The 57,671-nt window shown below is 46.3% G+C and carries 56 protein-coding genes, 1 other RNA gene and 1 pseudogene (2 of these 58 running past the window's edge); 56 read left to right on the forward strand and 2 right to left on the reverse strand.

Annotation, left to right across the window (positions count from 1 at the left end):
• From B5G11_RS05535 to B5G11_RS05565, 7 genes and pseudogenes are all read left to right on the forward strand, one after another.
• Nucleotides 1–807, forward strand: partial view of a leucine-rich repeat protein gene (locus B5G11_RS05535; protein ID WP_158099218.1) — the 3' portion only. Its footprint begins 324 nt before the window's first position; only the last 807 of its 1,131 coding nucleotides appear in the window; its start codon lies beyond the left edge, outside the window; its stop codon occupies nucleotides 805–807.
• An 18-nt stretch (nucleotides 808–825) separates the two neighbouring features.
• Nucleotides 826–1,650, forward strand: a complete 825-nt coding sequence (locus B5G11_RS05540) for a cohesin domain-containing protein (RefSeq protein WP_087252468.1) — start codon at nucleotides 826–828, stop codon at nucleotides 1,648–1,650.
• Between the two features lie 39 nt (nucleotides 1,651–1,689).
• Nucleotides 1,690–5,490, forward strand: a complete 3,801-nt coding sequence (locus B5G11_RS05545; RefSeq protein WP_158099219.1) for a leucine-rich repeat protein — start codon at nucleotides 1,690–1,692, stop codon at nucleotides 5,488–5,490.
• Between the two features lie 364 nt (nucleotides 5,491–5,854).
• A complete protein-coding gene (locus B5G11_RS05550; RefSeq protein ID WP_158099220.1) occupies nucleotides 5,855–6,973 on the forward strand; it encodes an Rpn family recombination-promoting nuclease/putative transposase in 1,119 nt (372 codons plus the stop codon).
• Between the two features lie 57 nt (nucleotides 6,974–7,030).
• Nucleotides 7,031–7,447 (forward strand): annotated as a pseudogene (locus tag B5G11_RS05555) (response regulator transcription factor); the annotation flags it as partial.
• 55 nt (nucleotides 7,448–7,502) lie between these two features.
• On the forward strand, nucleotides 7,503–8,252 hold the full coding sequence (locus B5G11_RS05560; protein ID WP_087252472.1) for an ATP-binding cassette domain-containing protein: 750 nt from the start codon (nucleotides 7,503–7,505) through the stop codon (nucleotides 8,250–8,252).
• A gap of 75 nt (nucleotides 8,253–8,327) precedes the next feature.
• Entirely contained in the window at nucleotides 8,328–9,005 is a 678-nt protein-coding gene (locus B5G11_RS05565) for a hypothetical protein (RefSeq protein WP_087168081.1), read from the forward strand.
• An 86-nt stretch (nucleotides 9,006–9,091) separates the two neighbouring features.
• Here B5G11_RS05565 and B5G11_RS05570 read toward each other — a convergent pair whose 3' ends face one another.
• Nucleotides 9,092–9,973, reverse strand: a complete 882-nt coding sequence (locus B5G11_RS05570) for a YitT family protein (protein WP_087252512.1) — start codon at nucleotides 9,971–9,973, stop codon at nucleotides 9,092–9,094.
• A 202-nt stretch (nucleotides 9,974–10,175) separates the two neighbouring features.
• Here B5G11_RS05570 and eno point away from each other — a divergent pair, with 202 nt between their 5' ends.
• The 8 genes from eno to B5G11_RS16665 all read left to right on the forward strand — a co-directional run bounded on the left by eno (nucleotide 10,176) and on the right by B5G11_RS16665 (nucleotide 16,572).
• A complete protein-coding gene (gene eno, locus B5G11_RS05575; RefSeq protein ID WP_087252473.1) occupies nucleotides 10,176–11,480 on the forward strand; it encodes a phosphopyruvate hydratase in 1,305 nt (434 codons plus the stop codon).
• Nucleotides 11,481–11,593: 113 nt separating this feature from the next.
• The gene (gene secG, locus B5G11_RS05580; protein WP_087168079.1) at nucleotides 11,594–11,836 is read left to right on the forward strand and encodes a preprotein translocase subunit SecG; all 243 of its coding nucleotides are present in this window, start codon (nucleotides 11,594–11,596) and stop codon (nucleotides 11,834–11,836) included.
• 94 nt (nucleotides 11,837–11,930) lie between these two features.
• Nucleotides 11,931–14,069, forward strand: a complete 2,139-nt coding sequence (rnr, locus tag B5G11_RS05585; protein WP_087252474.1) for a ribonuclease R — start codon at nucleotides 11,931–11,933, stop codon at nucleotides 14,067–14,069.
• A 3-nt stretch (nucleotides 14,070–14,072) separates the two neighbouring features.
• On the forward strand, nucleotides 14,073–14,540 hold the full coding sequence (gene smpB / locus B5G11_RS05590) for an SsrA-binding protein SmpB (RefSeq protein ID WP_087168077.1): 468 nt from the start codon (nucleotides 14,073–14,075) through the stop codon (nucleotides 14,538–14,540).
• A 30-nt stretch (nucleotides 14,541–14,570) separates the two neighbouring features.
• Nucleotides 14,571–14,813 carry a hypothetical protein gene (locus B5G11_RS05595; protein WP_087168076.1) on the forward strand — a complete coding sequence of 81 codons (243 nt, stop codon included), beginning with the start codon at nucleotides 14,571–14,573 and terminating at the stop codon, nucleotides 14,811–14,813.
• 29 nt (nucleotides 14,814–14,842) lie between these two features.
• Nucleotides 14,843–15,664, forward strand: a complete 822-nt coding sequence (locus B5G11_RS05600) for an alpha/beta hydrolase (protein WP_087168075.1) — start codon at nucleotides 14,843–14,845, stop codon at nucleotides 15,662–15,664.
• 87 nt (nucleotides 15,665–15,751) lie between these two features.
• Nucleotides 15,752–16,105: a transfer-messenger RNA gene (ssrA, locus tag B5G11_RS05605) on the forward strand.
• Between the two features lie 101 nt (nucleotides 16,106–16,206).
• The gene (locus tag B5G11_RS16665; protein WP_242958943.1) at nucleotides 16,207–16,572 is read left to right on the forward strand and encodes a hypothetical protein; all 366 of its coding nucleotides are present in this window, start codon (nucleotides 16,207–16,209) and stop codon (nucleotides 16,570–16,572) included.
• A 101-nt stretch (nucleotides 16,573–16,673) separates the two neighbouring features.
• Here B5G11_RS16665 and B5G11_RS05615 read toward each other — a convergent pair whose 3' ends face one another.
• The gene (locus tag B5G11_RS05615) at nucleotides 16,674–17,048 is read right to left on the reverse strand and encodes a PH domain-containing protein (RefSeq protein ID WP_087168073.1); all 375 of its coding nucleotides are present in this window, start codon (nucleotides 17,046–17,048) and stop codon (nucleotides 16,674–16,676) included.
• Nucleotides 17,049–17,207: 159 nt separating this feature from the next.
• Here B5G11_RS05615 and B5G11_RS05620 point away from each other — a divergent pair, with 159 nt between their 5' ends.
• The 41 genes from B5G11_RS05620 to B5G11_RS05820 all read left to right on the forward strand — a co-directional run.
• On the forward strand, nucleotides 17,208–19,670 hold the full coding sequence (locus B5G11_RS05620) for a glycoside hydrolase family 3 protein (RefSeq protein WP_087168072.1): 2,463 nt from the start codon (nucleotides 17,208–17,210) through the stop codon (nucleotides 19,668–19,670).
• Between the two features lie 85 nt (nucleotides 19,671–19,755).
• On the forward strand, nucleotides 19,756–21,348 hold the full coding sequence (gene hcp / locus B5G11_RS05625) for a hydroxylamine reductase (protein WP_204229571.1): 1,593 nt from the start codon (nucleotides 19,756–19,758) through the stop codon (nucleotides 21,346–21,348).
• Between the two features lie 256 nt (nucleotides 21,349–21,604).
• Entirely contained in the window at nucleotides 21,605–22,375 is a 771-nt protein-coding gene (locus tag B5G11_RS05630; RefSeq protein ID WP_087252475.1) for an ABC transporter ATP-binding protein, read from the forward strand.
• A gap of 31 nt (nucleotides 22,376–22,406) precedes the next feature.
• A complete protein-coding gene (locus B5G11_RS05635; protein ID WP_087169428.1) occupies nucleotides 22,407–22,718 on the forward strand; it encodes a PadR family transcriptional regulator in 312 nt (103 codons plus the stop codon).
• Nucleotides 22,719–22,733: 15 nt separating this feature from the next.
• Nucleotides 22,734–23,393 (forward strand): hypothetical protein, encoded by a 660-nt coding sequence (locus B5G11_RS05640; RefSeq protein ID WP_087252476.1) that lies wholly within the window; start codon nucleotides 22,734–22,736, stop codon nucleotides 23,391–23,393.
• 17 nt (nucleotides 23,394–23,410) lie between these two features.
• Nucleotides 23,411–24,166: an ABC transporter ATP-binding protein gene (locus tag B5G11_RS05645; protein ID WP_087252477.1), complete on the forward strand. Its 756-nt coding sequence runs from the start codon at nucleotides 23,411–23,413 to the stop codon at nucleotides 24,164–24,166.
• Between the two features lie 39 nt (nucleotides 24,167–24,205).
• On the forward strand, nucleotides 24,206–24,907 hold the full coding sequence (locus B5G11_RS05650) for a hypothetical protein (protein WP_087252478.1): 702 nt from the start codon (nucleotides 24,206–24,208) through the stop codon (nucleotides 24,905–24,907).
• 27 nt (nucleotides 24,908–24,934) lie between these two features.
• Nucleotides 24,935–25,612, forward strand: coding sequence for a hypothetical protein (locus B5G11_RS05655; RefSeq protein ID WP_087169424.1), 678 nt, complete (start codon nucleotides 24,935–24,937; stop codon nucleotides 25,610–25,612).
• Nucleotides 25,613–25,801: 189 nt separating this feature from the next.
• The gene (pfkB, locus tag B5G11_RS05660) at nucleotides 25,802–26,719 is read left to right on the forward strand and encodes a 1-phosphofructokinase (protein ID WP_087252479.1); all 918 of its coding nucleotides are present in this window, start codon (nucleotides 25,802–25,804) and stop codon (nucleotides 26,717–26,719) included.
• Between the two features lie 3 nt (nucleotides 26,720–26,722).
• Nucleotides 26,723–28,639 carry a fructose-specific PTS transporter subunit EIIC gene (locus B5G11_RS05665; protein WP_087252480.1) on the forward strand — a complete coding sequence of 639 codons (1,917 nt, stop codon included), beginning with the start codon at nucleotides 26,723–26,725 and terminating at the stop codon, nucleotides 28,637–28,639.
• A 104-nt stretch (nucleotides 28,640–28,743) separates the two neighbouring features.
• The gene (locus B5G11_RS05670) at nucleotides 28,744–29,523 is read left to right on the forward strand and encodes a DeoR/GlpR family DNA-binding transcription regulator (protein WP_343215474.1); all 780 of its coding nucleotides are present in this window, start codon (nucleotides 28,744–28,746) and stop codon (nucleotides 29,521–29,523) included.
• Nucleotides 29,524–29,701: 178 nt separating this feature from the next.
• Complete coding sequence (locus B5G11_RS16875) at nucleotides 29,702–29,833, forward strand: hypothetical protein (protein WP_255396393.1); 132 nt, start codon at nucleotides 29,702–29,704, stop codon at nucleotides 29,831–29,833.
• A gap of 44 nt (nucleotides 29,834–29,877) precedes the next feature.
• Nucleotides 29,878–30,210: a hypothetical protein gene (locus B5G11_RS05675; RefSeq protein WP_144289674.1), complete on the forward strand. Its 333-nt coding sequence runs from the start codon at nucleotides 29,878–29,880 to the stop codon at nucleotides 30,208–30,210.
• 91 nt (nucleotides 30,211–30,301) lie between these two features.
• On the forward strand, nucleotides 30,302–30,994 hold the full coding sequence (locus B5G11_RS05680) for a response regulator transcription factor (protein ID WP_087252482.1): 693 nt from the start codon (nucleotides 30,302–30,304) through the stop codon (nucleotides 30,992–30,994).
• Nucleotides 30,987–32,306 (forward strand): HAMP domain-containing sensor histidine kinase, encoded by a 1,320-nt coding sequence (locus B5G11_RS05685; RefSeq protein ID WP_087252483.1) that lies wholly within the window; start codon nucleotides 30,987–30,989, stop codon nucleotides 32,304–32,306. The genes B5G11_RS05680 and B5G11_RS05685 overlap by 8 nt, the downstream gene beginning before the upstream one ends.
• Nucleotides 32,307–32,668: 362 nt before the next feature.
• Nucleotides 32,669–33,571 carry a ComEC/Rec2 family competence protein gene (locus B5G11_RS05690; protein ID WP_087252484.1) on the forward strand — a complete coding sequence of 301 codons (903 nt, stop codon included), beginning with the start codon at nucleotides 32,669–32,671 and terminating at the stop codon, nucleotides 33,569–33,571.
• Between the two features lie 80 nt (nucleotides 33,572–33,651).
• On the forward strand, nucleotides 33,652–34,335 hold the full coding sequence (locus B5G11_RS05695; protein ID WP_087169417.1) for a response regulator transcription factor: 684 nt from the start codon (nucleotides 33,652–33,654) through the stop codon (nucleotides 34,333–34,335).
• A complete protein-coding gene (locus B5G11_RS05700) occupies nucleotides 34,332–35,801 on the forward strand; it encodes a HAMP domain-containing sensor histidine kinase (protein ID WP_087252485.1) in 1,470 nt (489 codons plus the stop codon). The genes B5G11_RS05695 and B5G11_RS05700 overlap by 4 nt, the downstream gene beginning before the upstream one ends.
• A gap of 81 nt (nucleotides 35,802–35,882) precedes the next feature.
• Nucleotides 35,883–36,497: an imidazole glycerol phosphate synthase subunit HisH gene (gene hisH / locus B5G11_RS05705; RefSeq protein WP_087169415.1), complete on the forward strand. Its 615-nt coding sequence runs from the start codon at nucleotides 35,883–35,885 to the stop codon at nucleotides 36,495–36,497.
• A gap of 3 nt (nucleotides 36,498–36,500) precedes the next feature.
• Nucleotides 36,501–37,262, forward strand: a complete 762-nt coding sequence (gene hisF, locus B5G11_RS05710; protein WP_087169414.1) for an imidazole glycerol phosphate synthase subunit HisF — start codon at nucleotides 36,501–36,503, stop codon at nucleotides 37,260–37,262.
• Nucleotides 37,263–37,276: 14 nt separating this feature from the next.
• Nucleotides 37,277–37,951: a uracil-DNA glycosylase gene (ung, locus tag B5G11_RS05715; protein WP_087169413.1), complete on the forward strand. Its 675-nt coding sequence runs from the start codon at nucleotides 37,277–37,279 to the stop codon at nucleotides 37,949–37,951.
• Between the two features lie 18 nt (nucleotides 37,952–37,969).
• A complete protein-coding gene (locus tag B5G11_RS05720; protein ID WP_087169412.1) occupies nucleotides 37,970–38,341 on the forward strand; it encodes a metalloregulator ArsR/SmtB family transcription factor in 372 nt (123 codons plus the stop codon).
• A 40-nt stretch (nucleotides 38,342–38,381) separates the two neighbouring features.
• On the forward strand, nucleotides 38,382–38,918 hold the full coding sequence (locus B5G11_RS05725; protein WP_087252486.1) for a tetratricopeptide repeat protein: 537 nt from the start codon (nucleotides 38,382–38,384) through the stop codon (nucleotides 38,916–38,918).
• Complete coding sequence (hflX, locus tag B5G11_RS05730) at nucleotides 38,915–40,153, forward strand: GTPase HflX (RefSeq protein ID WP_087252487.1); 1,239 nt, start codon at nucleotides 38,915–38,917, stop codon at nucleotides 40,151–40,153. Before B5G11_RS05725 ends, hflX begins: the two co-directional genes overlap by 4 nt.
• Before the next feature lie 9 nt (nucleotides 40,154–40,162).
• On the forward strand, nucleotides 40,163–43,510 hold the full coding sequence (addB, locus tag B5G11_RS05735) for a helicase-exonuclease AddAB subunit AddB (RefSeq protein ID WP_087252488.1): 3,348 nt from the start codon (nucleotides 40,163–40,165) through the stop codon (nucleotides 43,508–43,510).
• A gap of 5 nt (nucleotides 43,511–43,515) precedes the next feature.
• Nucleotides 43,516–47,073, forward strand: a complete 3,558-nt coding sequence (gene addA, locus B5G11_RS05740; RefSeq protein ID WP_087252489.1) for a helicase-exonuclease AddAB subunit AddA — start codon at nucleotides 43,516–43,518, stop codon at nucleotides 47,071–47,073.
• 9 nt (nucleotides 47,074–47,082) lie between these two features.
• Nucleotides 47,083–47,352 carry a DUF1294 domain-containing protein gene (locus tag B5G11_RS05745; RefSeq protein WP_087252490.1) on the forward strand — a complete coding sequence of 90 codons (270 nt, stop codon included), beginning with the start codon at nucleotides 47,083–47,085 and terminating at the stop codon, nucleotides 47,350–47,352.
• Nucleotides 47,353–47,367: 15 nt separating this feature from the next.
• On the forward strand, nucleotides 47,368–48,270 hold the full coding sequence (locus B5G11_RS05750; RefSeq protein WP_087252491.1) for a carbon-nitrogen hydrolase family protein: 903 nt from the start codon (nucleotides 47,368–47,370) through the stop codon (nucleotides 48,268–48,270).
• Between the two features lies 1 nt (nucleotide 48,271).
• The gene (gene crcB / locus B5G11_RS05755; protein ID WP_087169405.1) at nucleotides 48,272–48,646 is read left to right on the forward strand and encodes a fluoride efflux transporter CrcB; all 375 of its coding nucleotides are present in this window, start codon (nucleotides 48,272–48,274) and stop codon (nucleotides 48,644–48,646) included.
• A 203-nt stretch (nucleotides 48,647–48,849) separates the two neighbouring features.
• Nucleotides 48,850–49,170 carry a PadR family transcriptional regulator gene (locus tag B5G11_RS05760; RefSeq protein ID WP_087169404.1) on the forward strand — a complete coding sequence of 107 codons (321 nt, stop codon included), beginning with the start codon at nucleotides 48,850–48,852 and terminating at the stop codon, nucleotides 49,168–49,170.
• Nucleotides 49,170–49,898, forward strand: a complete 729-nt coding sequence (locus B5G11_RS05765; protein ID WP_087252492.1) for a DUF1700 domain-containing protein — start codon at nucleotides 49,170–49,172, stop codon at nucleotides 49,896–49,898. The genes B5G11_RS05760 and B5G11_RS05765 overlap by 1 nt, the downstream gene beginning before the upstream one ends.
• 1 nt (nucleotide 49,899) lies before the next feature.
• Nucleotides 49,900–50,733 carry a DUF4097 family beta strand repeat-containing protein gene (locus B5G11_RS05770; protein ID WP_087252493.1) on the forward strand — a complete coding sequence of 278 codons (834 nt, stop codon included), beginning with the start codon at nucleotides 49,900–49,902 and terminating at the stop codon, nucleotides 50,731–50,733.
• Between the two features lie 50 nt (nucleotides 50,734–50,783).
• A complete protein-coding gene (locus tag B5G11_RS05775) occupies nucleotides 50,784–50,987 on the forward strand; it encodes a PspC domain-containing protein (protein WP_087169401.1) in 204 nt (67 codons plus the stop codon).
• Between the two features lie 50 nt (nucleotides 50,988–51,037).
• Nucleotides 51,038–51,235 carry a small, acid-soluble spore protein, alpha/beta type gene (locus B5G11_RS05780; RefSeq protein WP_087169400.1) on the forward strand — a complete coding sequence of 66 codons (198 nt, stop codon included), beginning with the start codon at nucleotides 51,038–51,040 and terminating at the stop codon, nucleotides 51,233–51,235.
• 278 nt (nucleotides 51,236–51,513) lie between these two features.
• Complete coding sequence (locus B5G11_RS05790; RefSeq protein ID WP_158099221.1) at nucleotides 51,514–52,212, forward strand: WecB/TagA/CpsF family glycosyltransferase; 699 nt, start codon at nucleotides 51,514–51,516, stop codon at nucleotides 52,210–52,212.
• Between the two features lie 197 nt (nucleotides 52,213–52,409).
• Nucleotides 52,410–53,498, forward strand: coding sequence for a helix-turn-helix domain-containing protein (locus tag B5G11_RS05795; protein WP_087169398.1), 1,089 nt, complete (start codon nucleotides 52,410–52,412; stop codon nucleotides 53,496–53,498).
• 48 nt (nucleotides 53,499–53,546) lie between these two features.
• Nucleotides 53,547–54,233: a cell division ATP-binding protein FtsE gene (gene ftsE / locus B5G11_RS05800; RefSeq protein WP_087169397.1), complete on the forward strand. Its 687-nt coding sequence runs from the start codon at nucleotides 53,547–53,549 to the stop codon at nucleotides 54,231–54,233.
• Complete coding sequence (gene ftsX / locus B5G11_RS05805) at nucleotides 54,223–55,131, forward strand: permease-like cell division protein FtsX (RefSeq protein ID WP_087169396.1); 909 nt, start codon at nucleotides 54,223–54,225, stop codon at nucleotides 55,129–55,131. Before ftsE ends, ftsX begins: the two co-directional genes overlap by 11 nt.
• Nucleotides 55,132–55,152: 21 nt before the next feature.
• The gene (locus B5G11_RS05810; protein WP_242958944.1) at nucleotides 55,153–56,325 is read left to right on the forward strand and encodes a peptidoglycan DD-metalloendopeptidase family protein; all 1,173 of its coding nucleotides are present in this window, start codon (nucleotides 55,153–55,155) and stop codon (nucleotides 56,323–56,325) included.
• Nucleotides 56,326–56,348: 23 nt separating this feature from the next.
• The gene (locus tag B5G11_RS05815; RefSeq protein ID WP_087252496.1) at nucleotides 56,349–57,557 is read left to right on the forward strand and encodes a S41 family peptidase; all 1,209 of its coding nucleotides are present in this window, start codon (nucleotides 56,349–56,351) and stop codon (nucleotides 57,555–57,557) included.
• A 96-nt stretch (nucleotides 57,558–57,653) separates the two neighbouring features.
• Nucleotides 57,654–57,671: the 5' portion of a dihydroorotase gene (locus tag B5G11_RS05820; protein WP_087252497.1), read on the forward strand. Its footprint extends 1,317 nt past the window's final position; the window shows 18 of its 1,335 coding nt (coding positions 1–18); it begins with the start codon at nucleotides 57,654–57,656; its stop codon lies beyond the right edge, outside the window.

Below are 57,671 nucleotides of genomic sequence, written 5' to 3' on the forward strand. Positions count from 1 at the left end.
AACCATATAACACTACCGGAGAGTCTGGAGGCGATTGGGACTTATGCATTTGAAGCATGTCATTTAAAAGAAATTCATATTCCGGAAAACGTACATACAATTGAACAAGGAGCATTTTTGGGAAATGATTTTAAAGAGGTTGTAATACCGGACGGAATTACGGAGATTGGAACGGTTGTATTTGCGTCATGTACAAATTTGGAAAAAGTAACTATTCCGGATAGTGTAACGAGTATTGGATACAGAGCTTTTGCATGGGATGAGAAACTTCAAGAAATTACAATTCCTGAAAGCGTAACTTCATTAGGTTTTGAAACATTCGTTTCGTGCGGATTAAAAGAAATCATATTACCTTCAAATTTAAAGGACATAGGAGTCAGTGGTACTTTTGCAGATAACCGAGAATTAGAAAAGGTTGTATTAAACGGAGATGCACCGGAATGGAAGAGTCTATCTGAAGGAATAGAAATGTATGGAGGAGGTGACGTGATAGGTGATTGTGGACCATTTGATTATTGTTCAGAAAATCTGAAAATTTATGTTCCGAAAAATGCTAAGGGTTATGATGTAGAGCCTTGGACAAAATACGAGATTGTCTATGGAGAAGAATACGCTACAGGTGACATCAACCAGGACGGCAAAATCAATATGAAGGATGCGAGAACCGCATTGAAAGCCGCAGTCGGAAGCGAGGCATTAAGTGACGAGCAGAAAAAGCTTGGAGATGTAGATGCTGATGGCAAAGTGGGGATGAAAGACGCAAGGATGATTTTGAAATATGCGGTTGGAAGTATCGAGGAATTTTAGGCAGAAAAGGGAGACGATATGAAAAAAATAGTAAAAAAAATGACAGTATTCATACTGACCATGGTTGTGGCCGGAATGCTGTGGAGTACAGGGATGCCGCAGACACAGGCGGCAGAAAACACTTCCGTATTTAAAATCAGTATGGACAAAACTAAGATAAAAGCCGGTGATAGTTTTCGGGTAACGCTCGAATTAAAGGAAGGGGCAGATTTATCAAGTTTTATGCTAACGCTTCCGTATGATAACTCCCTGTTAAAATGTAAAAAAATCAAGAATGGGGATCTGGAAGAGAAAGGATTATTGGAATCTGCGGATGTGGACGGAACGATTCGCGCTGGATTTATGGGAACGAAGGGACTTAATGAATCGTCAGAGATTTTCAGTGTTCAATTTCAGGTCATGGATAATGCAAATGTAGCAGACCTCAAATTTACACCGCAATTTTCAGATTTTGTATTTGGATATGGAGAGAACGAAAAGGAGATAGACAATCCATCCTCCAATCAGGTGAAAACAGAAGGAGCATTAACGATTTCTATTATAGAAGAAGGGAACGAGGGGAAAGTAGAAGGCGGCAATTCTTCATCTGAAAATGACAGCATGTCACAGGATAAAAATTCTGATGCAACAGACCAAAGCATGGCAGATAATCATCAGGATACAGACAAACAGAATGAGATAAAAGAAAATTCGAAATCTTCTTCTGCAAAAAACACTGAGGCAAGTGAGAAAGTAAAAACCGGCGATGAATCCCATGTCGTAATTTATGCAGCCATCGGCATAGTTGCACTGATGATAATATTAGGAATGGGAGTAGTGGCTTACAGAAAGAAAAGGCAATAAATAGTGAAAAATCTGAATATGTAAAAGGAGAATATGAGAATGAGGGACAGGAAAAGATGGAAAAAAGTGATTTCCTTATGCTTGGCATCAGCAATGTGTATAACATTAGTTGCCCCGGCATCTGTGCAGGCAGCTGAGGAAAACAGTACATTAACTGTCGAAGAAAGTACACAGGAAAATTCCGAAGAAAAGCAGACTGAAACGGAAGAAAAAGTTGTCGAAACAACAGTGGACGAAAAGGGGAAAATAAAAGAACAAGAAGCAAGTAAACAGACAGAAGAAAAGAATAGTGAAGATACTCAGGAGACAGAAAAGAAGACTGCACTGACCAGTCAAACTGAAGAACCGTCAAAAACAGCAAAGAGTAGATCTGCGGAAGTAACGAGTGGACAGTGTGGAGAAAATGCGTACTGGAACTTTGATAAAACAAGCGGAACATTGACAATCTCTGGAAGCGGAGCGATAGAGGATTATGATACATATTATGATAATGGGGGACCATGGCATAGCGATGAATTGAAATATGCCATAATTGAGGAAGGAATAACAGAAATCGGAGAGTATGCGTTTTACTATTGTGTGAATTTAGAAAAAGTAGAACTACCACAAAGCTTAAGAACGATTGGAAAAGGAAGCTTTTTTAGCTGTTCGTCATTAAATAATGTTAAATTTCCAAATAAAATCACGAATATTGAATATGAAGCTTTTTATGGGTGTTCAGATTTAGAGGCAATTGATTTACCGGAAAGTATTGAAAAGATTAATGAAAGTGTCTTTGGTTCTTGTACATCTCTACAGCAAGTAGCATTACCTTCTGGATTGAAGAATATCAGAGAGGGTGCTTTTAGCGGTTGTTCAGCTTTAAAAAGGATTGATATCCCAAAAGGAATTACAGGCATTGACAATGGAGTTTTTAGTGGGTGTAGCTCACTACAGCAAATCAATTTACCGGAAACACTGACAAGTATAGGAGAATCTAGTTTTTCCGGTTGTGAATCTTTAATAGAAATAAAATTACCAGACAGCCTGACAAGTATTGGAGAAGGAGCATTTTCTGGTGATAGCAGTCTGATGGATATCCAATTGCCACAGAATTTAAAAACGATAAAAAAGGAAGCATTTAGAGATTGCGATGCATTAGTAACTATAGAAATTCCTAAAAGTGTAACATCAATCGGAGAAGGAATTTTTTATAATTGTAGCGCCTTGGAAACAGTCTTATTGCAAGACAATCTGACGGAAATAGCAGAAAACATGTTTGAAGGATGTGCCTCACTGAAAACAATAGAAATTCCAGAATCCGTAACTATTATAAAAGAAAATGCATTTAGAGGAAGCGGGATACAAGAGATTCAGATACCTGGAAATGTAAAAAAAATAGGAAATGAAGCTTTTAGATATTGTTATGATTTGAAAAATGTAAAATTTGATGAAGGGATTACACAAATAGATGAGAGCGCTTTTGATTTTTGTAAATCATTAGAACGGGTAGAATTACCAGAAACACTTACATATTTAGGCGACACTGTATTTTATGATTGTAATAAACTGAAAAAAATTGTAATACGAGAGAAAGTCTCACATATTGGGGAGAGTGTCTTTGTGCGAAATGATAATATAACCATCTACGGCATTCCGGGTAGTTATGCCGAGACATATGCACAGGAGCATGATATTCGGTTTAAGCCGTTGAGTAGTTTCTATCAGGCGACATTTAAGAATCTGGAAACCGTTGAATTTTGGCAGACCTATTATAAGAATCCATTCCAGGCATTATGTAAAAGTGGAAATTTCCCGCATTATTTATATATGGTTGCAAATGATACAAGTTTCATCGGGAAAGCAGAGCTGGCATCAACAGCTATTTACAATGGTTCAGATGGCGTAAGGGATATGCTTAGCAGTTCCACATCTGTAAAGCAGGCAGAAGAGATTCTGGTTGCGCTTCTGTATGATCAGGAAGAAGAACAGAACGAACTGGCAAATGTCGAGGTCGCACAGGAATGGGGAAGCGTCCTTTCGAGGTCATATGAACAGATAGCGATAGCAGAAGGCTCAAAAGGAAGTCTTGATAACTATGGGCTGATTCAAGAGTATTTCGATTCCAATGAATTTGCAGATACTATGAAGAAATCAGGATATGAAGGAGTGAAGAAAGAACTGTTAAAAAAGCTTCCAGCTTCCTCTAAGAATGCTGTTGGGGATATGCTTGATAAGCTGGAAACAAGTGATATACTGGCGGATTCCCTTGATATTATTGATGTCGGAACAAAAATTATTGATCTTCAACAGATGACTCTGGATAACATTTATCAGTATAATCTAATGGTACAGTTAGATCAGAATTATCAGGATATCCTGAAATATTTATCTGAATCTTGTATTTATGATGTTGTGAAACAGGCAGCGGGAAAATTGTATAAATTAGCAAATTCGAATCTGGAAGAAGCTCAGGAACAGTTATTTCAAGAATCAGCGATTGAAGCAGGTGTATGGCTTGGAGAAGAAGGCTATAATAAATTAGTAGATTCGGTATGGTTTCTGAAATTGTTTAAGCTTTCAAAAGATGCTGCGGTTACATTTTGTAATACATTTTTCCATACTGGAGAAACGATTGAACGGAAAAATGCAATGCGCTCCATGACATACATCGGAATGGCAATGTCTCAATATGTTCTTGACAATTTGGCGACTATGCAGAATTTGAAAGGTGAAAATCGTTTGGACGAAGCAGAAGAATACGCGAAAAAGGTAGTTGTTAGTACAAGGACACTTTGGAAAGCGCGTGTTGAGGGAGAAAAATGTTGTCAGGAGATTACGTCCGCATTTATGCCGGGAGAGGCAAAAGTATATGAATGCTCTAAGCGAGAAACAGTAATGTTAACCGGTTTGCAAGAACTGCTGTTTAATCCGGCAAAAGTATATAAAGAATATTGGGGAGTGACTGCTTCTTTTGCATGTCCGGTCGATGTTGAAGTATACGATTCAAACAAGAAATTGGTACTGACTTTGGAAGATGGAAAAGAAGCAGATGGAAAAATGGAAGGTCTGTGGTATGAGACGTATTATAATCCAATTACGAAGGACTATGGAAAAATCCTTTATACAGACGGAAGCAAGAACTATAGTTTCAAATGTATCGGACAGGATGCAGGCAATGTAAATGCATTTTTCGATACACTGACAGAAGATGGGAAAGTGACAACACAGAAATTTAACCAAATCGCTGTTTCTAAAGGCGATGTGATTACAGTTCCAACAGTTACAAATAGTGATTCTATATCTTATACCGTTACAAAGAAAGATGGAACGGTCACAAACAGTCAGACAGCACTGGAGTCGCTGGAAAACGGATACTATAAAGCAGTAGAAGGAATTGCCCTTGCGGAAACGGTAAAAACGCAGATGAAAACAGGAGAAGAGCAAATTCTGTCTGTTGTATATACGCCGCAGGATGCGACCATACAGGAAGTGGACTGGACAAGTTCGGATGAAAAAGTTTTGACTGTAAGTGGAAGCGGACTGTTAAAGGCAGTAGGAGCAGGGAAAGCAACGGTGACAGCAGTATCCAGAGATGGGCAGAAAGAAGCTTCTGTTCAGATTACAGTGACTAAAAACGAAGAGACATCAGGAATTTTAGGTGATGTGGACGAAGACGGAAAAATCGGCATGAAGGATGCGCGTCTTGTCTTAAAGGCAGCCGTTGGCAGCGAAAAGTTAACGGATGTGCAGAAAAAGGCTGCAGACGTGGATAAGGACGGGAAGGTCGGCATGAAAGATGCAAGACTGATACTGAAATATGCAGTCGGAAGCATTCGTGAATTTAAGAAAAGTCTATAGAAAAAATAATACAAAAAATGTTTACAATATAGGGAGATGGCAAACGCAAGTTGCTGTCTCCCTATATGTAATGATCCTATTCTTTATATGATTTGAGAAAAATTTTATCTTTCTTTTCCTTGCAACTTTTGACTTTTCATGCTATTCTTTGCTCATCGGAAAAGTACTCTGCTTTTTCATTTTCAAGGCGTTCGCCGTTTTATCCAAGTATTTGACAAGGGAATTATGAGGGCAGCTTTCTGTCTGGAAAATATGTTTTCTTTGGGACGTCTCTTTTCTGGTACCCGGAAATATGGTAGACTACAAGAAACAGAAACAGTTTTCTTATGTCAGAGGCATTGCCGTCACAGAAAGGAGACTGTTTATGGAACGAAACAAAATGGCAAATCGAACTACCGCTGCAATTTCAGAAGAAGAATTTATTATGAAGCCTTACATCGACTGGTGTTTCAAAGAACTGATGCGGAATCCGAATACAAGGAGAGGCTTCATCGCTGAATTGTTGGAGCTTTCACCTGAGCAGATCGGGAATACTATTATTCTGGAAAATGAACTTCCCAAACGGTCGGAGGAGGAAAAGAAGGGAGTGCTGGATGTTCATGTTCTTCTGGAAAACGGCACTCAGCTTGATATTGAGATGCAGGTTGTATATATGGAATACTGGGACGACAGGAGTCTGTTTTATCTGTGCAAGATGTTTTCCAGCCAGCTTTGCAAAGGTGAGGAATATGATCGGCTTCAGAAATGTGTACATGTCAGTGTTTTGAATTTCACCTACTATAAGAAGGATGACATCTGCTACCGTAAGGCACAGGTTTATGATAAAGCGACCGGAGAACTGTACAGCGATAAGCTGGAACTTCAGATTCTGGAACTTCCCAAGATTCCAGAGGAGTATCACCATCCAGATGGCATCATTGCATGGATGAAATTCTTCCGCGGCGGTAAAAAGGAGGATTTAAAAGAGATGGCAAAGGGAAATACCTATCTGGAAGAAGCATATGAAGATCTGATGGAAATGAGCCAGGATGAAGAGAAACGCCGAGCATATGAGGCAAGGGAACGTGCACTTCGCGATCAGCTGTCTCTGCAAAGACAGGCTGAACGGGCTTTTCAGCGGATGACAAATGCACAGGAAAAGCTGGAAGAGATTCAGGGGAAACTGGATGAGACGCAGGGGAAGCTGGATGAGACGCAGGGGAAGCTGGATGAGACGCAGGGGAAGCTGGATGAGACGCAGGGGAAGCTGAATGAGACACAGGGAAAGCTGGATGTAGCTCAGGATAATCTGGCTGATATGCAGGAGCGTTTTTCGGAAAGTCAAAAGCAGCTTGAGAAAGCCAGGGCCGAAAAAGATGCCGCACATGATCAGGGGAGGAAAGATGCCGTGATAGAGTTATATCAGAAAGGTTTTCTGAATCTGGAGCAGGCGGCATCCGAATATGGGATATCGATCGAAGATTTTCGAAAACTACTGGTTTAACAGATGAATGATCATCTCGGCAATGTTTTATCGTAAAGAAAGGATGGTATTCGTCGGATGAGCTACAAAATTCTTCTGGTGGATGATGACCAGGATCTGGTAGAGATGCTGTGCCGGTATTTCCGGCTGAAGGGATATGAAATGCTGACAGCGGTCAATGGGCTGGAAGCGGTAAAGAAGTCTGGAGAAGGCCCGGATCTCATTCTTCTGGATATCAATATGCCGGGAATGGACGGCCTGGAGGTGTGCCGGAGAATCCGGGATCAGGTGTCCTGTCCGATTTTATTTCTGACCGCACGGGTCGAAGAGCAGGATCGTGTGAACGGGCTGATGATGGGCGGAGATGATTATATTGTAAAACCGTTCAGCCTGAAGGAACTGGAGGCGAGAGTGCTGGCTCATCTGCGGCGGGAGGAACGGCATCAACAGAAGACGCAGTACCGATTTGGAAACGGAATGATGGTGGACTATACAGCAAAGACAGCCTCCTTTGACGGGCAGGTGCTGGATCTGACGAAAGACGACGCTGATGCGGGTACTGACGACGGTTCTGACTCCGTCCGATGGTGAGGTGTATCTGGACGGAATCCGGTACGGGACTGGAAAGGACGAAGTCATCAGGCAGAAAATCGGGTATCTGCCGCAGGAGCTCAACCTCTATCCGGGGCTTTCCGTGCAGGACTGCCTGGAATATCTGGGAGAACTTTCCGGTATCCCGAAGGAGGAATGTAAAAAGCGTATCCGCTATTATCTGGAAAAGACAGGGCTTACGAATCACCGGAAAAAGAAAATGCGTCAGCTTTCCGGAGGAATGAAGCGAAGAGTCGGACTCATTCAGGCACTTCTGAATGAACCGGAATTTCTGATTGTGGACGAACCGACAACGGGGCTTGATCCGGAAGAGCGGGTGCGTATCCGTAACCTTCTGGTGGATTTTTCGGAGGGGCGGACCGTTTTGTTTTCCACTCATGTGGTGGAGGACATCGCGGCTACGTGCAGCAAGCTTGCGGTGATGCGGAAAGGTTCATTCCTCTATACAGGTACGGTACAGGCGCTCCTTTCCCGGGCAAAAGGAAAGATCTGGACAGCAAATGTAGCAGACGACACAGAAGCAAAAAGACTGGAAAAGCAGTACCGTACGACTTCCAAGCAGTACACGGAAGAAGGAATGACGGTGAAAATTATCAGCGATGTGAAACCGGATATTGACTGTACACAGCCGAAGATCACACTGGAAGATGCATATCTGTATTTGATGATGGAAAAGAAGAAGCAATGATCCGGCTTGTGAAATTGCGGAGAAACAGGTATACTGTAGGTAGAAGGAAGAGGATGACCGGAAGGGGGAAGGCGTATGAAAAGACGAATGAAGCGATTACTGGCACTTGGCATAGGAATCCTGATGATTGGAGTGAGCGCCTGTGGCTCCAGGACACCTGCAGATACCGGCGAAGAGCCAAAGACAGAGCAGACTGATCAGGGATCATCCACAAAGGAACAGGAAGAACCGGACGAGACGGATAACGGGGAAACGGAAGAGCAGGAGAAAGAACCGGAGACGGAAGATCCTGAGAATTCAGAGACGGAAAATAACAAGGTGGATCCGGGACAGCCGGAAAACACAGGAACACAGCCGGCGGATCAGAATACGGAAGTAGATGAGGAAGCATTTGGCGAGATGATCCAGTCCCTTTCCCAGTACGAGGAAGGAACAGCAGGAGCAAGTTTGAAGAGGCTGAAAGCAGCTTTCGGTGTGTTGAATTTCTCAGAGCAGTATGAGAGCAGCCAGAAAGAATCATTTACTCAGAAGCTTCAGGCTTATTTGACAGAGAGCGAAGCGATGAGTGCGGAAGATATGAAGCTGAAACTGGAAGGAGTGGATCCGACAGTACAGCAGGTCTTTACAGAGGGAATTGCCTCCATGCAGGATCAGCTCTCGGATGCGGGAAATCCGAACCGTTATGATACCTATACACAGGAAAAGTATCAGAATGTGGTCAAAGCTATGGAAGAAGTGCTGAATGAAAAATAATAATCGGTGACGAAAAAATCCCGGAGAACGATGTGAAATCACATGTGTCTCCGGGATTTTATTTTTTACTATATATTTTACTCCTGTTATACGGTGTGGAATCCGCGTCCGATAATCTCGCTGGTGTTGGAGATCAGGATAAATGCGCCCGGCTCGGTTTCCTTGATGAAGTTACGGAGCCGCACTGCCTGCGGGCGGTTCAATGCTGTCAGAACAATGTATTTCTTCTGTCCGGAGAAGACACCCTGAGCGGAGTAGACAGTAGCCCCCCGGTGCAGATCCCGGATAATGAAGTTACAGATCGGCTCGGGACTGTCGCAGACAACATTGAAACATTTGGAAAGATTGAAACTTTCGATAAAGTTGTCTGTAATGAGTGACCGAAGAACAAGTCCGAGAATCGAAAACAGACCTGTCTCCATGCCAAATACAAATACGCCTGCCACAGCGATTGCCACATCGGAGATCATCAGGACACGTCCGATGTCGTAACCGGTATATTTTTTCAGTATCATCGCCACGATGTCGGTTCCGCCGCTGGATGCGCCCATATTAAAGAGAACTGCCGATCCGAAAGCGGGAACAGCGATGGCAAAAATCAGTTCCAGGACAGGCTGGTTGGTAAGTGGTCCGTCCATCGGGTAAACACGCTCCAGGATAGACAGGAGAAAGGAAAGAAGCATGCTGCAGTAAAATGTTTTTGCTCCAAAGCTTTTTCCCATGATCAGGAATCCCAGAACCAGAAGGACAATGTTGCAGACAAAGTTAAAATCACTGCTGCTGATGGTTCCGGTCTTGGCGACAAGGACCGCAAGACCTGTAATACCGCCGAATGCAAAATTATTTGCAAATTTGAAAAAATAAATACCGCATGCCATGATGGCAGTGGCGGCCGTCATGACCACAAAATCCCGGATTTTGGATTTGGGTTTGATTTTGGATGATGGTTTTGGGATAGAATACTTCATATCCACATGATGTTGACCGTTCATTTTTTCTTCCTCGTTTTCTTTCGTTTTATGAAGAATTTATCTCCAAAATTGTAACCCTCCGGAAAGAAAAAGTCAACGATCCTGAAAGGAAAAGTAAAGGAAATAATATGTAAAGCTTTCTGACGGGTATGCCGGATTTTTTTTTGGGAGATACTATGCCTGGAAGGAGGAAAAAACAATGCATCACTGCAACGCAATTCGAGATATATACGCAAGAGAAATCCTCGATTCCAGGGGAAACCCGACGATTGAGACACAGGTACTTCTGGCGGACGGCACGATCGGAACGGCAAGTGTCCCGTCGGGAGCTTCCACCGGGAGATATGAGGCGAAAGAACTTCGGGATAAGGAAAAGCAGGACCGCTACTGCGGCCGTGGCGTGGAGAGGGCTGTGAATCATGTCAATGACCGGATCGCAAGAGAAGTCATTGGAGTCAATGCGCTGGAACAGACTGAACTTGACCATCTGCTGATCCGGCTTGACGGAACGGAAGATAAGAGCAATCTTGGTGCCAATGCCATCCTGAGTGTGTCCATGGCAGCAGCAAGAGCGGCGGCGATGAGTCTGCATCTGCCGCTTTACCGCTATCTTGGCGGTGTGCATACCAGACGGATGCCGGTGCCGATGATGAATGTTCTGAACGGCGGAAGACACGCGGACAATATCATTGACTTTCAGGAATTTATGATCATGCCGGCAGGGGCCTGCTGCTTCCGGGAAGGACTTCGGATGTGCACAGAAGTCTATCATATGATTAAGGCGCTTCTGAAGGGAAGAGGATATCATACCGGAGTGGGCGATGAAGGAGGATTTGCCCCGGACCTTCCGGATACCGGGAGTGTCTGTGACATTCTGATGGAGGCCATTGAGACGGCAGGATACCGGGCAGGAAAAGACATTGTACTCTGTCTGGATGCGGCAGCCTCGGAAATTTATGACAGAGATTTCGGGAAATATGTGTTTGTGGGAGAAAGCAAAGGAAAAGAGAAAAAGGTAGTTCGCACCGCGGAAGAACTCATTGACTACTATGCAGAACTAATCGAAAAATATCCGATTGTATCTATTGAGGACGGTCTGGAAGAAGAGGATTTTCCGGGATGGGAACTGATGAATACAAGACTCGGGCTTCAGACACAGCTGGTAGGTGATGACCTCTTCGTGACCAGTACAAAAAGGCTGAAACGAGGGATTGACTGCCGGGCAGCAAATGCGGTTCTGGTAAAGATCAATCAGATCGGTACACTCACAGAAGCCTTTGATACCATCCGGATGGCCCGGGAGTACGGGTATCGATCCATTGTTTCCCATCGCTCCGGTGAGACGGCGGATACAACGATTGCTGACATTGCGGTGGCTTTTGGAACCGGGCAGATCAAGACCGGGGCTCCATGCCGATCAGAACGGGTGGAAAAATACAACCGCCTTTTGAAAATAGAAGAAGAACTTGGAGATACTGCCATCTACAAGAATCCATTTTCCTGATCAGGAAGATCTCGAAAAGAAAATAAGGGGCTGAAAAGAAGCGAAAAACTGCTTGCGCAAACCGGAAGGATATGGTAGTATTATATATGGTTTATGCGCAGGAGGTGTAGAAGTTGGAAATTTTGAAAATCGTGATCACAATTTTATTTGTAATAGACTGTATTGCTCTTTCAGCAGTTGTATTAATGCAGGAAGGAAAATCAGCCGGTCTGGGAACGATTGCCGGTATGGCGGATACCTACTGGGGACAGAACAGAGGACGTTCCATTGAGGGAACTCTCGTGAAAGTCACAAAGATCCTTGCCGCACTGTTTCTTATCCTTGCTGCAGTATTGAATTTAAAAGTATTTGCTTAATGAAAGAAGATGCAGAACACTCTATTTCAAAAGATAGAGTGTTCTTTTTTTACCATATCAGATAGAATAGAAGGGAGTATGTGAGGTACAGATAATGGAAAGACAATATGAGAAAAGAAAGAAAATGGTATACCAGTTCATCTGTGACGATTTCTATGTCCCGATGAAGATGAAAGAAATGGCCTCCGTCCTTCAGGTGAAAAAGGAAGAGAGGCAGGAGTTAAAAGAAATTCTGGATGCTCTGGAATCCGAAGGAAAGATCCACAAGACCCAGAAAGGAAACTATGTAAAAGGTCAGGGGAACAGGCTGACCGGAATCTATCAGGCCCATGCCAGAGGATTTGGTTTCGTATCCATCGAGGGATCGGATGACGATGTTTTTATCCCGGAAGAGGAATCCGGCGGTGCCCTGCAGGGAGACGAAGTGGAAATCCAGATCACAAGAGGTGCAGGACCAAAGACAGGACAGCGGCAGGAAGGGAAAGTCATCAAGATCCTGAAACGCGGGATGTCCCGGATCGTCGGCTATTATCAGAAAAATAAATCATTCGGATTTGTTCTTCCGGATAATCAGAAGTTTTTACAGGATGTGTTTGTGCCTGAGGAAAAATCAAAAGGAGCGGTGACCGGACACAAGGTCGTTGTAAAGCTCACTTCCTACGGCGGAGACGGGAAAAAGCCGGAAGGTGAAGTCGTGGAGATTCTCGGACATGTTAACGATCCGGGAACCGATGTGCTGAGCATCGCCATGTCCTACGAACTTCCGATTGAATTTCCGGAGAAGGTAATGAACCAGGCGGAGCGTGTGGCAAAGCCTGTCAGCGAAGCAGACCGCTTTGGAAGAAGAGATCTGAGGGATGTCCGGATGGTGACGATCGACGGCGAGGACGCCAAGGATCTGGACGACGCGGTTTCCCTGGAAGTACGGGACGGAAGTTTTTTTCTGGGCGTTCACATCGCGGATGTGACCAATTATGTGCAGGAAAACAGTGCCCTGGACCGGGAAGCAAAAAAACGCGGGACAAGCGTTTATCTGGCGGATCGTGTGATTCCAATGCTTCCGCACACCCTTTCCAACGGAATCTGTTCCCTAAACGCGGGAGAGGACCGGCTGGCGCTGAGCTGCCTGATGAAGATTGATGAAAACGGTACGATCGTGGACCATGAGATCTGCGAGAGCGTGATACGGGTTGACCGCCGTATGACATATACAGCGGTGAAACAGATTCTGGAAGACGAAGATGAAGAACAGTGCCGGAAATATGAGGAATTCATTCCGATGTTTCGGGAGATGGCAAGGCTTTCCTCCATTTTGAGAGAAAAGCGCCACAGACGGGGGGCGGTGGACTTTGATTTCCCGGAAACGAAGGTGATTCTGGATGAGCAGGGACGCCCGGTCGAGTTGAAAGCGTATGAGAGAAATACGGCGACAAAGCTGATCGAAGATTTCATGCTTGCGGCCAACGAGACAGTGGCGGAAGATTTCTTCTGGAGAGAGATTCCGTTTGTCTACCGGATTCATGAAGCGCCGGATGAGGAGAAGATCCGCAAACTTGCGATTTTCCTCCACAATTTCGGCTATACGATGCATATCGGCAATCATGAAGTGCATCCAAAAGAGATCCAGAAGCTCCTTGCCAAAGTAGAAGGGAAGCCGGAGGAGCCGATGATTGCAAGACTGGCACTTCGCTCGATGAAACAGGCAAAATATACGCCGGAAAATGAAGGACATTTTGGACTTGCGGCATCCTGCTATACTCATTTCACTTCCCCGATCCGGCGTTATCCGGACCTTCAGATCCACAGGATCATCAAGGAGACGCTTCGCGGCCGGATGGATGAAGAGCGGATCCGGCATTATCAGTCGATTCTCGAGGAAGTGACAAAGCACGCAAGCGAGACCGAACGCCGGGCAGAAGAGGCTGAGCGGGAGACGGTCAAACTGAAAAAAGTACAGTATATGAAAAATTTCATCGGTGAAGAGTACGAAGGTGTGATCTCCGGTATCACCAAGTGGGGCATGTATGTGGAACTTCCAAATACCATCGAGGGACTGATCCATGTAGTGAATATGACGGATGATCATTATGAGTATATCGAAGACCGCTACGAGATGCAGGGCATCCACACCGGAAAGACTTACCGGCTTGGACAGAAAGTATGCGTCCGTGTCATGGCGGCAAACGAGCTTCAAAGGACAATCGACTTTGAGCTTGGAAAGGAAGGGGACTAGGAGATGGCAAAGACAGGTGTAAAACTGATCGCCAACAACAAAAAAGCATATCATGATTATTTTATTCTTGAGACTTATGAGGCCGGAATTTCCCTTGCAGGAACCGAGGTGAAATCGATGCGGATGGGAAAGTGCAGTATCAAAGAATCCTTCATCCGCATCGAAAACGGGGAGGTCTTTGTGTACGGAATGCATATCAGCCCGTATGAGAAAGGAAATATTTTCAACAAAGATCCGCTCCGGGTACGCAAACTCCTGCTGCACAGGCAGGAAATCAACAAACTGCTTGGAAAAATGAAAGAAAAAGGAATGACACTCGTGCCTTTGAAAGTGTATTTAAAGGGCAGTCTTGTCAAAGTGGAAATCGGGCTGGCAAAAGGAAAGAAGCTTTATGACAAGCGTGCGGATATTGCCAAAAAAGATCAGGCAAGAGAAGCGCAAAGAGATTTCAAAATTCGCAATTTTGGGTAGATTCAAAGTGAAAAGGAAGGTATAATAGAAATGGTACCAGTAACAAAAAAAGATCTCAGAAATCTTGTTTCCCAGACAACGATCGAGACATATGAAGAGCTTACACCGCAGCTGATCCAGCTGATTGATATGACGAAGAAAAATCCTGATCTGACAGACGCGCAGAAGTCGGACGAGATTTCACTTCATATGCTTGGATATGTGAAATCCTGTACGAATGAAATTATCATCGAGGTACTTGCAGAAATTCTGGGACTGGAAGATGAAGAATAAATAAAATATAAAATGGGGAGGACCGGCGCATGGTATACGAGACAATTCCTGTAACAATCAAGGGCGAGGAAACAAACGCAAGGTTATATACATATTTCTGGAGCAATTCAAAAGAGCTTTATGATGGACGAAAAAGGCCCTGTGTTCTGATCTGTCCGGGAGGCGGCTATGCCATGACATCGGACAGGGAGGCAGAAGGTCTGGCGGTACGGTTCATGGAGATGGGATATCATGCGGCAGTGCTCCGGTATTCAACTGTTCCGGATGATGTATTTCCGGATGCATTCATTCAGGCGGCTGCATGCATGAAGATGCTTAGAGAACGCGCAGAAGAATGGTTCATTGATCCGGACAGGATTCTAATTCAGGGATCCTCGGCAGGAGGACATCTTGCTGCCATGGTTTCCACCTACTGGCACATTCCGGAGCTTGCCAACATTCTCGATACCACATCGGAGATGATCCGTCCGAACGGACAGATTTTAAGCTATCCGGTGATCACAGCCGGCACATTCCGGAACGAAGGCTCCTTTAAGAATCTTCTGGGTGCCCAGGCGGAGGAAAGTCTGGAAGAAGCATGTTCTCTGGAACTGAATGTTTCAGAGTACACACCGAAGACGTTTATCTGGCATACATATGAGGATCAGTCCGTTCCGGTTCAGAATTCCCTCCTCTATGTAAATGCGCTCGTAAAGGCCGGTGTTCCGGTAGAGTTCCATCTCTTCCCGAAAGGAGAGCACGGACTTGGAACAGCGACTGAGTTAAGCCTTTCCAGTGACGGAAGAGGCGTGGAGGCTCAGTGCGGCCAGTGGATGGATCTTGCAAAAGCATGGATCGACCACAACATTTAGAAAAAGAGCTGAAAGAAAGACCGCGGGCGGGCCTTGACAAGGTCAGGCCGCCTGCGTATAATAATAGAACAACTGTCTGCAAAACCAGGGCTTGTACTGGTTTCGACGGGGGTTTTAAAGTTGGAGAAGCCATCCGCGGGACGGGACCGCGCAGTAAACCGTAACTTAAAAATAAACGCAGACAATAATAAATTAGCGTACGCTGCCTAATTTCGGCAGCAGTCGGCTCCGGACTTCCCGCGGTTCGGATCACCGGCTTCGACACTTGCGGGGCACTTCGTCTCCAAAGCTTTGAGGAGGTGGAAGATTTTATGAAGCTACCGAAGATTGCAGCCTGTCATTAGGCGGCAGTCCGGGGGAATCTTAAAATAATGACTGTGATGGGAGATGCTCCGATGGAGAGGCTTTCGGACGCGGGTTCGATTCCCGCCAGGTCCATATTCTTAAACCGCGAAAACCCAGTAAAATCAGGGGATTCGCGGTTTTTTTATAATCAAATTCATCTGGAAATTTCACTTACAGTTTGAGAGGAGGTCGAATGCATGGCAATATACAAGAAAATTTTAGGGCTATTCCCCCTGATGATAGTCTTGACAATGATTTGGGGATGTGGGAATCATATGGACAAATCCAGTGAATCTTTTGATATAACAAAATTCCCACGAGATGAGCAGGGCTATCCTAACATTCCAGATCCTACACCGATTAATGAGTTGAATGTAGAGGATGGTGCCATTGTGATTGTAGGATTTGATATGCTGGAATATCAGAGAAAGCACAATTCAAAGGCGGTCAAGAAGACTTTGAGTATTCCGGAATGGCTGAATGAAGAAGCAATAGAAAAGGGAGTGAATTTTTCACAAGTTCTTCAGGAAGCATTGATGAATAAATTGAATATCAGAAAATAATAAACTGCACATATAGAGAATATGAGTCCTTAGATACAGGAGTAATTCCGTCTGGATTTGTAAGAAAAGCGCCGCAAATACGGCGCTTTTTCCATGCTGTTTTATAAAATACAGGAAGAGATCAGTCTTCCGATTTCTCTTATATCTCCTCCGGCAGAAAACTCAAATGTGACATTACCAAGGCCGCTGAAGTAGAGGGTCAATTCGGAATCCATATCAAAGGTTCCGGCTGTTTCGATAGAAAATGCCTGAACTTTGGAATACGGAAGGGAAGTAAAATCCTTTTTGGATCCGGTAATGCCTTGTACATTGCAGGCGATCAGTCGTTTGTTTGTGAATACCACATAGTCCCGCAGAGCACTGTAGTACCCGACGATTTCTTCACCATAAATCAAAAGATCCAGGATTTCTTTCGGAAGATGCTTTTCTTTTGCTTTACTGAGTTTGAATACTTTTTTGTTCTGAAAATCAATCATAGTCTGTCCTCCGTTTTTCTTTTATCATAGCATATGGAAGATGTCTGTTCAATTATGAGCAGAGGTATCTTTCGTATTGACAACATAGTAAAACGATGTAAAAATTTATATATAAATCAAGCAAAAAAGAAGCTGAAAATCTGAAACGAGGTGAGGAACATGCACTTTGAAAGAAAAGAAACCATGTTTACAGGAACAACAAGCCGGGAACCGGAAGCATATGAGAAACTTCATGGGGAAATTGCGCGCCGGGCAGCAGAAGAGGGGATTGTCCTTCTGAAAAATGAGGAGCATCTGCTTCCGCTCAAAAAGGGAAGTAAACTTGCGCTGTTTGGTTCTGGTGCGTCCAGAACAGTCAAAGGAGGCACCGGTTCCGGAGATGTAAACGAGAGAAGAAGTATCAGCATCTATGAAGGTTTGAAAGATGCCGGATTTGAAATTATGACGGAGAAATGGCTCCATGAATATGAAGAAGAATATAAGGGAAAACGGTTGGAATGGAAAGAAGCGATTCTTGAAAAAACAAAAAGCGGAATAGATTTTTTCACCGCATATTCCACTTCTCCATTTCATGTTCCGGCAGGACCGGAAATTTATACTGTCGATGCGGATGCGGCAGTTTTCGTCCTTGCCCGGAATGCAGGGGAAGGGGCGGACAGACGGGCAGAAAAAGGAGATTATTTTCTGAGTGATGAAGAGTATACTCTTCTTTCGGATGTCTGTGACAGGTATGAGAAGGTCATTCTGCTTCTGAATTCCGGAGGAGTTGTGGATTTGTCATTCATTGAAAAGCTTCCGCAGATTCAGGCAGTACTGGCGGTATCACAGCCGGGCCAGGAGGGCGGCACTGCCGTGGCAGATGTTATCAGCGGGATTGTTTCTCCAAGTGGAAAATTGACTGATACATGGGCATTTTCTTATGATGACTATCCGAATGCCGCAACATTTTCGCATAACAACGGAAATATTGAGGAGGAGAAGTACGAGGAAGGCATCTATGTGGGATACCGTTATTTTGATACCTTCGAGATTCCGGTGCGTTATGGATTCGGGTATGGAATGTCCTATGCGTCTTTCTCCATAAATACGGCACGTATCGAAACATCAGAAAATGGGGAGGTACGAGTCACAGTCAAAGTGAAAAATAACAGCCGGGAGTTTTCCGGAAAAGAAGTGGTTCAGCTTTATGTATCCCTTCCAGTCGGAAAGATTGAAAAAGAGTTCCGTAGATTGTGCGCGTTTGCCAAGACCAGGATACTGGCTCCGGGAGAAGAGGAGACGGTTGAGATGACTTTTGATGCCGGAACACTGACTTCCTTTGATGAAAGCCGGGCAGCATGGATTCTGGAATCGGGATGCTACGGAATCTATGTGGGAAATTCCCTTATGGAAAGCACACTGGAAGGTATCCTTGATGTAAAGCAGGAGAAAGTGCTGGCAGAAACAGAGCATATCTGTCCACTAAGAGAAACTCTGGAGGAGCTGTCTGTTCCGGCTGAAAAAATCCGGAAGCGGTATGAAGCGCTGATAAACAATATGGAGAATGTGCCGCACTTTTCCTATGATCTGGACGGACTTGATACTATCCGGTATTGTTACGATTATAAAGAGCCGGGGGATGAAGCGGCGGAAATCACCAGTGGGCTGTCCGAGGATCAGCTGATCCTGCTTGCTGTGGGAGATCCAGGAAGCGGACAGGGAAGCAATCTTGGAGCAGCCGGGATTTCGGTGCCTGGATCTGCAGGTGAGACCAGCTCCTGTGCGGCCGGACAGGGAGTAAAAGCGATTGTTCTGGCTGACGGACCGGCAGGCCTGCGCCTGAGTCAGAATTATGTGGTGTCCGATGGAAAAGTGCAGACGATTCCGTTTGAAGCGGCGATTGAAAGAGGATTTTTTTACGATGGGCCGGAACAGGAAGGAGATATTTATTATCAATATTGTACGGCGTTCCCTGTCGGAACACTTCTGGCTCAGACGTGGAATGAAGAATTGATCCGGGAAGTTGGCAATGCAGTGGGCGAGGAGATGGAACGTTTTGAAGTGACGCTCTGGCTTGCGCCGGGAATGAATATCCACCGGAATCCTCTGTGCGGACGGAACTTTGAGTATTATTCGGAAGATCCGTTCCTCAGCGGAAAAATTGCCGCAGCCATGACAAAAGGAGTGCAGAAGCACCCTGGATGCGGAACGACTGTGAAGCATTTTGCCTGCAATAATCAGGAGGATAACCGGAGCGGATCCGACAGTATTCTTTCGGAACGAACCCTTCGGGAAATCTATCTGCGCGGCTTTGAAATTGTTATTCGGGAAACGCAGCCGCTTGCAATCATGACAAGCTATAATCTGATCAATGGTATCCATGCGGCAAACAGTTATGATCTCTGTACGAAAGCAGCCCGCTGTGAATATGGATTTCAGGGATTGATCATGACGGACTGGACAACGACGCAGCTGAGTGAGGACTGTACGGCTGCGGGATGCATTAAGGCAGGAAATGATCTGGTAATGCCGGGAGAACCGGAGGATCAGGAAAGTATCCGGCAGGCGTTGGCTGATGGAACGATATCACAGAAGGAACTCCGGGACTGCGTCACAAGGATTGTGCGGACGACATTAAAATAATATAAAATCTGTTGTACTTACAACATATTTTGCTTTCTGACTCCTGTATACTGGCCATGGAACGAAACAGTAAGGAGGACAGAAAATGGAAAAGCAGATGTTTTGTTATCAGTGTGAACAGACGGCAGGGTGCAGCGGATGTACCGGGAAAGCGGGAGTCTGTGGGAAGACAGCAAGGACAGCAGGCCTTCAGGATGAACTGACCGGGGCGCTGATCGGACTTGCAAGGACGTGTGCGTCCAATCCGAAGACAGAAAATACGGACCGGTTGATTCTGGAAGGTCTGTTTGCTACTGTCACAAATGTCAATTTTGATGATGAAGCCATTGAAAGGCTGATTGATAAAGTAAGAGCAGAAAAAGAGCAGATTGCGCCGGGCTGCGCAGTATGCGAAGCAAAGTGCGGGAACACCGATGAATATGATATGAAACGGATCTGGGAAGCGCAGGAGGATATCCGGTCATTGAAATCTCTGATCTTATTTGGAATCCGGGGAATGGCGGCGTATGCTTATCATGCCATGGTACTGGGCTATGTGGATGAGGAAGTCAACACCTTTTTCTACAAGGCATTATCTATACTTGCAGAGGACTGGGGAATGGAAGAACTTCTTCCGGTGGTTATGGAGACCGGAGCAGTGAACCTGAAATGCATGGAACTGCTCGACCGTGCCAACACGGAAACATTTGGAAATCCGGAGCCGTCAGAAGTATCCTGGAAAGTGGAAAAAGGACCGTTCATCGTTGTGACCGGTCATGATCTCTATGATTTGAAACTTCTATTGGAACAGACGAAAGATCTGGGAATCCAGGTTTACACCCACGGTGAGATGCTGCCGGCTCATGCATATCCGATGCTTCGGAAATATCCGCATCTGAAAGGAAACTTTGGAACCGCATGGCAGAATCAACAGAAGGAGTTTGCAGACATTCCGGCACCGGTTCTTTATACGACAAACTGTCTGATGCCGGTAAAGGACAGTTATGCGGACCGGGTATTTACAACGGAAGTAGTAGGATATCCGGGCATGGTCCACATTGGTGAGGACAAAGATTTTACCCCGGTGATCCAAAAAGCACTGGAACTTGGTGGATATGAAAAAGATATGGAATTTACAGGAAGCAACGGCGGCAGCACCACAATGACCGGATTCGGCCATCAGGCAGTTCTGAGTGTGGCGGGTCAGATCATCGCAGGTGTGAAAAGCGGAGCGATCCGGCATTTCTTCCTGGTAGGAGGATGCGATGGAGCCCGCCCTGGAAGAAGCTATTATACAGAGTTTGTAAAACAGGCACCAAAGGATACGGTGATTTTGACTCTGGCCTGCGGAAAATACCGGTTTAACGATCTGGATCTGGGAACAATCGGAGGAATCCCGCGGATGCTCGACATGGGACAGTGCAATGATGCCTACAGTGCCATCAAGGTTGCACTGGCACTGGCAGATGCATTCGGATGTGGTGTTAATGAACTGCCGCTGTCTATGATTCTGTCCTGGTATGAACAGAAAGCGGTCTGCATTTTGCTGACGCTTCTTCACCTCGGCATCAAAAATATCCGGCTTGGCCCGACACTGCCGGCATTTCTTTCAAAAGGTGTGGCGGAGTATCTGATAAAAGAATATGGAATTGCTCCGGTTACAACGCCGGAAGAGGATTTAAAGACAATCTTAGGATAAGAAGCTAAGAAGAAGGATGTTTCCACAATCAGGAGACATCCTTTTTCTATGCGCAGGAAGAAACCAGATTAGAATCCACGGCCTAAAATAACAATTTGCAAATTTGAACCGCATTTTTTGCTGACTTGTACTGGAAAATAGAACGAAACGATTAAGATGTTATCTTTTAGCCAGAATCTATTGACAAATGCCTACCTTGCTATATAATATAGTCAAGAGAAGAACCTTATCATACAAGGTAGACTGGAGGGAAATCATGGGAACAGTGTTAGAAGTGCAGGATATTATTAGAAATTATTCTAAAAAAGGCGATGGAGCCCGTCCGGCAGAGGATGATATCAAGGTCATCCGCGGGATCAGTATGAAAGTCGAGAAGGGAGATTTCCTTGGCATTATGGGAAAATCCGGATGCGGAAAGTCAACGCTGCTCCGGGTGCTCGGACTTCTGGACCGGCCGACAGAAGGAAAAATTTATTTTGAAGATTTTGATACGGAAGAATTGTGGAAAGATGAGCTGGCAGACATCCGCAGAAGGAAGATCGGATTTATCTTCCAGGACTACTACCTGATGGACAGTCTGACGGTGAGGGAAAACATGATTCTGCCGATGATTTTAGACAAGGCGGATTCCGCGGAAATGAAAAAGCGGGCGGAAAAATATGCGGAACAGTTTGAGATTTCGCATCTTCTTGATAAGAAGCCGACGGAGCTTTCCGGCGGAGAGAAGCAAAGAGCCGCGATCTGCCGGGCGCTGATCAATGACCCGGAACTGATTCTGGCGGACGAACCGACGGGAAATCTGGATTCCAAATCCGGAAAAATTGTTCTGGATGCACTCAAAGAGATTAATAGATGGGGAAAGACTATCATCATGGTGACCCATGACCCTCAGATGGCGAGCAATTGTAAGCATGTGATTTTGCTGAAAGATGGCGTGATTTTAAAGACACTGGACCGCAAAGGAGACGATGAAAAAGAGCGGGAACGCTATTATCGGGAGATTCTCGGAGAAATGGAGCAGCTTTAAGTGAAACAACAAGAGACAGGCGGTGAGAAATATGGACAAAGCGCAGCTTATGAAAGGGATTCTGGAAGGATGCATTCTGAAGATCATTGATCAGGAAGAGACATACGGATATGAGATCGTAACAAGGCTCCAGGATTATGGATTTTCTGACGCAAAAGAAGGCACGCTTTATCCGCTTTTACTCCGCCTGGAGAAAAAGAAGCTGATTAAGGGAACCTTTAAAGAAAGTCCTCTGGGGCCGAAGCGGAAGTACTACGCACTGACTCAGGAGGGAAAGGACTATGTCGATCAGTTTTATCAGGCATGGCAGGAAGTGAAAGAGTCTGTTGACCGGATCTTCTGACAGGAGGCGAGAAAAATGTTATGGAAAAATGAATTGACAGAAATAAGAAATGAGAATGCAGAGCAGATCAGTGGAATGAACGGAACAATGTGGGACCAGCTTTCTCCGATGCTGGAATATCTGTCCTCTTTTTCGATCCCGATGTTTGAAGAAGAAGTGATAAAAAAAGATCTGATCGGTATGGCAAAGGAGGCGGAGATCGAACAGATCTCTCTGGAAGAAAAACTGGGAATGTCGTCGAAAGAATTTTGCGACAACCTGATAGAAAACGAAACAGAAAGAACCAGAAAAAGAAAGGTGGAGGAGCAGATTCTGGAGTTGGCTGTGAATTTTGTATGGTATCTGACTGTTTTCTGGCTCATTGGGGCTTTGCTGGATGCAGAACCAAGAATGGTTTATGCATCAGATATGTTATTCGCATTTTTCGCAGCATTGTCAGATGTATGGCTTCCTGGAAAACGTATTATGGCATGGGATAAACGTAAAGAATATCTTAGGCATTTGATTAAGATAGGGTCATTAGTACTTGTAGTATTTACAGATGTCCGAACAGATCAGGCTATTACAGGAAATGGATTTGTCATAGGAGGGTGTCTGATTTTGTTATCTGTTTTGGCAGCTTTTATCAGTGCAAACTACTGGAAAAAGCAGTCACAGAAATATGACTGGAAATAGAAAGCGGGGGAAAGAAGATGTATGTGCTTGAAGTTGAAAATTTAATTCGTAATTATCAGAAGGCTGTAGGGAAAAAGGGAAAAGAAGATATAAAAGTTTTAAAAGGACTGAACTTTCAGGTGGAAGAAGGAGATTTCACCGGAATTATGGGAAAATCCGGATGTGGAAAGACGACCCTTCTGAAAGTTCTGGGGATGATTGATAAGCAGACAGATGGAACAGTCCGATTCATGGGACAGGACACAAAAGGACTTTCCGGAGATACGCTGGCAGATATCCGAAGAACGAAACTCGGATTTATCTTTCAGGACTATTACCTGATGGACAGCTTGACGGTTGAGGAAAATATCATGCTTCCGATGATCCTCGGGCAGGAGGATGCGCAGAAAATGATGGACGCGGCAAAGGCATATGCGGAAAAGTTTCAGATCGATCATCTGCTAAACAAGAATCCGTATGAGCTTTCCGGCGGGGAAAAACAGAGAGTGGCAATCTGCCGGGCACTGATTAACAATCCGGATCTGATTCTGGCCGATGAGCCGACGGGAAATCTGGACTCCAAGTCCGGCAAAATCGTGATTGAAGCACTTCGAACCATCAATCAGGAAATGAAGAAGACGATTGTCATGGTTACTCACGACCCGCAGATGGCAAGCAACTGCCGGAAGATTATCCTTCTGAAAGACGGAGTGATTTTGGAAACGCTGGAACGGGGAGAAAAGAGCCAGGAAGAATTTTATCAGGAAATCATCGGAAAGATGGAGGAACTGTAAAAAGTAGAGACAGGTCAAAGCGGGGAAAGAAGGGATCATATGCTGCTGAAAAAGTTGTGGGAAAATGATCTGATCAAAATCAGACAGGAAAATGTAAACCGGATATCCGTACTGGATGGGAAAATGTGGGATCAGCTTTATCCGATTGTAGAATATCTGGATTCCTCGTCACTTCCGCTCTTTGAAGAGGAAGTGATTAAAAAGGAACTGATCGGAATGGCAGAAGAAGCCCTGATTGAAGGAATCACTCTGGAAGAGAAACTTGGCATGCCGGGACAGGAGTTTTGTGATCAGATACTGAATTCCAGAGAAAAAGATGACAGGAGAAAAATTGGAGAATATTTGGTAGAATTTGCAGTTCACTTCGTCTGGTTTCTGACATTTTTCAGTATAGAAACCATCTGGACAAATCAGATTGAACTGGATATGAGTACTGTGATCCTGGCAGTGATAGGTGCGGCCGCTTCTCTTTGGATTCACGATCAGATATTTATTCATCCTATTACAGATTACAGAGGGAAGATCGCATTCCGGTCTAAAAAATCACAGGCGCTGATCATCCTTTTGGTGATTCTGTGTCTGATCTTTGCAGACTGGCTGCTTTGGAGAATGGATATCCGGATTTCCATTCCATGCGGAGGCAGAATCTTCTTTGCAGGAATGCTGGTATTATCCTGCCTGATGCTGCTTGTAAGAAAACAGTACTGGAACCGCCGGTCAAAGGAATATGAATGGGCATGATGAAGAAAAGGCAGGAGGCATAAAGACATGTTCTGGAGGAACGATTTGACAACATTAAGAAAAGAAAATACAGGCCGTATCGCGGACATGGGAGAAGAGATGTGGGAACAGCTGTATCCCGCACTACAGTACCTGTCGACCAGGCAACTTTCACTTTTTGATCGGGAACTGATCAAAAGCGAACTGATCGGCATCGCGGAAGAGGCAGAGATCCAGGGGGCCAGGCTGGATCGGAAGATGGGGATGCCTTATCAGGCATTCTGCGATTTTCTGATTGAAAAACGGGGAATCAGGAAAAAAAGTTCCATTGGAGAACAATTACTGGAAACAGGGACTTGCTTTATATGGTGGCTGACGTTCTTTGCAGTAGTCAATCTGATTCAGAATGATAATGCTGTCCGCTCTAATGAGATTCTGGCGGCGCTGGTAGCAGCCATGGCGGTTGTTCTTCTGGGAGACCACATGTTTGAGTACAGAGGAAGACTTTCCGTGGATCAAAAGAAATGGCGGATACAGATTGGAGTGATGGTGGTCTGCTTTTTCGTTCTGGCGGCTGTGACATCCAGGTATCCGATTGCCATCCCTCTGACAGCAGGTAGATGGATTGTGATTGGGATTCTGCTTGTTGCTTCCGTTCTTCTGCTGCTTATCAGAAACTGGTACTGGAACAGCAGGTCAAAGCAATATAACTGGAAATCTGAATAAAGAATGGAAAAGAACTCCTGCGATGTTGGGGAATGAAATCGCAGGAGTTCTTTGTTGCACTTAAATGATCGAATTTGAGTGATTGTGAAATATTTATAAAAAATAATTAAAAATATTGTGAAATAAAATGATTGATTATGACTGATAATGGTGCTATGATAAGCATAGAAAGAACGGAGGTAGAAAAGAATGATTTACACAGTAACATTTAATCCGTCACTGGATTACATTGTGACAGTCAATGATTTCCGGCTTGGAGAGACGAATAGGACGGCATCAGAGCAGATGCTCCCGGGAGGCAAGGGAATCAACGTGTCTACGGTACTGGAAAACCTCGGATTTGATAATACTGCCCTTGGATTTGTGGCAGGATTTACCGGAAGAGAGATTGTAAGCAAAGTGCAGGAGCTGGGATTCCAAAGTGAATTTATTGAGCTTGACGAGGGATGGTCAAGAATCAATATCAAAATGAAGGATTTTGACGGAACCGAGATCAATGGACAGGGACCGGCTATCAGTGAAGCGGCTGTGAAAGCACTTCTGGAAAAGCTGGACGGACTGAAAGAAGGAGATATTCTGGTGCTGGCAGGAAGCATTCCGGCAAGTATTCCGGAAACGATTTATGCGGAGATTATGAAGCGACTGGATGGAAAAGGAGTGCTCACAGTGGTGGATGCGACCAATGACCTGCTGATGGAAGTACTTCCGTATCATCCATTCCTGATCAAACCGAATCAGCACGAACTGGGAGCGATATTCGGAGTGGAACTTGATACGCAGGAATCTGTTGTGCCGTATGCCCGGAAAATGCAGGAACGGGGTGCGCTGAATGTGCTCGTATCCATGGGCGGCAAGGGAGCCGTGCTTCTGGATGCAGACGGAGAGGTGCATATGCTTCCGGCGCCGGAAGGAACTCTTGTCAATGCAGTGGGCGCAGGAGACTCCATGGTGGCAGGATTTCTGGCAGGATGGCTGGAAAAGAAAGATTACGAACATGCTTTCCGGATGGGAGTGTCCGCAGGAAGTGCCAGTGCCTTCTCGGAGCGTCTGGCAACAAGAGCAGAGGTGGAAACATTGTATCGATCAATAGAGGATGGGAGGAAATAGAGGATGAGAATCACAGAATTACTGGATAAAAGAAGTATTTCTCTTACTGCCGCGCCGGCTTCCAAGAGTGAAGCACTTGATATGGCAGTGGATCTGATGGCGGCAAGCGGAAAGATCCGGGACAAAGAAGCGTACCGGAAAGAAGTGTATTTAAGAGAAGAAGAAAGTACGACCGGAGTCGGAGGCGGCATTGCGATTCCGCACGGAAAATGTGACGCAGTGGAAAAGCCTGGCCTTGCAGCGATGGTGATCAAAGACGGAGTGGATTTTGATTCTCTGGACGGGGAACCGGTAAATTTGATTTTCCTGATTGCCGCGCCGAATACAAAGGATAATATTCACCTGGATGTGCTGAGCAAACTTTCTATTCTCCTGATGGATGAGCAGTTTTCAGAGAATCTGAAAAAAGCATCCACACCGGAAGAATTCCTTCAGATCATCGATGAGGCAGATGAAGAGAAACCGGATGTCGATGAACAGCTGGCGGCACAGACGGAGTCCGAACCGCAGGAAAAGGCATGCAGGATTCTGGCAGTGACTTCATGTCCGACTGGTATTGCACACACGTATATGGCTGCGGAAGGAATCGAAAAAGCAGCGAAAAAGGCAGGATGCTTTGTAAAGGTAGAGACGAGGGGATCCGGCGGAGCAAAGAACGTACTGACAGAAGAGGAAATCGCAGAGGCAGACTGTATCATCGTTGCAGCAGACGCAGAAGTACCAATGGACCGTTTCCATGGAAAACGTCTGATCGAATGCCCGGTTTCCGATGGAATCGGTAAGGCAGATCAGCTTGTAGAGCGGGCGATGCATGGTGATGTGCCGATTTACAAAAGCGGAAATCCGAATGCAGGCAAGTCACAGAAATCATCCGGAGGCGGAGCCCACAAGGTATATACACAGCTGATGAACGGAGTTTCCCACATGCTTCCGTTCGTAGTTGGAGGCGGTATCCTCATTGCCCTTGCGTTTCTGATCGATGGCCTCAGCGTCGATATCAATTCCCTTTCCGATGAGATGCGTGCAAATTTCGGTACGATCACGCCGGTAGCAGCGGCATTGAAAGGAATAGGAGATACGGCATTTGGATTCATGCTCCCGGTACTTGCAGGATTCATTGCCATGAGCATCGGAGACCGTCCGGCACTGGCAGTCGGATTTGTCGGTGGAATGCTCGCATCTCAGGGAAAATCCGGATTTCTTGGAGCTCTTCTTGCGGGATTTGTAGCAGGATACCTGATTCTCCTTCTGAGAAAAGTATTTGCGAAACTGCCGCAGTCCATTGAAAAGATTGCGCCAGTGCTTCTGTATCCATTATTTGGAATTTTGATTATGGGACTTCTGATGAACTATGTGATTGAGCCTCCGGTCGGAGCATTGAATACCGCGCTCAATACAGGACTGACCAATATGAGCGGAAGCAGCAAGATTCTCCTTGGAATTATCGTTGCGGGTATGATGTCCATCGATATGGGAGGACCGTTCAACAAAGCGGCATATGTATTCGGAACTGCATCCATTGCAGCCGGTAACTATGATATCATGGCAGCAGTTATGATCGGCGGTATGGTACCTCCATGCGCCATCGCTCTGGCGACACTGCTCTTTAAGAAGAAATTTACAAAAGAAGAACGGGAATCCGGCCCGGTAAACTTTATCATGGGACTGGCGTTCATCACAGAAGGAGCAATCCCGTTTGCAGCATCTGATCCGCTCCATATCCTTCCGTCCTGTATCATCGGTGCCGCAGTATCAGGTGCGCTTTCCATGGCATTTGGCTGTACTTTGATGGCTCCGCATGGCGGAATCTTCGTATTCCCGGTTGTGGATCATGCCCTGATGTATCTTGTATCCCTGGTAATCGGTACGATTGTCGGAGCCGTACTCCTTGGAATACTTAAAAAAAGGGTAGAAGAATAAAGAAAAAATCAAACAGCATTACGCCGCGAGAAGATTATCACATCCGCGGCGTATTTTGATTCGGGTGGGAGATTGACGGGAAAGGAGAATTCTACTATAGTTATATGAGAGAAAAAGGTTTAGTCGGAGGGAAGGTTATGCTGACAGAAAAACGACAAAAAGAGATCTTGAAACTTCTGGGAGAGAAGGGAAGCGTGACCGTTCAGGAACTGACAGAAAAGCTGAATGCGTCCGAGTCCACAATTCGGAGAGACCTGACACTTCTCCATCAGAAAGGAGAGCTGGTCAAGGTGTTTGGAGGAGCTGTCCAGACAGAATCCAGGATCAATATCCGGGAAGAAAAAGTTGCTCTCAGGAAAGAATTGAAAAAAGAGGAAAAAATCCGGATTGCCAGGTATGCGGCATCGCTTGTGGAGCCGGATGATTTTGTCTACCTGGATGCCGGCACGACAACGGAATACATGATTCCGTTTCTGACAGAGAAGTCAGCCGTCTTTGTGACCAATGCGGTTTCCCACGCTCTGCAGCTCACGGAGAATGGGTTCCGGGTGATCCTGATCGGCGGCGAACTCAAAGCGGCGACCGAGGCGATTGTTGGAAACGAAGCCTACGTCAATCTCCAGAAATATAATTTTACAAAAGGTTTTTTCGGAACGAACGGGGTAACCCGGACGTCCGGGTTTACGACGCCGGATATCAATGAGGCGATGATAAAAGGATGTGCGATGAAACATGCCCAAAAGCCGTATGTACTCTGTGACAGCAGCAAATTTCTGGTATCGAGTCCTGTAAGCTTTGGAGAATTCGGGGATGCAATGATTATTACGGACCGATGCCCGGATGAAAGCATGTATTCGGACAGCAATATTATCATAATAGAATAGGACAGATACATGTTATGATCCCGGAAAAAACAGCAGGAATTCATCCTGCTGTTTTTTTGTTGACAGAACACTGATCTTTCGATAAGATGGGAAATATTTAGAGGGATGATGAGCCGGAAAGGGGAAATCTGCATTAAGAATTGTTCAGAACTTTTTCAGGAACGGTTAAGATCTGCCGTTGATAATAGAAGTATCAGAGGAAGCAGATATAAAGATACATAACAAAGCAGCCTTTGAAACAGAAAAAGAAAGTGAGGAACAGATTTTATGCAGGAACAGAAAAAAGAAAAAGGAAAAAAAGGATTTGTAAAGAAAGGCCTCATTCTGGCACTGGTTGGAGCAATGGTGTTTGCCATGGCAGCATGTGGAGGAAAAGATGATAAAAAGTCCACAGCAAAAAGCACTGCCGGGAGCAGCTCAAGCTCCGAAAAAAAAGATTCCGATAAGAAAGGCGCTGAATCTGAAAAAAAGGACTCCGATAAGAAAGTCACTGAATCTGAAAAGAAGGACTCCGATAAGAAAGGCGCTGAATCTGAAAAGAAGGACTCCGATAAAAAAGTCACTGAGTCTGAAAAGAAGGATTCCAAAAAGAAAAGCGGGAAAACTTCAAAGAACAACAAAACAAGAGGAAAAGCATCCGGGAATACGAAATCAGGAAAGACGGGTTCAGGAAAGAGTTCAAAATAATAAGAACAGGAATCAAAACAGGTGATACAGGGTGTGCTTCTTTCGGGAGGCGGACCCTGTTGTTTTGTCAGAGTGAGTGTAAGGTGAGTAAATGGAACGGATTTTAATGATTGAAGATGATGAAGACATCAGGGAAGGAGTGAGGATTCTTCTTGAAGGAGAAGGTTATGAAGTGCTTGAGGCAAAGAATGGGAGGGAAGGTCTGCAGCTGCTGGCAGAGGGGCCTGATCTTGTGATTCTGGACATCATGATGCCCGGGATGTCCGGACTGAAGACATGTGAAGAGATCCGGAAAATTTCGTATGTACCGGTACTGTTTCTGACCGCAAAAGCGCAGGAATCGGACAAACTGATCGGATTCATGGCAGGCGGGGATGATTATCTTCCGAAGCCGTTTTCCTATTCGGAACTTCTTGGAAGAGTCAAGGCTTTGATCCGCAGATGGAAAACATACCGCGGAAAGGAACCGGATCGAAAAAAGGACACGTATCTGGAACAGGCCGGAATCCGTTTGAATGAAATGTTTAATGAAGTTTTTGTCCGGGGTGGAAGTACAGAGCTTTCCGAAATTGAATATCAGATTTTAAAACTGATGATGCAGCATCCGGGGAAGATTTTTTCGGCCCAGAATCTTTATGAAAGTGTCTGGGATGAACCATATTTTTACAATTGCAATGGTACGGTAATGGTGCATATCCGGAAACTACGGGTAAAAATAGAGGAAGATCCGAAAAATCCACAGAGAATTCAGACTGTATGGGGGAAGGGGTACCGATTTGGATAATGGGAAGAAAAAAATTCATTCATTATATTTTGAACTGATCCGCCTGCTTCTGGTATCAGCAACAGTTTCTCTTTTGTTTTTTTTCATATTGAACCGGGCGGGGGAAAATCTGCTTACATTTTATTTTTATGAAAGTGATTATGTACAGAAAGCAAGTGACCATTCCATCAAAAATCTCCAGGAATATGTTACAGAAAACCATGTTTCCTCCAATGATTCTGAAAAGCTGACGAAATGGGTGAATGAACAGAAAATCGTTGCAATCAGTGTCTATAAGGAGGAACTTCTGACATATGATTCTCTGTATCCGGATGAAGAAGTGGAGAATGCCGCAATAGAAGGCGGGTATTATGAGTGGGAGTCTTACTATACAGTTGAATTTTCGGACGGAACCGCAGATGTATTTCTGTATGGATTCTTTTCCTACCAGTTTTACAGCTATGCGCTGATTGCCGAGATTCTGCTTGCTGTGGCGTTGTTTATTATGACAGCGGTACTGGGGATCCGTAAACCTGTAAAATATATTGGAAAGCTGAAAGAAGAATGTGAGATTCTGGGAAATGGCGATCTGGAATATCAGATTTCGGTAATAGGAAAGGATGAGCTTGCCGATCTTGCGTCCGGAATGGATCACATGCGCAGGGCTTTGAAAGAAAGTATAGAAAAAGAAGAAGAACTGTCCCGGGCAAATCGGAGAATGATTACGGAAATGTCCCACGATCTGAGAACACCGCTCACTTCTTTGCTTCTCTATACAGATATTCTGGCGAAAAAAGAGATCCATGATATGGAGCAGATCCGGGAATACATCCGCAAAATTGACCGGAAAGCCCACCAGATCAAAGTCATGTCGGACCATATTTTTGAGTATGCCCTCGTAACAGAAGATATGGAAGTCAGGACCGGAGAGCCGGAAAGCCTGGACAGCATCTTTTATGATCCGCTCTCTGAGATGGCGGGGTATCTGGAAGATAAAGGCTACAGAGTCGATGTCGAATGGAAAGACGAGGATGGGAAAATCTGCGTGGATCCAGAATACATCAACCGGATTCTGGATAATCTCGTCTCTAATATTGTAAAATACGCAGATCCGGAAGAACCTGTCCGGATTCGGACAGTCTGCAGGGATTCCTGTCTGGGGATCTGTTTTTCCAACCGGATCTTGCGGGAAACGGACGAAAGAAAAGAGAGTACGAAAATCGGGCTTCACAACATTCGGAAGATGATGAAAAAAATGCGGGGAGTTTCCGAGGTATGTCAGGAAGACGGCATGTTCTTTCTGACGATACTCTTTCCAAGAACAGAAGAATAGAGCAAATCCTGCCGGGAGATATGATGTTTCCACAGGCAGGATTTTTTCGTGTACCCGGGAAAGTTCTGAACAAAAAAAGGAGGAGCCGTCCTGGCGGCTCCTGAAGGAAGAGAGAAAAATCTATCTAAAAAAATCTAAATGTCTAGGCGAAGGACAACAATCACAAAGAATTAGGAACTCTTTCCAACTGTTGTCTTCTTCTTCTCTGAAGATGTTTATAGTATAGCGCACAAATGTGAGTAATTTATGTCTCCGCGATGAAGGATTTATAAAAGAACTTAAGAAAATATAAACATCATCTGAATGATTTGGAAAGCTTGCAGATACAATAAAAGGAAACAGGTTTTCCGGAGGATGAAGAAGTGAGAAAGAAGAGAAGAATAGTCATATATCTGTTTGTTCTGGCGCTTTTGGCAGGTATGTCTGTTATCTGGATTCTGGGCAGAAAAGCAGAGAATCCGGAACAGAATAATACGGAAACAGTATCCGGAAACATGGAGGTGCACTTTCTGGATGCAGGACAGGGGGACAGCATTCTTGTGCGGTCGGAGAATGAAAATTTACTGATTGATGCAGGGACCAATGAGGATGAAGAAATGGTCGTTTCCTATTTAAAAGAACAGGGGGTAGAAAAGCTTGATTATGTCATTGCCACACATCCTCATATTGATCATATCGGCGGGATGGATGCTGTAATTGAAACCTTTCCGGTGGGAACCTGTTTCCTTCCGGAAGAAACGTATGATACAGAAAGCTTTCAAGAAGTTCTTACCGCGCTGGATGAAGCGGACGTAAAGATCAGACATCCTGAGTTTATGGAAAACTATGAAATAGGAAGCGGCAGATTTGTATTTATCACGCCGGATTCTGAAAAACAGTATGAAGATATCAACGATTCATCACTCGGGATTCGTCTGACAAATGGTGTACACAGCTTCCTTTTATGCGGAGACATCAGTCAGAGAATCGAAAAAGAGATCCTGAAATCCGGGATCTCAATCCGCTCGGATGTCATGAAACTGAATCATCATGGAAGCCGGGACGCCAACTCATGGAAGTTTTTAAAAGCGGCATCTCCTTCTTTTGTCGTGATAACCTGCGGCACCAGAAATGAGTTCGGACATCCACATGAGAAAGTCATGAAACGGGTGGAGAAACTGGGGGCAGGTGTTTTCCGGACCGACCTTCAGGGAACCATCGTGTTTGAAAGTGACGGGGAAACTCTGAAATGCAGCACCGGTCCGGAGGAAGGAAGCAGAAAATAAGATTGTACACAAAAAGGACATAATTATCTGTTAAAATACAGAAAATAGATAGATTATCGAGAAGAAGGGATGAATTGTTTATGGAGCATATTAAGATACTGGTGGTGGATGACGAAAGCAGAATGCGCAAGCTTGTCAGAGACTTCCTGGAAAGAGCCGGATTCCAGGTGCTTGAAGCAGGAGACGGGATGGATGCGCTGGATGTTTTTTACGATAATCAGGATATCGGACTTATTATTCTGGATGTGATGATGCCGAAGATGGATGGATGGGAAGTATGCAGGGAGATCCGCAAGGAGTCCAAAGTTCCGATCATCATGCTGACGGCAAGAGGAGAAGAGCGGGATGAGCTGAATGGGTTTGAACTTGGCGTCGATGAGTACATTTCCAAGCCGTTCAGTCCGAAAATCCTTGTGGCCCGTGTCAATGCGCTCTTAAGAAGGACGAGCGGACTTGCCATGGATCAGACGGTTTCTGCAGGAGGTATTGAGATTGACAAGGCAGCCCATATCGTGAAAATTGACGGCAATCCGGTCGATTTAAGTTTCAAGGAGTTTGAGCTTCTTACCTATTTTATGGAAAATCAGGGGATTGCCCTGTCCAGAGAGAAGATTTTGAACAATGTATGGAACTACGATTATTTCGGAGATGCCAGAACGATTGATACTCACGTGAAGAAGCTTCGAAACAAGCTGGGGGACAAAGGCGAGTATATCCGGACCATCTGGGGGATGGGCTACAAATTTGAGGTTGCAAAATCATGAAAAAATTTGGAGCAAAGCTCTCTATCCGAAAAAAGATGATGTTCATTTTTGTCGGACTGATTCTTTTTCTTCTGATTCTTCTTGTGTTTGTAAACGGTACATTTGCAGAATGGTACTATATGGCAAATAAACGGTCGGACTTAGTGAGTATTTATAAGGAAATCAGTAAGGTGCAGGAGAAGGATCTTCTGGGAAACGACTCGGAAGTGCTGAAACTGAACCGTATGACCGAGAGAAATAATGTTTCCGTCCTTTTGATTGACAGTTCCATGAGGGTACAGTATGCGAACGTCTATGATGTGAGCATCCTGATAGATCAGGTTCAGGATTATGTGCTCGGCAACAAGCCGCCGCTGCTTGACAGCGGGGACTACCTGATTACAAGGGCGAGAGATGTGATGAGCGGAGCGGAATACCTGGAAATGTGGGCACAGTTTGATAATTCCAATTATCTGCTGATGCGGTGTTCCCTTGACAGTATCCGCTCTAATGTGTCGATTTCCAACCAGTTTATTTTCTATATCGGTATTCTGATTCTTGCGATTGGAATTATTCTTGTCTGGTTTTTCTCAAGAAGAATTTCGGAGCCGCTTCTGGAACTGGCGGAGCTGTCAAAAAAGATGGCAAAGCTTGATTTTGACGCAAAATATACAAGAGGCGGAGCAGACGAGATCGGAATTCTTGGAGAAAGTTTTAATACGATGTCAGATGAGCTGAAAGACAAGATTTCCGAATTAAAGACAGCCAACTATGAACTGCAAAGAGACATCAAAAAGAAGGAACAGGTAGAGACCATGCGTACAGAGTTTATCGGGAATGTATCGCATGAACTGAAAACACCGATTGCACTGATCCAGGGATATGCGGAAGGTTTGAAAGACGGGATCACGGATGATCCGGAAAGTATGGAGTTTTACTGCGATGTCATTATTGATGAGGCCAACAAGATGAACAGGATGGTGAAAAACCTTCTGACGTTGAACCAGCTGGAACAGGGCAGAGACGATACCCAGTTTGAACGGATCGATATCACAAGCCTGATCCGGGGTGTGGTGCAGAGCCTTGAAATCATGGCAAAGCAGAAAGAAGCGGATATCCGTATGAATACCCAGGAGCCGGTTTTTGTATGGGCAGATGAGTTCAAGGTAGAACAGGTTGTGCGAAACTATGTAAGCAATGCCCTGAACCATGTGAATGAAAACCGGATCGTGGATATCCGGATTGAAGAGCGGGACGGTAAGATACGGATCAGCGTCTTCAATACAGGGGAGCCGATACCGGAGGAGGATATCGAACACATCTGGGAGAAATTTTATAAAGTGGACAAGGCAAGAACCAGAGAATATGGAGGAAATGGAATCGGACTTTCGATTGTCAAGGCCATCATGGAATCCTTCCATCAGAATTACGGGGTAAAAAATTATGAAAACGGAGTACAGTTCTGGTTTGAACTTGACAAAAAGTAAAAATGCGGGCGCGTCCCGCATTTTTACATTTTCTTTTTGAAAGGGGTGTGTTAAACTTAGAAAGATAAGGAGTGGATAACAATGATTGCATTGATTGATTATGACGCAGGAAATATGAGAAGTGTGGAGAAGGCGCTTGATTTTCTTGGAGAGAAGCCGGTTGTCACACGAAAACGAGAGGAGATACTGGGAGCAGACCGGATTATCCTTCCGGGAGTCGGGTCTTTTGGAGACGCGATGCACAATCTGGAAGCATTTGGACTGACAGAGGTGATCAAAGAGGCGGTAGAAAAGAAAATTCCGCTGCTTGGAATCTGCCTTGGCATGCAGGTCCTTTTTGAAAAGAGCGAGGAAAGTCCGGGCGTGAAAGGTCTTGGAATTTTAGAAGGTGAGATTGTCAGGTTCCCGAAGACGGAAGGGCTTAAGATTCCGCATATGGGCTGGAATTCTCTTTCCTGTTCGAAGGACGGCAGGCTGTTTGAGGGACTTGAGGAGAATCCTTATGTATATTTTGTCCACTCATACTATCTGAAAGCGAAAGATCCAAAGATCGTAAAAGCAACTGCCGAATATGGAGTGACGATTCATGCCTCGGTGGAGAAGGGCAGCGTCTTCGGATGCCAGTTCCACCCGGAAAAGAGCGGCGGGACAGGGCTTCATATTCTGAAAAATTTCATAGAAAGACAGGGGGAGTAGCAGATGTTTACGAAGAGAATTATTCCATGTCTGGACGTGAACAATGGACGGGTTGTAAAGGGAGTCAACTTTGTAGATTTAAGAGACGCCGGAGATCCGGTGGAAGTCGCAAAGGTTTATGATAAAGAAGGGGCGGACGAACTGGTATTTCTGGATATTACCGCTTCCTCTGATGCAAGAAATACAGTCGTTGACATGGTAGAACAGGTGGCTGAGAATGTCTTTATTCCGTTTACGGTTGGCGGCGGAATCCGTACAGTGGAGGACTTCCGGACGATTTTAAGAGCCGGGGCGGACAAGATTTCCATCAATTCCTCTGCGCTGAATACTCCGGATCTGATCTCGGACGCGGCGTACAAATTCGGGAGCCAGTGCGTGGTGGTCGCCATCGACGCGAAGAAGCGTGCGGATGGAAGCGGATGGAATGTATACAAAAACGGCGGAAGGATCGACACCGGCCGGGATGCTGTGGAGTGGGCCATGGAGGCCGAGCGGCGCGGCGCAGGGGAAATTCTTCTGACGAGTATGGACGGAGACGGGACGAAGGCAGGATATGACCTGAACGTGACAAGACAGATTGCGGATGCGGTGTCGATTCCGGTGATTGCTTCCGGAGGAGCAGGAGAGCTGTCCCATTTCTATGACGCGTTCAGCGAGGGACATGCGGATGCGGCTCTGGCGGCATCGCTGTTCCATTATAAAGAGCTTACGATCCGGGAAGTCAAGGAGTATCTGAGGGACAAAGGAATCCCGGTCAGACTTTGATGTGAGGAGGCAGCATGGCAGCAATTCAGAATGACTGGCTGGATGCTCTGAAGGAGGAGTTCAGACAGCCTTACTATAAAAAATTATTTCAGACGGTCAACGAGGAGTACCGGACGAGGCAGATTTTCCCGCCGGCGGACGACATTTTCAATGCGTTCCACCTGACGCCGCTTCATGAGGTGAAGGTGGTGATACTGGGACAGGATCCGTATCACGGAGAGGGGCAGGCACACGGGCTCTGTTTTTCCGTAAGACCGGGAGTGGACATTCCGCCTTCTCTTGTCAATATTTATCAGGAGCTTCACGATGATCTGGGATGCACGATCCCGAATCACGGATGCCTCACCAAATGGGCGAAGCAGGGAGTGCTGCTTTTGAATACGGTACTGACAGTACGGGCGCATCAGGCCAATTCCCACAAGGGAATCGGATGGGAAGAGTTTACGGACGCGGCGATCCGGAAATTAAATGAGCAGGACCGGCCGATCGTCTTTATGCTGTGGGGAAGACCGGCCCAGGCGAAGAAATCCATGCTTCACAATCCTAAGCATCTGATTCTGGAGGCCCCGCATCCGAGTCCGCTTTCCGCATACCGGGGATTTTTCGGAAGCAGGCCGTTCAGTCAGGCCAACCGGTTTCTGGAGGCACAGGGGGTAGAGCCTGTGGACTGGCAGATTGAGCCGATGTAAGAAAAGGGAGTATGATGTATGAGCAGAAAAATTGATTGTATGGAGACAGAGTGCTGTGACTGTATCGAGATCCACGGGGACTGTATCAAGAAGGTCATGGAACGGATGCCTGCGGAAGAGACACTGAATGATCTGGCCGCCCTGTTTAAGGTGTTCGGAGATCCGACGAGAGTGAAGATTCTCTATGTGCTCTTTCAGTCAGAGCTTTGTGTCTGTGATCTGGCGGAGGTACTGCATATGACACAGTCTGCGATTTCGCATCAGCTTCGGATTTTAAAGCAGATGAAACTGGTTAAGAGCAGACGTGAGGGGAAGACGGTGTTTTATTCGCTGGCGGATGATCATATCCAGACAATTATGAATCAGGGAATGGAACACATTCTGGAATAAGAACAGGGAATCATAAAGAAAGATAAGGGTGATAAGGGAAATGAAAAAGCGAATTGGAATGATAATGGCGGCATGCCTGCTTTCATTTACGATGACAGGATGTGCCACACAGATTGATAAAGGGAAATCCCTTCTTGAAGAGGGAAAGTATGAGCAGGCCGCCGAGGCTTTTGAAAAAGCTTCGAAGGATTCCGATATGGAACAGGAAGCATACCGGGGGCTTGGCATCAGCTATTACGAGCTGGAGCAGTATGACAAGGCGGTTTCCGCCTTTGAGTCGGCACTTGAGAAAGGGGCCGAGGCAACGCCGGAGCTTTATAATCTGCTTGGAATTTCGTATATGCAGAGCGGCCAGTATGAAAAAGCGGCAGACTCTTTTGAGACCGGCAGCCAGATGGAAGGCGCCGGGGATGATTTGAAAAAGGAAATGGCCTACAATCAGATCTTCTCTCTGGAAAAGGCAGGAAAGTATACAGAAGCCAGAGCAAAGGCGGATGCATATCTTCAGACCTGGCCGGATGATGAAGATGTGAAAAAAGAGGCAGAGTTTTTAGAAACACAGGCGGGAAATGAATGATTGAGACAGGAAGGAAAAAGGAAAAGGTAATTCTTGTGGCGGCGGCTCTGGATGATCTGGAAAAGGCAGAGCAGTCGCTGGATGAGCTTGGCGAACTGGTAAAGACAGCGGGAGCGGAAGTGGCAGGACAGATGATCCAGCTAAGAGACGCGGTTCACCCGGGGACTTATATCGGAAGCGGGAAGCTCGACGAGTTAAAGTGGCTTGTATGGGAAAAGGAAGCGGACGGCATTGTCTGTGATGATGAGCTAAGCCCCTCACAGATCAACAATCTGGAGGAAGTGCTGGACTGTAAGATTATGGACCGGACGCTTGTGATTCTCGATATTTTTGCGGCCAGAGCATCGACTAAAGAGGGAAAGATTCAGGTAGAACTGGCCCAGTTAAAATACCGGCAGTCGAGACTGACCGGACTTGGAAAGAGTCTTTCCAGGCTCGGTGGAGGAATCGGGACAAGAGGACCGGGAGAGAAGAAGCTGGAGATGGACCGGAGACTGATCAAAAGCCGGATCGCCCAGCTGAACCGGGAACTTGCGGATGTCCGCAGACACCGGGAGGTGACAAGGGAGCAGCGAAGCAGAAACCATATGCCGGTCTGTGCGCTTGTGGGATATACCAATGCCGGAAAGTCTACGCTGTTAAATACACTGACAGGTGCATCGGTGCTGGAAGAGGACAAGCTGTTTGCAACACTGGATCCGACAACCAGAGTGCTGAATCTTCCGGGAGGCCAGAAGATTCTTCTTACCGATACGGTCGGATTTATCAGCAAGCTTCCGCATAACCTGATCGAGGCATTCCGCAGTACGCTGGAAGAGGCAAAGTATGCGGATGTGATTCTCCATGTGGCGGACATGTCCAATCCACAGATGGATGAGCAGATGTATGTAACCTATGAGACACTGGAAGAACTCGGAGTATTGAACAAGACCGTGATCACGGTGTTTAATAAATGTGACAAAGCAGGAGAAGACCTTTTGATCCGGGATTTCAAGTCGGATGCAAGAGTCGTGGTCTCTGCAAAGACAGGGCAGGGACTGGATACGCTGAAAGAGATTCTGGAAGACTGGATCAGAGAACAGAGAATGGAGATTAAGCGTCTTTATCCGTATGCGGAGGCAGGAAAGATTCAGATGATCCGCGCCTACGGAGAAGTGACGAAAGAAGAGTATCAGGCGGATGGAATCTATATTGAAGGATTCGTTCCGAGAGAACTGTACGGAAAAGTGAATTAGGAGAATGTCATGGCATTACAGTTTATTTTTGGGAGTTCCGGTTCAGGGAAGTCCCATTCTCTATATCAGAAGACAGTAGAAGAAGCGGCAGCAAATCCGGAGAAGACTTATATTGTTCTCGTGCCGGAGCAGTTTTCCATGCAGACTCAGAAAGATCTTGTGGAGGCAAGCCCGAATCATGCGATCATGAATATTGATGTGTTAAGTTTTGGAAGGCTTGCTTATCGTGTCATGGAAGAGACCGGGGGAAACGACCGGATTGTTCTGGATGACGAGGGGAAAAATCTGATTCTCCGGAAGATTGCGGGGGATTATGAGGACGATTTGACTGTCCTTCGTGGAAATCTGAAGCGGCAGGGGTATATCAGCGAAGTGAAATCGGTCATTTCCGAGTTTACCCAGTACGATATTGGAGAAGAAGAGCTTGACCGGATGATGGAGCAGGCGGGGGAAGGAACCTCGCTTTATTATAAGCTTTCTGATTTGAAGAAGGTGTACGAAGGCTTCTATGCCTATCTGGAGGAAAAATATATCACAAGAGAGGAGATTCTGGATCTGCTCTGCGAGAGGGTGCCGCAGTCTGCCATTCTGCGGGACAGCATCATTGCGCTGGACGGTTTTACCGGATTTACCCCGGTTCAGAACCGGCTGCTGGAGCAGCTTCTCAAGGTGTGTCAGGAGGTCCGGGTGACAGTGACGATTCCGAAGAATGAGAATCCTTATCTTTATCAGGGACCGTACCAGCTGTTTTCTCTCAGTAAAGAGATGACGACAAAGCTCCTTGCCATCTGCCGGGAGAAGAAGATTACGGTGAACGATCCCGTATGGATGGAGGGAGCGGTTCCGTACCGGTTCCGTGAAAATGCTCCGATGGCCTTCCTGGAACGACATCTTTTCCGCTACGGCAAGGCCCGTTACGAAGAAGAACAGGACCGGATCCGGATCTGCCATGCGGCAACGCCGGGGCAGGAAGTGGAAGCGGCAGCAAGAAAGATCCGTTCCCTTGTCCGGACAAAGGGATGGAGATACCGGGATTTTGCGGTGATCGTGCCGGATCTGTCCGCTTATTCGGATGATATCCGGACAATTTTTTCCGAATACGGGATTCCGGTATTTGCAGACCAGAAACGAAGTGTGCTGTTAAATCCATTTGTAGAATACGTCCGCAGTGTGACGGCCATGATCCAGAAGGGATTTACCTACGAAAGCGTATTCCGGTTTCTGAGGACGGGCCTTAGCGGATTTACGATGGAGGAAGTTGACACACTGGAAAACTATGTGCTTGCCCTTGGAATCCGGGGATACAAAAAGTGGCAGGGCGCCTGGATCCGGAAAAGCAAAGGGATGAGCGAAGAAGAGCTTGCAAAAGTCAATCATCTTCGTGTCCGGTTTATCGAAAAGGTGGACAGCCTTGTCTTCGTGTTGCGGCAACAGAAAAAGACGGTAAGGGACATTACGGAAGCGCTTTATGATTTTCTCGTGCAGGAAGGAATGTACGGGAAGGTTCGGGAGCAGGAACAGGTTTTTGAGAAGAGCGGCGAGGCCGCCCTTGCAAAGGAGTATTCTCAGGTTTACCGGATTGTCATCGATCTGTTTGATAAATTTGTAGCGCTTCTCGGGGAGGAGAAGGTTTCTCTGGAGGAATACGGGGAGCTTCTGGACGCCGGACTCGAGGAAGCGAAAGTCGGTGTCATTCCGCCGGGAATTGATGAAGTTATGGCCGGGGACATGGAGCGGACGAGGCTTACTGATATCAAAGCCCTGTTTTTCCTTTGCGCAAACGACAGCTTCCTTCCAGGGCAGCTTGGCTCGGGCGGGCTGCTCTCCGAGTATGACCGGGAGAAAATCCGGTCCGGAGGGACGGAACTTTCCGCCGGAGGGAAAGAACAGGCCTATATTCAGAAATTTTATCTGTACACGATGCTGACTAAACCACAGGAACTGCTGTACCTGTCTTATGCTTCGGTGGCGGCGGACGGGACTTCTCTCAGACCGTCTTATCTGATCCGGGATATTCAGAAGCTGTTTCCACGTCTGACTGTGACGCGGGAGGAGGAACGGACCCTGAAAGAGACGGAACTGACCGGGAAAAACGGTCTGGAACTTCTGATCCGGGGACTTCAGAATGAGGAGACGGAAGATCCGCAGTGGCAGGAGCTTTATGCCTGGTATAAAAAGGATTCGAAACGCAGTCAAACTCTGGAACAGGTGATGGAGGCACATTTTTACCGGATACCGGATGACCGTCTCTCAAAGAAGGCGGCAGAGATTCTTTACCGGGAAGGAATCGATAAAGGTGTGACCCGGCTGGAGAAGTATGCATCCTGCGCCTTTGCACATTTTATGGCCTATGGACTGCGGTTAAGTGAGCGGCAGGAGTATGAATTCAAACCTCTGGACTGGGGAAATCTTTTCCACAAGGCAATGGAGCATTTTGCGGGAAAGGCGGAAAGGCTGGATATCCCGGTTACGGATATTACCGACGAGATGCGCCGGGAAATGGTGGACGCCTGCGTGGAGGAAAGTATCATTGATTATGAAAATACCGTGCTTTACAGTACGAAGCGCCGGGAATATCTGATTACGAGAATGAAGAGGCTTGTGGACCGGACGGTATGGGCCCTGCTTCGTCAGCAGAAAATGGGAGATTTCCGGCAGACCGGGACAGAAGTCCGGTTTGAAGGAGGCGTCATCGACCGGATTGATACGTGCGAAGATGAGAATCAGGTTTATGTCAAAGTGACGGACTATAAGACCGGATCCAAGTCCTTTGATATCACGTCATTTTATTACGGTCTTCAGCTTCAGCTCGCCGTTTACATGAATGCAGCCCTGGAGCTGGAGCGGAAAAAGCATCCGAATAAGGAAGTAATTCCGGCGGGAATCTTTTATTATCAGATGAAGGATCCGATGGTTCCGAAATCCGACGAAGAGCAGGCCGAGGAGGAGCTGTTAAAAGAGCTCCGTCCCGATGGTCTTGTGAATTCCGATCCGGATGTTCTCGGACATCTGGATCATACGGGAGCGAAAAGTTCTCTTGCGGCGCCGTTTGGAAGGAACAAAGACGGAAGCGTTTCTAAAACCTCCCGGGCCGCGTCAAAGGCGGAATTCGGACTTCTGTCTTCTTATACAAAGAGGAAGACGAAGCAGCTTAAAGAAGAGATTCTGGAAGGAAATGTCAAAAAGGAGCCTTACGAACTGGGGATGAGCACCGGGTGCGATTACTGCCCGTACCACAGTATCTGCGGGTTTGATGAGAGAATTGAGGGGTGCGGATACCGAAGCCTTGTATCGAAGAAACGGGAGGAGATTTTCCGGCTGATTGCGCAGGAACTCTCGGAACAGGAAGGGGAGTGAGAATCATGGGATGGACAAAAGAACAGGAGCAGGTCATAGCGGCCAGAGGATGTAATCTTCTTGTTTCGGCGGCGGCAGGTTCCGGAAAGACCGCTGTCCTTGTGGAGCGGATCATTACCAGGCTGACGGAAGGGGAAAATCCTCTCGATGTGGATCAGCTTCTCGTTGTGACCTTCACAGAGGCAGCGGCAGCCGAGATGAAAGAGAGAATCCGCGGCGCCATTGAAAAAAAGCTGGAGACAGATCCGGACAATGCGCATCTGCAGCGGCAGGCAACGCTCATCCACCATGCAAAGATCACGACGATCCACAGCTTCTGCCTGTCCGTGATCCGGGATTATTTCCACACGATTGATCTGGAGCCGGGGTTTCGGACGCTGGAAGAAGGAGAACGAAAACTTCTGATGCAGGAAGTGATGGAAAACCTTCTGGAAGAGGAGTATGCAAAAGGGGAAAGCTCATTTACTGACTTTGTGGAGATGGCATCAACGGGAAGAGACGACAAAAAAGTCGAGGAGTTGATTCTGGAGCTCTACGAGTTTTCACGAAGCAATCCGGATCCGGAAGAATGGCTTCTGGACAGCATCGAAGGATATGAATCCGTCAAAAGCGAACCGTGGGATACGCTTCCGTTTGTTGAGGCGGCAGTGGAGCATACGAAGGCAACGCTGGAGGATATGGAAAGTGAACTGCGTTACGCGGCAGAGCTGTGTGAGGAGCCGGACGGACCGGCCGCATATGCCGATACGATTTCCTCGGATATCGGACTGATCCGCTCTCTGCGGTCAGAGGAGACCTTTGGGGAGCTTCAGGAGCAGATTGCGGGGGCGTCGTTCGCAAGGCTTGCGGCGAATAAAGATAAATCAGTTTCCGAGGAGAAGACGGCATTTGTCAAGTCCTTGCGGGATCAGGTTAAAAAGGAACTGTCCGCTCTGAAAGAACAGTTCTTCTATGAGACCGAGGCGGATTTAAAAGAGGATATGGAACAGGCAGCCCCGTTTGCCGGGGAGCTTGTGCGCCTGACAATTGCGTTTGGACGGGCTTTTGAAGAAAAGAAGAGAAATGCCGGTGTGATTGACTTTGGGGATATGGAGCAGTATGCGCTCCGGATCCTGAAAAAAGAAGAAATCGCCGAGGAATACCGGAAGAAATACGAAGAGATCATGATCGATGAGTATCAGGACAGCAACCTGATTCAGGAGACGCTTCTGATGCAGATTTCACGGATCAGTCATGGGCAGTACAATGTCTTTATGGTAGGGGATGTGAAGCAGAGCATCTACCGGTTCCGGCTTTCCAGGCCGGAACTTTTCATGGCAAAGTACGCATCCTATGAGACGGCCGGAGAGGGGGACCAGCGCAGAATTGACCTGCACAAAAATTTCCGCAGCCGGGGGGAAGTGCTGGATGCGGTCAATTTCCTGTTTTATCAGATCATGACAGTATCTCTTGGAAGAGTGGAGTACGACGAGCAGGCGGCCCTGTACGTGGGGGCACAGTTCGAGGAAAAGGAAGGATTTGATACGGAGATCCTGCTGATCGAAGAGGGAGAGTCGCTGGAGGCAAAAGAGCTGGAAGCGCGGGCTGTGGCGGCCCGGATCAAGGAGCTTCTGAAAAATACGGAGGTGCTGGACAAGGAGACCGGTGTCTATCGAAAGGCATCCTACAGAGATATCGTGATTCTTCTCCGAAGCCTCAAAGGGTGGACGGATGTCTTTTCGAAGGTGCTGAATGAGGAAGGAATTCCGACATTCTGCGGGACAAAGGAAGGATACTTCCAGACAAGGGAGATCAGTCTTCTTTTAGACTATCTGAAAATTCTGGATAATGAAAAGCAGGATCTTCCGCTTGCGGCAGTGCTTTCCTCCTGTTTTGGCGGACTGACAAATGAGGAGCTTGCAAGGATCCGGTGCGCGTATCCGGAAGAGCCGTTTTATCAGGCGGCGGCAGATTTTGCGAGGGACACAAAAGAGGAAAAACTTGTCGCGTTTTTTGAACAGGTACATCAGTTTCGGGAACAGGTGCCGTACACAGCGATTCATGAACTGCTGGAGCAGGTTGTATCTCAAACCGGATACCGGGACTATGTCCTTGCCATGCCGGGCGGCATACAAAGAAGAGCGAATCTGGATATGCTGATCGAGAAGGCAAAAGCGTATGAAAGCACGAGTTACAAAGGACTATTTCATTTCCTGCGGTACGTGGAGCAGCTGCAGAAATATCAGGTCGATTACGGGGAAGCCAATACAAGCGATGAGATGGCGGACACGGTGCGTCTCATGAGTATTCATAAAAGTAAAGGTCTGGAATTTCCGATCGTGATTGTCTCCGGAATGGGAAAGAAATTCAACACCCAGGATATCCAGAGAAAGGTGGTTATCCATCAGGATCTGGGGATCGGTGTGGATGCGGTTTATTTAAAAGAGCGGATGCAGGCCCCGTCCTTTTTGAAAAAGATGATCCAGAATGAAACGCGTTTGGAAAATCTGGGAGAGGAGCTCCGTGTCTTATATGTGGCACTTACAAGAGCAAAGGAAAAGCTTATTATCACCGGAACTCTGAAACATGCCGGGGAAAAGCAAAAGCAGTATGAGCGGGTGAAAAGCCAGACAGAGCGGCAGCTTTCCTTCGGGCTTTTGCAAAAGGCAGGAAGCTATCTGGACTTCCTGATTCCGGCGCTGGTCCGGCTAGATGATCCAGAATGGTCAGAGAAGGTGCCGATTCGTGTAGAAATGCTGACGGAAGAAGACGTGCTGATGGAATCCGTGATGGAGGAAGAAAGAAAACAGATCCGCAGGGAGGATATCGAAGCCATTGATCCGGAGCAGCTCTATGATGAGGAAATCCGGAATCATCTGATGGAAAGCTATCTCTTCCGGTATCCGTATGAAGAGGAAAGCCGGTGGAAGAGAAAGTTTTCTGTATCGGAACTGAAACGGGCGGCGCATGAGCCGCAGCCGGAAGAAGAGGAAAGTGTCCGTATGTTTGAGAAGCCGGAAGAAGAGATCATCCCAAAATTCCGGAAAGGGGAAACGAAGATCCGGGGAGCGGCAAGAGGAACAGCCTACCACCGGATTCTGGAACTTCTGGATTTTGGAAAATCCTATACCATGGAAACACTGGAAGAGGAAATCCGGCAGTTCGTGGAAGCGGAAAAAATCGATGAGGCATCCGCCGGGGCTGTGGAAAGAGAAGACATTCTGAAGTTCTTACAGTCGGACTGTGCGGCCCGGATGCAGAAAGCGGCACAGAACGGAAAGCTGAAAAAAGAGCAGCCGTTTGTGCTTGGCGTGGAAGCAGACCGGATTTATCCGGAAAACGGCGGAGAAAAAAGTGGAGAACTTCTGATTGTGCAGGGGATTATTGACCTGTTTTTCGAGGAAGACGGGGAAATCGTCCTGCTCGATTATAAGACTGACCGTGTCAGAACGGAAGAAGAACTGACAGGGCGTTACCGTATTCAGCTGGAATACTATCAGGAAGCTCTGGAAAAGAGTCTTGGAAAACATGTAAAAGAAAAACTGATCTATTCCTTTGCACTTGGAAAGGAGATCAGAGTATAGGAGGAAGCGATGATCTGGCAGTACCTGCTTTTGGTGATGGCGGCCTGGAACGTAATCGTACTGATATTGTACGGAATTGATAAATGGAAAGCAAAGCATGACAGATGGCGGATTTCCGAGGCAGCGCTCCTTGGAAGTGCCTTCTGCCTTGGAGGGGCGGGAGCTCTTTTAGGCATGACCGTTTTTCACCATAAGACAAAAAAATGGAAATTCCGGATTCTGGTACCGCTCTCTGTTGTTTTACAGGCGGCAGTTGTGTACGGAATCCTTCCGCGATAAAGGAGAGCAAAAGAAATGAAAATTGCACTGGTACAAAAAAAGGCAGTGCCGAATAATGTGAAAGCAAATCTGGATCTGGCTGTCCGTTATATGGAGGAAGCCGGGCGGGCAGGCGCGGATCTGGTGCTTTTCCCGGAAATGTGGTCGATTGGATATGCGCCGCCTTTTCCGGAGGCATTTGATGATCCCTTTCAGAAAGAAAGAGAAAAAGAGCGAAAGGCATGGATTTCTCAGGCGGTTGGAGAGGACAGTGCCTATATCCGGACACTCAGGGAGACGGCAAAGCGGCTCTCCGTCGGCGCAGTGATCACCGGTATGTATGAAGGGGAAAAAGGACCGCAGAATGAAGCATTTCTGATAGGAAGAGAAGGAGAAATCCTTCTTCGATATGCCAAGGTACATACGTGTGACTTTTCCCTGGAGGCGCTGTTACAGAGCGGAACGTCATTTGAAACCGCAGAATTTGACGGTGTCCGGATCGGAATCATGATCTGCTATGACAGAGAATTTCCGGAAAGTGCAAGGGTTCTCATGCTGAAAGGAGCAGAACTGATTCTTGTGCCGAATGCCTGCGACATGAATCCCGCCCGCCTGCACCAGCTGGAGGCACGTGCCTTTGAAAATATGACCGGAATTGCCATGGCCAATTATCCGGGCAGGGGATGGGGACAGTCCTGTGCGTTTTCTCCGGTTGTGTTCGGTGAAGATGGATATCAGGATCCGACAATTCTGATGGCATCGGAGGAGGAGGGGATTCTGATGGCGGAGTTTCCTATAGAAGAGATCCGGGAGTACCGGAAAAACGAAACATGGGGGAATGCCTACCGGAAAACCGGAGCCTATGAAAAGCTTCTGGATCCGGCTGTAGAAGAGCCGTTTATACGGACCCCACTGAAAAAGGAAAAGGAGGAAGGTTAAGATGCCGGGAGTTTGTTATGTGGCGCTGGGAGGAGCACTTGGCGCATCGGCAAGGTACGCACTGAGTCTTCTGCCGGTCAGGGGAGATTTTCCGGTCTGGACCTTCCTGACCAATCTGCTGGGCGCGGTGGTAATCGGTTTTCTGGCAGGAATACTGGCGGGGGAGGATCCTGATGTGTCAAAAAGACACGCATGGTTCTGGAAGACCGGATTCTGCGGAGGCTTTACCACATTTTCCACATTTTCGCTGGAAGCCTGGACGCTTCTGGAACAGGGAAAAATGCTGAGCGGAGGACTTTATATTGCCCTGAGTGTAATCTGCTGTCTGGCAGGTGTATGTCTTGGAAGAATGATTGCAGTTCAGGTGCGGGGATAGAAGACAGGAGAATCCTGGAAACGGGGTTCTCTTTTATTTTGCAGAAAAGTCCTTTGTGGCAGTCTTCAGAAAATCTTTCGCATTTCTTTTATATAAATTCATTGACGTACAATATTATGCGACGTATAATATAGAAAACGATATGATATAGGAGTCAATAAGTTTCGGGGAGGATACCCCGGCATATAAAAGGAAGTGAGGCTATGGTTTTTAATACCGGAGCAGCCCTTTTGGATGCAATTGTGCTGGCGGTTGTATCGCGGGAAGAAGAGGGGACATACGGTTATAAGATTACGCAGGATGTCAGAAAGGCGATTGACATTTCCGAATCCACACTCTACCCGGTGCTTCGCAGACTGCAGAAAGATGAGTGCCTGGAGGTCTACGACAGACAGTATGACGGAAGGAACAGACGGTATTATAAAGTAACTGACAAGGGAGCGGTCATGCTGGAGCTGTACAGATCCGAGTGGCTGAAATATTCAAAAAAGATTACTGATATTTTTGAGGGAGGAATGATTTGATGAATCGTCAGGAGTTTTTGGAAAGATTGAGAATACTTCTCGGCGATCTTTCAGAAGAAGAGCGGGAAGAGGCCGTCCAGTATTATGAAGACTATTTTGCGGATGCAGGACCGGAGATGGAGGAACAGATCATAAAAGAACTGGGAAGTCCGGAGAAAGTTGCCCTGATGATCCGGGAAGGATTAAGAGGGGAAGATGCAGGGGATGCGTACGCTGAGAATGGATTTTTTCAGAGCCGGTACGACGACAGAGAGGTGCCGGCTGACTATACGACAAGCAGCGGTTACACGGGAAAAGAGGAGTCGTACCGCGGATACGGAGACGGGCAGCCGGAGAGGAGGCCCTGGACCAGCAGGACATTAAAAATCATTTTGATCATACTTATTATCTGTGTAGGATTTCCTGTCGTGATTCCAATCGTCGGCGGAGCTGTAGCAGGGCTTTTTGGACTGATTGCAGGAGCCTTCGGAATCTTTTTTGCTTTTGTTATTTTTTCATTCTGCATTGCGGTTTGCGGAGTGGCGATGGCAGTGGCAGGAGTGACAGTAATGTTTTCTTCAATTTCAGCAGGATTCCTCGTCTGCGGAATCGGGCTTCTTTTGCTTTCCGCGGGAATTTTGCTTACCGTGTTCAGCGTCAGACTCTGCTGCGTTATGGTTCCGTCTATTTTCCGGGTGTTGACAGGAGTCACAAGGAGACTGTTTTACAGAGGAAAGGAGCGCGCATAGTATGAGAAAGAGGTGGAAAGGTGTTCTGATTACTTGTGGAATACTGGCTGTTCTGGGAGCGGGGATGTGTGTTTCGGCAGCAGCGATCGGAATAGACCGGTCAGAAATACCATCTGATTTTTTTCCGTATGTCAGATGGCTTCATGAAAATGACACAGAACATCACGAAAAAACAGGAGATACTGTATATTTCAAGAGTTTTTCGGGAATTCAAAGTCTGGATATCCGGGCAGAAGCAATGAAAGTCGAGGTAAAGACCAGTACGGACCAGTCCGGTCAGATACGGATTGACACAAGAGATGTGGATACGGAGTCCGAGCTGGAAGTGAAAAAAGACGGGACAAAACTTGTGGTTCGCTCAGAAAAGGAAAGAAATAATCATTGGCAGGATGACTCGGATGCTACGGTGATTATTACTGTACCGAAGAAGATTGAATTTGATAAGGTAAAAGGATATGCCGGTGCAGGATCTATATGGTTTGAGGAGATTCGATGCGAGAAGCTGGATCTCGATGTTGGCGCTGGAGCTGTAGAGGCAGATACATTTTCGGCAAGGAAGATAGAGATTGAATGTGATGCAGGAAGTGTAGAACTGAGCAGAGGGAACAGCCCGTCCGATACAGACGTTTCCTGTAATGCAGGAGGCATTACACTCGAACTTTCCGGGGACCGGTCTGAATACGATTATAAGATGAAGGTAAGTGCAGGAGATATCAGTATCGACGGTGAATCCGTTGCTTCGGGACTTCAGGAAAACTATGATCAGGACCATGGAACAGGGAAAAAGATCAAAGCTGACTGTATGGCAGGAAGCATCGAAATTGTATTTAAATAATTCGGGAAGAAACGGAGAACTCAGATAAACGGACAGGAGGAATGGAAGATATGGAACCGGAAAAAAGATTATACCGTTCAAATCATGACAGGCTGCTCTGCGGAGTGTGTGCAGGTGTGGCAGAATATTTCCACATTGATCCGACCATCATACGGCTGGGATACGTTTTGTTTACCTGCGCAAGTTTCGGGACAGGAGTCCTGGGATATTTCATCGCGGCCGTTGTGATGCCGGAGCGTCCGGAAGGCGTATAAAGAAGGAAAAGGATGGAAATACTCTCTCCATGAAAGGAGAGGGTATTTTTATGTCTCAGAAAAAAGAAAAGAAAATCAACTTAAGCGAACTGACAGAAGAGGAAAAGTTAAAATACGAGATTGCGGAAGAACTTGGACTTCTGGACCGGGTGATGAATGACGGATGGAAGTCTCTATCCTCGAAGGAGACAGGGAGAATCGGAGGAATGGTGAACCGAAGGAGGAGGGAAAAGAAAACCGGGGAGTGAATGGAAATACGCCAGGGGGCAAGCTCGGAAATCGGAGGGAGGGGAAATGGAAGAGGGAAGCGAAATGACCGATTTCCTCGCTTGATGGCTGTCGCCATACGCCCAGAAACATATGTACGCCGTCCAGCAAACGAGTTTGCTTTCCGTCGTCCAATGTTCCTGGGCCCCTGGCTTGTAGCTTTACAAAAGTGTTAATTTGTGTGAAGAGTTTGTGAGAATTGTTGAAATTCGGCTGGGGGTCTGCTATAATTGCCCGGTTAGGAATGATAGGTGATAGTATGTGTGAAAAGTTTGAGGTTTTAGGCGTACAATTAGACGGATATACAGCAAAAGAGGCAATGCAGGAAGCAATCCGCTATATGGAAACGGAACCGATCAGTACTATAGAGATCCTGGCCGGAAGTTCAGTAATCGAACTGACAGAAACAGGTGATCTTCGGGAGAAGATTGCACAGATGGATCTTCTTGTCGTGGGAGACAGGACACTTCTGGAGTTGTCGGGGGTGGAAGACAGGACGCTTCTTCGGGAGGCTGAAACGAATCTGTTTGTCAAGATGTTTCTCAGATATCTGAAAAAGGATCGTCGGAAAGTATTTCTGCTGGCGCCGGGAGACGACAAACAGGAAATTCTGAGGGAGTATCTGGAGCGGTACTATTCCGGAATTGAGATTTCCGGTGCCGAGATCGTTGAGGACAGGCCCGGAGTGAGTGATATGATTGTCAATAAGATCAATGGAGCTGAGATTGACTGTATCATTTCCGTGCTTCCATCTCCGCTTCAGGAAGATTTTATTGGCGAGAACAAGTCTGTGCTGGATGCCAGAATCTGGGTGGGCCTTGGTGAAGTAATTAAGAATATACAACAGAAAAATAATAAAAAAAGCCGACTGCAGGATTTTTTTGTAAAATTCAAACTGAAATCGGAAATAAAAAGGAAAGAAAAGGAACAGCAGGGGCAGTCGGGAAGCAAACAGTAATTTCGTCACAATGCACAGAGTCATGCAGTGGAAAGACCGGATGCGGGGAGAGGAAATGCATAAAAAAATGCTATTTCCTCTTTCTTTTTTTGTGAATTTATATTAGTATATAACATAGGTGAGTTTTAGAAAACGAAAGAAAAGAACAATGCGATTGTGAAAATTGCATACAAAAAATGGAGAAAAGAGGAGTCGGAATGATATCAAACCAGATACTACAGAATACCATTGAAGGATTAAAGGGAATAACGAGAATTGATTTATGTGTCATGGATATCGATGGGAAGGTGCTGGCATCGACATTCCCTGAAAACGGCGATTATGAGAATGCGGTACTTTCTTTTGTAGCATCTCCGGCCGACAGCCAGGTGATCCAGGGATATCAGTTCTTCAAGATTTTTGACGAACATCAGCTGGAGTACATCCTTCTTGCAAACGGAGGAAATGACGACGTATATATGATCGGAAAGATTGCGGCATTCCAGATTCAGAATCTGCTTGTCGCATATAAAGAGCGGTTTGATAAAGATAATTTTATCAAAAATCTTCTGCTGGATAATCTTCTTCTGGTGGATATTTATAACCGTGCCAAAAAATTGCATATTGACACTGACGTCAGACGTGTTATCTTTATTATTGAAACTTCTCACGATAAAGATACGAATGCACTTGACAATGTTCGTACTCTTTTTGGTGGAAAGACAAGAGATTTCATCACGGCCGTAGACGAAAAGAATATTATTGTCGTAAAGGAGCTTTCCGCGGGAGAAGGCTATGCCGAGATGGAAAAGGTTGCCGAAGAGATGCTTTCTATGTTAAAATCAGAAGGCGAAGAGGGGGCTCATATCGCATACGGTACGATCGTAAGTGATATCAAGGAAGTGTCAAAATCATATAAAGAGGCAAAGCTTGCTCTGGATGTCGGGAAGATCTTCTTTGAGGAGAAGGATATCATTGCATACAGCGCGCTTGGCATCGGCCGGCTGATCTACCAGCTTCCGATTCCGCTGTGCAAGATGTTTATCAGGGAGATTTTTGAGGGAAAATCCCCGGATGACTTTGATGAGGAGACGCTGACAACAATCAACAAGTTTTTTGAAAACAGCCTGAATGTATCTGAGACATCGAGACAGCTGTATATCCACAGAAATACACTGGTATACCGTCTTGACAAGCTTCAGAAGAGCACCGGGCTGGATCTTCGTGTGTTCGAGGATGCCATTACTTTCAAGATTGCGCTGATGGTAGTCAAATACATGAAGTATATGGAGACACAGGAATACTAAAAGGCAGCCAGATTACAAGGAGTATCAGTAATTAGCAGGAGGAGACTTATGATTGAATTTAAGGAAGTAACGAAGGAGTATTCCAAAGGGATTGCTGCGCTCAATGGTGTAAACCTGAAGATTGAAAAAGGAGAGTTTGCATTTATTGTCGGTGACAGTGGTTCCGGGAAATCTACACTGATTCGTTTACTGTTAAAGGAACTGGATCCGACCAGCGGCAGTATTATTGTCAACGGCCAGAACCTGAACCGTCTGAAACACAGAAAGATACCTCAGTACCGGAGACATCTGGGGGTTGTATTCCAGGATTTCCGTCTTCTGAAAGACCGGAATATCTATGAGAATATTGCATTTGCTCTCCGCGTGACAGAGACATCACCGCGTATTATCAAGCAGAAAGTGCCGGCAGCATTGTCGCTTGTGGGACTGGCGCAGAAATATAAAGCGTTTCCGAAAGAACTCTCCGGAGGGGAACAGCAGAGGGTGGCCATTGCAAGAGCGATTGTTAATGAGCCTGCGATCCTGCTGGCGGATGAGCCTACGGGAAATCTCGACCCGACCAATTCATGGGAGATCATGAAGCTTCTTGAGGAGGCCAATGACCGTGGAACGACGGTCCTTGTCGTGACGCACAACCAGGAAATCGTAAACGAGATGAAAAAACGCGTTATCACAATGAAGAAGGGCGTTATTGTAAGCGACGAACAAAAAGGTGGGTATAATAATGAAAATTAGTACAATAGGATATTCGACAAAGCAGGGGGTTAAGAACATTTTCCGTAACAAGCTGTTCTCACTTGCTTCTGTTGCAACGATGGCAGCATGTATTTTCGTGTTTGGCCTTTTCTTTGCGATCGTCATGAACTTCAATTACATGGTTCAGAAGGCAGAAGAAGGGGTTGCGATTACAGTTTTCTTTAATGAAGGCACCTCCGAAGAGCAGATTCAGGCCATCGGAGATGACCTGAAACAGCAGGACGGTGTCCTGAGAGTAGAGTACGTCTCAGGAGAACAGGCATGGGAAGAGTTCCAGGAAGATTATTTTGCAGGCAATGAAGATGCGGCAGAGGGATTTGCTGATGACAACCCGCTGATCAATTCCAATCACTATGAGGTGTATATGAGCGATGTCTCAAAACAGCAGGATATCGTAGAGCATGCACAGAGTCTGGAGGGAGTCGGCAATGTCAACAAATCTGACGTTGTTGCCAAGACACTGACAAGACTGAACTCCCTGATCTGGTATGTATCCATTGCGATTATCGCGATCCTGCTTGCTGTATCCGTATTCCTGATCAGCAACACAGTTACAATGGGTGTGACGGTACGGCGTGAAGAGATTGCCATTATGAAATATATCGGTGCGAAGGACGGGTTTGTCCGGGCGCCGTTTGTAATCGAAGGTCTTATCATCGGAATCGTGGGAGCGATTATTCCTCTGATTCTTCTCTACTTCATGTATAATAAGGCAGTAGAGTATATTATGACGAGATTCAGTCTTCTGAACAATATTATTGATTTTATTCCTGTCATGGATGTTTACCGTACGTTGCTTCCGGTAGGGCTTGCTCTGGGTGCCGGTATCGGATTCCTTGGAAGTTTTATCACCATTCGGAAGCACTTACGCGCGTAGTCATAAGGAGGACAAAAGATCATGTTGAAAAAGAAAGCCAGACATATGGCAGCTGCGTTCATGGCGGGCATCATGATATTTTCACTTACCGCAGTTCCTGTGCAGGCTGATTCTATTTCAGAGGCCGAGCAGAGAGGAAAGGAGCTTCAGCAGCAGAAAGAAGCGGCGGAGAATGAGAAAAATTCACTTGCCGGTCAGCTGAATCAGGTAATCAGCGATATGCAGGAAGCGGAGGAAAAGCTGACAAAGAAGCAGGATGAGATCAAAAAAGCGCAGGATGAACTTGTGCAGGCCCAGATCCAGGAAAATGACCAGTATGAAGCGATGAAGCTTCGCATAAAATATATGTATGAGAACGGAAACACCAGCCTGATTGAGATCCTTTTAAGTGCCAGGAGTATGGGAGACCTGCTGAATAAAGCAGAATATGTTCAGACAATCTCCGAGTACGACAGAAACATGCTGGAAAAGTATGAACAGCTGACAAAGGAGATTGAGGAGAAAGAAAAGGCGCTTCAGAAAGAGGAAGAGGAGCTGAAGGCACTACAGAATGATCTGATCGCAAAGCGTGACAGTGTCAACCAGCTTCTCGCGGAAAAGGAAGTGCAGATTTCCAGTCTGGAACAGCAGATCGGTGAAAATGCCGCAAAGCTTCAGCAGCTGATTAAGGAGGCCGAAGAGGCCAAGAGACGTCAGGCGGAAGCGGAAGCTGCCAGAAAGGCAGCAGCAGAAGCTGCAAGGAGAGCCGCTCAGGCCGCATCTTCTTCCGGAAGTTCATCAAGTGCGGGAAGTTCCTATGTGTCCGGAAACGGTACACTGGCTTACCCGGTTGCAAGTCCGCGGATCACAAGCGGGTATGGATATCGTACAGCTCCGACGGCAGGTGCGACGAGCAGACATGACGGTATCGATTTTGGCGGAGCGACCGGAACGCCGATCTATGCGTCGGAAGCCGGAACCGTTGTCACGGCATCTTATAACAGCGCACGTGGAAATTATGTAGTAGTCAATCATGGAAATGGAATCCAGACATGGTACCAGCATTGCAGCGCCGTGTATGTCAGTGCAGGACAGAAGGTGTCCAGGGGACAGAATATTGCGGCGATCGGTGCGACGGGAATTGTAACCGGACCGCATCTTCACTATGAAGTACATGTAAACGGAACACCGGTGAATCCATTGAGATACTTATAATTTCAGACTCAGAAAGGGATCAGATGGAAGATCAAAGGAAAGAAAAACGAATTTTACTTAAGGGGGCGCTTTACGGCGCCCTCACGATGTTTATGGCGGCACTGCTTGTGCTGGCAGGATTAACAGCAACGGGAAGGATCAGTCTTCACACGGATGCAATCAGTGCCGGCACGTCAAGGAAGGCTGCCGAGATACAGAGTATTATCGAAAATCAGTTTCTCTACGAGGATGAGGTAAGAGAGGAAGATCTGCAGGATATGTCACTGAAAGGCTATGTGGCGGGACTTGGAGATCCCTACTCGGTCTATTATGACAAGGAGGAGACAGAAGACCTTCTTGCTTCCACCGAGGGAAAATATGCGGGGATAGGGGCTTTGATGGCACAGGATCAGGAGACACTTGAGATTACCGTGCAGGAAGTCTACGAAGACACCCCGGCTGAGGACGCAGGAATGAAAAACGGAGATGTCCTTCTGTCGGTAGACGGAAAGGACGTGACAGGAATGTCCCTCTCAGATGTTGTAGATCTGGTAAAAGGAGAAGAAAATACGAAGCTCACCGTAACTGTACGCAGAGATGGCAGCAGTATTGATATGGAAATGACAAGAAAGATTGTGGAGAACCGGACTGTAAAGACCGAGATGAAGGAAGGCGGAGTCGGATATCTTAAGATTACCGAGTTTGACAGTGTTACTTATGAACAATTCCAGAACGGACTGGAAACGTTGGAAAAAGAAGGAATGACAGCTCTTGTCGTGGATCTTCGTGACAACCCGGGAGGAAATCTGGATACCGTTTGTCAGATTCTTGATCTGCTTCTCCCTGAGGGGACAATTGTCTATACTGAAGACAAAAACGGGGAGCGTGTGGACACGAAAACATCAGATGATGAGCACCAGTTTACGAAGCCCCTCGCAGTTCTTGTGAACGGCAGAAGTGCAAGTGCCTCTGAAGTTTTTTCCGGCGCGGTTCAGGACTATGGGACAGGAACCATCATCGGGACACAGACTTACGGGAAAGGGATCGTACAGACGCTCTACTCCCTGTCTGACGGCTCCTGCTTAAAACTTACGACGGCACAGTATTTTACGCCGGACGGCCGAAATATCCATGGAGAAGGAATTACCCCGGATATTGTTGTGGAAAAGTCAGCGGATGATCAGACGGACAATCAGCTGGAAAAAGCGGTCGAGACAGTACAAAATGCCGTAGATGGAACAGAAAAGGAATGATATTTTCATTCCTTTTTTTTATGTCCTATGGTAAGATAGATATGATATATACTTGAGCATGAGGAATATGCAAAAGCAGAAAGGAAAGAAAACTGAATGAAAACATGGATTCAG

The sequence above is a fragment of the Drancourtella sp. An57 genome (assembly GCF_002161525.1).
Lineage (GTDB): Bacteria > Bacillota > Clostridia > Lachnospirales > Lachnospiraceae > Sellimonas > Sellimonas catena.

Coding starts and splice junctions, on each gene's coding strand:
- B5G11_RS05540 (WP_087252468.1), top strand. CDS start 826: ATGAAAAAAATAGTAAAAAAAATGACAGTATTCATACTGACCATGGTT.
- B5G11_RS05545 (WP_158099219.1), top strand. CDS start 1,690: ATGAGGGACAGGAAAAGATGGAAAAAAGTGATTTCCTTATGCTTGGCA.
- B5G11_RS05550 (WP_158099220.1), top strand. CDS start 5,855: ATGGAACGAAACAAAATGGCAAATCGAACTACCGCTGCAATTTCAGAA.
- B5G11_RS05560 (WP_087252472.1), top strand. CDS start 7,503: ATGCGGGTACTGACGACGGTTCTGACTCCGTCCGATGGTGAGGTGTAT.
- B5G11_RS05565 (WP_087168081.1), top strand. CDS start 8,328: ATGAAAAGACGAATGAAGCGATTACTGGCACTTGGCATAGGAATCCTG.
- B5G11_RS05570 (WP_087252512.1), bottom strand. CDS start 9,973: ATGAAGTATTCTATCCCAAAACCATCATCCAAAATCAAACCCAAATCC.
- eno (WP_087252473.1), top strand. CDS start 10,176: ATGCATCACTGCAACGCAATTCGAGATATATACGCAAGAGAAATCCTC.
- rnr (WP_087252474.1), top strand. CDS start 11,931: ATGGAAAGACAATATGAGAAAAGAAAGAAAATGGTATACCAGTTCATC.
- smpB (WP_087168077.1), top strand. CDS start 14,073: ATGGCAAAGACAGGTGTAAAACTGATCGCCAACAACAAAAAAGCATAT.
- B5G11_RS05595 (WP_087168076.1), top strand. CDS start 14,571: ATGGTACCAGTAACAAAAAAAGATCTCAGAAATCTTGTTTCCCAGACA.
- B5G11_RS05600 (WP_087168075.1), top strand. CDS start 14,843: ATGGTATACGAGACAATTCCTGTAACAATCAAGGGCGAGGAAACAAAC.
- B5G11_RS16665 (WP_242958943.1), top strand. CDS start 16,207: ATGGCAATATACAAGAAAATTTTAGGGCTATTCCCCCTGATGATAGTC.
- B5G11_RS05615 (WP_087168073.1), bottom strand. CDS start 17,048: ATGATTGATTTTCAGAACAAAAAAGTATTCAAACTCAGTAAAGCAAAA.
- B5G11_RS05620 (WP_087168072.1), top strand. CDS start 17,208: ATGCACTTTGAAAGAAAAGAAACCATGTTTACAGGAACAACAAGCCGG.
- hcp (WP_204229571.1), top strand. CDS start 19,756: ATGGAAAAGCAGATGTTTTGTTATCAGTGTGAACAGACGGCAGGGTGC.
- B5G11_RS05630 (WP_087252475.1), top strand. CDS start 21,605: ATGGGAACAGTGTTAGAAGTGCAGGATATTATTAGAAATTATTCTAAA.
- B5G11_RS05635 (WP_087169428.1), top strand. CDS start 22,407: ATGGACAAAGCGCAGCTTATGAAAGGGATTCTGGAAGGATGCATTCTG.
- B5G11_RS05640 (WP_087252476.1), top strand. CDS start 22,734: ATGTTATGGAAAAATGAATTGACAGAAATAAGAAATGAGAATGCAGAG.
- B5G11_RS05645 (WP_087252477.1), top strand. CDS start 23,411: ATGTATGTGCTTGAAGTTGAAAATTTAATTCGTAATTATCAGAAGGCT.
- B5G11_RS05650 (WP_087252478.1), top strand. CDS start 24,206: ATGCTGCTGAAAAAGTTGTGGGAAAATGATCTGATCAAAATCAGACAG.
- B5G11_RS05655 (WP_087169424.1), top strand. CDS start 24,935: ATGTTCTGGAGGAACGATTTGACAACATTAAGAAAAGAAAATACAGGC.
- pfkB (WP_087252479.1), top strand. CDS start 25,802: ATGATTTACACAGTAACATTTAATCCGTCACTGGATTACATTGTGACA.
- B5G11_RS05665 (WP_087252480.1), top strand. CDS start 26,723: ATGAGAATCACAGAATTACTGGATAAAAGAAGTATTTCTCTTACTGCC.
- B5G11_RS05670 (WP_343215474.1), top strand. CDS start 28,744: ATGAGAGAAAAAGGTTTAGTCGGAGGGAAGGTTATGCTGACAGAAAAA.
- B5G11_RS05675 (WP_144289674.1), top strand. CDS start 29,878: ATGGCAGCATGTGGAGGAAAAGATGATAAAAAGTCCACAGCAAAAAGC.
- B5G11_RS05680 (WP_087252482.1), top strand. CDS start 30,302: ATGGAACGGATTTTAATGATTGAAGATGATGAAGACATCAGGGAAGGA.
- B5G11_RS05695 (WP_087169417.1), top strand. CDS start 33,652: ATGGAGCATATTAAGATACTGGTGGTGGATGACGAAAGCAGAATGCGC.
- B5G11_RS05700 (WP_087252485.1), top strand. CDS start 34,332: ATGAAAAAATTTGGAGCAAAGCTCTCTATCCGAAAAAAGATGATGTTC.
- hisH (WP_087169415.1), top strand. CDS start 35,883: ATGATTGCATTGATTGATTATGACGCAGGAAATATGAGAAGTGTGGAG.
- hisF (WP_087169414.1), top strand. CDS start 36,501: ATGTTTACGAAGAGAATTATTCCATGTCTGGACGTGAACAATGGACGG.
- ung (WP_087169413.1), top strand. CDS start 37,277: ATGGCAGCAATTCAGAATGACTGGCTGGATGCTCTGAAGGAGGAGTTC.
- B5G11_RS05720 (WP_087169412.1), top strand. CDS start 37,970: ATGAGCAGAAAAATTGATTGTATGGAGACAGAGTGCTGTGACTGTATC.
- B5G11_RS05725 (WP_087252486.1), top strand. CDS start 38,382: ATGAAAAAGCGAATTGGAATGATAATGGCGGCATGCCTGCTTTCATTT.
- hflX (WP_087252487.1), top strand. CDS start 38,915: ATGATTGAGACAGGAAGGAAAAAGGAAAAGGTAATTCTTGTGGCGGCG.
- addB (WP_087252488.1), top strand. CDS start 40,163: ATGGCATTACAGTTTATTTTTGGGAGTTCCGGTTCAGGGAAGTCCCAT.
- addA (WP_087252489.1), top strand. CDS start 43,516: ATGGGATGGACAAAAGAACAGGAGCAGGTCATAGCGGCCAGAGGATGT.
- B5G11_RS05745 (WP_087252490.1), top strand. CDS start 47,083: ATGATCTGGCAGTACCTGCTTTTGGTGATGGCGGCCTGGAACGTAATC.
- B5G11_RS05750 (WP_087252491.1), top strand. CDS start 47,368: ATGAAAATTGCACTGGTACAAAAAAAGGCAGTGCCGAATAATGTGAAA.
- crcB (WP_087169405.1), top strand. CDS start 48,272: ATGCCGGGAGTTTGTTATGTGGCGCTGGGAGGAGCACTTGGCGCATCG.
- B5G11_RS05760 (WP_087169404.1), top strand. CDS start 48,850: ATGGTTTTTAATACCGGAGCAGCCCTTTTGGATGCAATTGTGCTGGCG.
- B5G11_RS05765 (WP_087252492.1), top strand. CDS start 49,170: ATGAATCGTCAGGAGTTTTTGGAAAGATTGAGAATACTTCTCGGCGAT.
- B5G11_RS05770 (WP_087252493.1), top strand. CDS start 49,900: ATGAGAAAGAGGTGGAAAGGTGTTCTGATTACTTGTGGAATACTGGCT.
- B5G11_RS05775 (WP_087169401.1), top strand. CDS start 50,784: ATGGAACCGGAAAAAAGATTATACCGTTCAAATCATGACAGGCTGCTC.
- B5G11_RS05780 (WP_087169400.1), top strand. CDS start 51,038: ATGTCTCAGAAAAAAGAAAAGAAAATCAACTTAAGCGAACTGACAGAA.
- B5G11_RS05790 (WP_158099221.1), top strand. CDS start 51,514: ATGTGTGAAAAGTTTGAGGTTTTAGGCGTACAATTAGACGGATATACA.
- B5G11_RS05795 (WP_087169398.1), top strand. CDS start 52,410: ATGATATCAAACCAGATACTACAGAATACCATTGAAGGATTAAAGGGA.
- ftsE (WP_087169397.1), top strand. CDS start 53,547: ATGATTGAATTTAAGGAAGTAACGAAGGAGTATTCCAAAGGGATTGCT.
- ftsX (WP_087169396.1), top strand. CDS start 54,223: ATGAAAATTAGTACAATAGGATATTCGACAAAGCAGGGGGTTAAGAAC.
- B5G11_RS05810 (WP_242958944.1), top strand. CDS start 55,153: ATGTTGAAAAAGAAAGCCAGACATATGGCAGCTGCGTTCATGGCGGGC.
- B5G11_RS05815 (WP_087252496.1), top strand. CDS start 56,349: ATGGAAGATCAAAGGAAAGAAAAACGAATTTTACTTAAGGGGGCGCTT.